We start from the raw sequence: 57,671 nt of genomic DNA on the forward strand, positions 1-57,671 counted from the left end.
CCTTTGTCTCCCTTTGGTCCAGCTACTCCGGCTTCGCCTTTTTCGCCTTGAGGTCCAGCCGGACCTTGTGGACCTACTGGACCTGGTTTTCCAGTTTCTTTTGCTAAATCAGTTAAAACTTTCGTTAATGTTTCTTGTAACTTACTGAAGTATCTTCCGTGGTCAAATTCAGAACCATACCAACGTCTATTTACATACTCTGAAAACTTTGGATAATCGTTGCTCATTGCACTCTTTACCTTATTTACTACGGTTGAAGAATCAGCCTTTACGGATGCAGATCCTCCCACAGCCATTAACAAAACGGCAGCTGAGGTTAAGCCGTAACGGCAGGCTAATTTGTTAATATGTCTTTTTTTCAAAACAATCTCTCCTTTAGTTCACTTTAATTAAAAGATCCTCACATTTAACTGCAAGTAATCTCTCATAATTTTTACTAAATGATTATATAAAATAAATAATCAGGACGAAATAGAAGAATCCTTTTTTTCGGGGGGGGGGGTAAAAATGTGTTTTGAAAAACAGTCTATTTCAGTAAAATAGTTCAATGTACAAAAAATAAACAGCCTTATTTTTATGACATCGGCTGCTTATCTCAATTATTAGTGAACTTTATTTTGCTATTAGCGGGTTGCTAAGGCAGAGACTGATTTTATCAGTCACTCAAACTAAAACGGTTGGTCATTAAGTTGCTCGCATCAAAGAGAATCTTATTCAAAAGGGTTTGGGTTGCTCTTTGGATGTCATCACTCATTTTTTGATTTTCTTTTTCTAAATCAACATTTTCGCCCGCTAGTAATTGGGCTTCAACCGCATGCAACATGGCATGACCTTTTGCCATTGTGCTTTCTAAATAGTTTTCCAAATCCGTTTCGTGATGATTAATATGAGAATCTGCCAAAGCAGCAATCAATCGATTGACCCAATAAAAATTACCTGTTGAAACATCTTCGGTCGTGTTGGCAAAATAATCGGGGATGGTGTTTACTTGGGTAAATAATGGAACCATGGTATTAAAGGGCATCGAACCGTAAGCCATCCACTGGATGGCTGCAATTTCTTTAGGCATATTAGGGCGAATCTGTAAAATAGCCGTTTGACTGGTACGATTGATCCCAACTGGTCGAAAGGCTTTCCTACTTGTTGGGGTTCCTTCTGGTCCATAGGGGTCATAAGCAGTGTCTTGATAATGACTGCTCAAAACATACTTAATATCTTCAATGGTTATTTTTCGGTAGGGCTTTTGACACCAAGGAATGTCAAAACTGCGAGGATCTTGCACGATTTCTGGATTTAAAAATTTTTGCATCACCCAAGCACGTGGTGTGTTGTAATGGCGGTCTTTGTCACGCTGACTGCCAAAAGCATATCGAGGATTGAAATGTTCATGGCTATATGTTAAATCTAAGTGATATGTCTCAATAAATTCTTTCAAATCAGCAGAGCATAGATAATCTTCTGGGTTATTAAATTCAAAGTGATCCATACCGAATTGATTTGGATTGGTGACATAGACATCATCAGGAACACGTCTTGCAATCCAATGATGCCCACCAATGGTCTCTAACCACCAGATATTATTTTCATCTGAAAAGGCAACCCCATTTGATTCATAGGTGCCATATTCTTCTAAAATCGCTCCCAAGCGCAAAACCCCTTCACGAGCAGAACGGCTATAGGGGAGAATCAAGGTGAGCATATCTTCTTCCCCAATTCCAGAAGGCACAAGTGGATCTGCTCCCAAAACACGAGAATTGGTTGTAATGGTTTCTGTGGCTGACATGGCTACGTTCATCTCATTGACACCTGCTTCGCCCCAGATTCCGTCTTTCCCAAGTGCATCAGGGACTGAGGTATAAGTCATCGGATTGTCTGGCAAGTCCATTTCAAATGTGGATAAAACTGATTTGTAATGTTTTGGCTGATCTTCTGGTCTAATCACGACCATTTTTTTAGGGGTAAAGTCTCCGTTTTGAGAATCTTCTGTCCGGGCAATCATTGTCGAACCGTCATAGGATGCTTTTTTCCCGACAAGTATAGTTGTGCATGAAAAACGCTGTTTTTTATTGTCCATTTTATGTCCTTTCTTAAATATCTATCTATATAAGACATTATATCAAATATCCGTCGTACTGGACACAAAACATATACCCCCTTTTTCACCCTCTATTACTCTAATTCTCTCAACACATCACCACTCTCTCCTCTGTCACAACCTCCCAAAGCTGAACTTTCTCACCTGGCAACACATAATCAAAAATCTGTCCATTTTTGCGCACGATATTTACTGTGTCTCCTGTGGTATATCCGTCCACTGCCTGTTTCAATTCTTCGTATGTTAACATAATTTTTAACCTCCTTACTTATTTATTTGTAAAAAGTACATTTTTAGGACTTTTTTGTTTTGGGCTGTTTTAGTGGGCTAAAATAATTTAAAAATATACCAATTTACTAACCTTAGAACTTTTCTTTTTCTAATACCTTTGCTATATTATTAAAGCAACATTAATTTGGAGAGGATAATGATGAAAAACAAAATATTTTTATTTATCGTTGCTGTCACAGCTGTCATAAGTCTCAGTGTTGTGACAATTGATCAACAAACTGTATCTGCTTCTGAGATATGTACCTATGCTAATGGCGATTATAAGGTAGGAGTCTACGACGACGGAAAGGAAACTCCCCCCACAGAGCAAGGGAAAAACGTGCCGCAACCTAGTACGAACTAGCTTTACAGATTCTTTGGTTATGTGTGGACAGTTGTAAAAAATTGGTTTGCTTAATAAATTTAGTCAGTAGGTGTCCTAACGCCTACTTTTTTATTATCCTTCAGAGTCAGACTAAAATGTGCAAATAAATGCTGTCACTAAAAATCATATGATACAAAATGACTTTCTTATAAGCCATCTGCTATTTTATTGATTTTACGCAGACGGTGATTAACACCGCTTTTGGTAATTGAAAAATCAAGAGAATCTGCGATTTGCTGAATGGAATAGTCTGGGTGTTTGATACGACATTGTGCCACTTGTTGTAACTCAATGGGTAAACTCTCTAAGCCGATAGTGTCCATTATTTTGATGATATTATTGATTGTTTTCATGCTGGCATTAATCGTTTTGGTGATATTGGCAGTCTCTACATTATTGGCACGGTTGATGTCATTTCTGGCTTCACGTAGTAATTTTATAGATTCAATGATTTCTTTGCAAGACATCGCTCCTACAATAATCAAAAAGTCCATAATATCTTCTGCTTTTTGCAAATAGGTTATTGCTCCACTTTTGTGTTCAATGGTCTTGGCATCTAGCATAAATTTATGCATCAATTTGGCTAAATCTTGAGCGTGGTCTAGGTAAACAGAATAAATCTCTAACTGATACTTTCCCGATTCGGGGTCTCGTATGGAACCGGCTGCCAAAAAAGCTCCTTTTAGGTAAGACCGACCAGCATCATCATCCAATAAGACCTGTGGTTCAATGCCTGTTTCTAGACCGAAAAAGGAATCTGCTAATTTTAAATCTACCAAAATGGTCTCCACACCTTGCTCAACATAGACGGTATAGACACGATTTTTGCGAAGATTGGTCTTTTGATAGTATCTAATTTCTGGGACAATATCATAGGCGGCTTCAATGAGAGAATAAAGGTAGCGAGCTATCATGGCATTTTCAGTCGTGATGGATAAATGAAGCCTTTGACTTGCTAATCCCAAACTGCCAGATAGTTTGATAATGGCTGATAATTCATTTTTATCGCCGGTGGATAGGTGAATTAATTCTTCTTTGACTTTCGTTGTAAAACTCATTTCTTGGCGATCCTCACTAAATTCATCAACTCTTCAACCACTAAGTGACCATCATGGAAAGCACCACCATTTTCCAAGCGTAAAAAATTAGAGGAAATAATTCGCTTAGCAGTCTTAGAAAGACCTTTAAAATCATGGTCAACTTGAACCAGATATTCATCAAATTGGTTAGAATTCATGTAGGACTGAGGGACCTGTTCCACATTAACCAAAACGGTATCAATGAGATCTCTGCCTAAGTGTTGATTTAAAACTGTCACGTGGTCAGCATCGGAAAAGTGTTCGGTTTCACCGTATTGGGTCATAATGTTACAAATATAAACTACTTCTGCTTTTGTTCTTCGTAGGGCCTCCTTGATTTCTGGAATCACCAAATTAGGTAAAATCGAAGTAAACAGCGACCCCGGTCCCAAAACAATCATATCACTTTCTAAAATGGTATCAACCACTTTGCGACTTGCTTGCGGTTTCTCGTCACTATAAGTATTGGTAACATAGACATGGTCAATCATGCCCTGATAGTTAGCAATGGAACTTTCTCCAGCAACTTCATGCCCATCTTTAAAAACAGCGTGTAAGGTCAAGGCTTGTTCACTGGAAGGGTAAATTTTCCCTGTAATATGAAAAAACTTGGTTAAAATTTGAATAGCGTTATAAGTCGACCCTTGCATTTCTGAAATCCCAGCAATAATCAAATTGCCAAGTGGATGACCTGCCAAAGCACCATCGCTAGCGTTAAAACGATATTGAAAGACACGCTCGTAAAATTTTGGCATATCGCTCATGGCTAGCAAAACATTACGTAAGTCACCTGGTGGGGTTAATTGCATGGCATTGCGAAGTTCTCCTGATGAGCCACCATCATCTGCAACGGTAACAACAGCGGTAATATCAACGGACTCTTTACGAAGACTTTTTAGAATAACAGGAATACCCGTTCCCCCACCTATGACGGTTATTTTCGGATTTTTCATGAACGATTTACCGTTTCCTTCCGACGATTTTTATCACGATGACTTTCATTAACCGACCAATCTGTTGCTAAACTTTCTGCTAAACGGTGGGCAAATGCCACGCTTCGATGTTGACCACCCGTACAGCCAATAGCCACCGTCAAAAGGGATTTCCCTTCTTTTTGATAAGCAGGTAAAATTGGAACGATAAGTGTTAATAGATGCTTGTAAAAATCCTGTGACTCTGGTTGTGTCATAACGTAATCATAGACTTCTTGATCCAATCCCGTCTTTTCCCGTAGTTCTACTTGGTAATAAGGATTTGGGAGAAAACGAACATCAAAGACCAAGTCAGCATCTAAAGGTAAGCCATATTTAAAACCAAAACTCATGACCTCAATGCGAAAAGAAACTTGTTTTGAATCGCCAGAAAACTGATCTGAAATGACTTTACGTAACTGTCTAGGGGTCAATTCTGTTGTGTCTACAACGTTTTGGCTCATGCTCTTCAATGGAGAGAGGAGTTCTCTTTCCAAGCGAATGCCATCAAGCACACGACCATCTGCAGCAAGTGGGTGACTCCGTCTTGTTTCTTTGTAACGAGACACCAACTCGCCATCAGTAGCGTCAAGAAAAAGAATGCGAAACGCAATGCTAGAATTGGTTTCAATGCTATCTAAAATCGAAGTAATTTCATTAAAAAATAGGCGACTTCTCATATCAACAACTAGAGCAACCCTACGATTTTCATTACTTTGTTCAATCAAGTCCATAAACTTGGGAACTAGGGTTGGTGGCATATTATCAATCGTAAAATAACCTAAATCTTCAAAGGATTGAATAGCAACGGTTTTACCAGCACCACTCATTCCTGTAACAATAACCAGATTGATTTGTTTGTCTGACATACTCATCTCCCTCTTCTTTTATGATGCGATTAGCTTATTATACCATATAAAACAGGGGCACTCACAAGCTAAAACAGTCGGTATGACCGAACTAACTTTCCTTATTGCAAATTAGCAATGTCCTAAAACCATTCGTAAAAGGATTTCATTTGGCACTTAAAAATACGTTTCCTTTGGTTAAGAAAGCTACGTCATCATTTATGATACAATACCAGATTCGTCTCTATAAAACCTTAAAAAGCCCATGGTAAGCCATGAGCAAGGAAGATTACGGTTTAATTCGGTGGAGCATCCGTGGAAATGGAATAGCTTCGCGAATATGCTTTGTCCCAGCCACAAAAGTTACCATACGCTCTAAACCAAGTCCAAATCCACAGTGAGGGACTGAGCCATACTTCCGAAGGTCAAGATAGAAAGCATAGTCATCTGGGTTCAAGCCCTCTTCTTCAATCCTGGTTAGTAATTTATGATAATCCGTTTCACGTTCTGAACCACCGATAATTTCGCCATAACCTTCTGGTGCTAATAAATCAGCACATAAAACACGGTCTTCTTTGCCTGGTACTGGTTTCATGTAGAAAGCTTTAAAGCTAGCTGGGTAGTTGACCACAAATGTTGGCACACCAAAATAGTTTGAAATCCAAGTTTCGTGTGGGGAACCAAAGTCATCACCATGTTCAATGGCATCATAGTCTGCATCTTCATCAGAAGCGTGTTCTTGAAGAAGGCTAATGGCATCATCATATGCCACACGCTTGAAAGGCTCTGCAATGTATTTTTTAAGCAGATCAATATCACGTTCTAATGTTTCCAAAGCTTGTGGCGCACGGTCAAGTACTCCTTGAATCATAGCTTTCACATAAGCTTCTTGTAAATCCAGTGATTCGTCATGCGATAAGAATGGGTATTCCGCATCCATCATCCAAAACTCTGTTAAATGACGACGTGTTTTTGATTTTTCGGCACGGAAAACGGGACCAAAATCAAAGACACGACCAAGTGCCATCATCCCTGCCTCAAGGTATAATTGACCCGATTGGCTAAGAAAAGCTGGGTTGCCAAAATAATCTGTTTCAAACAATTCTGTTGTGTTTTCAGCAGCATTTCCTGATAGGATTGGGCTATCAAATTTGATAAAGCCATTTTGATCAAAGAACTCGTATGACGCATAGATAATGGCATTACGAATTTGCATAATAGCAGCCTGACGACGGGAACGTAACCACAAGTGACGATTGTCCATCAAGAAGTCTGTCCCGTGCTCTTTTGGTGTGATTGGGTAGTCTTGTGACTCGCCGATGACCTCAATATCTGTCACATCAAGTTCGTAACCAAATTTTGAACGCTCATCTTCTTTCACCATTCCTTTGACAAAGACAGAGGTTTCTTGGCTCAGGCGTTTGATGGTGTCAAACTTAGCGGTTCCTTCTTCTTCCCCAAAACGCTCAATAAAGTTTGGTTTAAAAGCAACAGCTTGGAAAAAGGCAGAGCCGTCACGTAATTGAAGAAAGGCAATTTTTCCCTTGCCTGATTTGTTGGCAACCCAAGCGCCAATGGTCACTTCTTGTCCTACATACTCTTTTACACCACTAATGGAAACGTATTTCTTGGTCATAATGTCTCTTTTCTATAAATTTATTTTATCTTATGCTTACTTGCTACGGCGTTCCATAAACACATGTAAGCGTCTGACAGCCTCTTTTAAGGTTTCTAAATCAGTAGCATAGCTTAACCTGATATTTTCAGGAGCACCAAATCCCGCACCGCTAACAACAGCCAAGCCAACTTCTTCTAAAATAGCATCCGTAAAAGCTGTCACATCGGTGAAACCCGTCAGCGCCATCGCTTTTTTCACATTTGGGAAGAAGTAAAAAGCTCCTTGTGGTTTCATAACCTCAAAACCTGCCACTTGATTTAAAAGAGGGTAGATGGTATTAAGGCGCTCTTCAAAAGCCAGGCGCATGCCTTCAAGAGAGGATTGATCACCTGCAAAGGCTTCAATAGCTGCATATTGCGAAACCGTTGCTAAATTAGAAGTGGTTTGCCCGATAATTTTACTCATGGCGGCAATAATCTCAGGGTCTCCAACAGCAAAACCAACCCGCCAGCCCGTCATGGCATAACTTTTAGCCACGCCATTGACCGTAATCGTTTGACGACGAATCTCCTCTGAGAGCGTTGAAATCGGTGTAAACTGATTGCCGTTATAGACTAAGGAACCGTAAATATCATCTGCTAAAATGATAATATCATGTGCAACCGCCCACTCTCCAATTTTCTGTAACTCATCTGCTCCATAAATCATTCCTGTCGGATTTGATGGCGAATTAATCAAAACAACTTTTGTTTTGGGTGTTCTTGCCGCCTCCAGTTGGGCAACAGTCACCTTAAATTGATTTTCTTCTAGTCCTTGAACGAAAACGGGTTGACCTTCTGCCATTTTGACTTGGTCAGAATAAGAAACCCAATAAGGGGTTGGAATCAAAACCTGATCACCCGGATCCAAGACAGCCATAAAAAAAGCATAGAGAATATATTTAGCGCCTGTTCCTGCTACAATCTCTTTTGGAGATACCACATAGCCGTATTGGTTTTCCATATAGGTTGCAATGGCTGCTTTTAATTCAGGTAAACCTGAGGCAATCGTATAAAAACTCGCCTTACCATTTTGAATGGATTCAATAGCCTTGTCCTGAACATTTTGGGGTGTTATAAAATCAGGTTCACCTAAGGTTAGACTTAAAATATCACGACCTTGAGCTTTTAAAGCCTTGGCTCTAGCACCCGCTGCCAGGGTTACACTTTCTTCCATTTCCAACACACGTTTTGATAGTTTGGTCATCGTCTCTCCTTTTCATTAGTCTTTCTGTCTTTTCTTATGTCAATCACATAGCAAACAAGTCCGTATCTTGACTTGTCAAACCTTCAATAATGGTCAGGCTATTGATAACTCTTAAATCAAACTTCCTTGGCTAAAATTAGCCATCAACAGTTTATCGTAATCATCTTTGCGCACGAAATAATAAGATTCAAAACAAAAAAAGACCAATATAAAACCAACTTTAAGTTGCCTTGACTACTCTCACCATAAGCGTCCTTTATGATGTGATCCTCTCTATTATAGCAAAAAGCGTGCGATTTCTACTAGACTATCTTGGAAATTTTGTTGAGAAATCAAGAATTCTTGATTTAAACCATCAAAAATCACCTGACCATAAGATGTCGTCAACAGCCGACGGTCTAAAATCAGAATCGCCGATTTCTGTTGCTGACGGCGCACTGTACGACCGATAGCTTGTTTTAGTTTTAGTATCGCCATCGGCAGAAAGTAATCATTAAACGGTTGTTTCCCTTTAGAAACCAGGTAACGACTCATTTTTTTGGTAAAAAGATCCTCAGGATTGTCAAAGGGTAGACGGGTAATCACTTCTATCATGCGATCTGCCTGAACAAAATCAACCCCTTCCCAAAATGACCCCATGCCTAGTAAAATCGCTTGCTCACCCCTATCAAAACGTTTTTTGATGTTATAGGCTGTGCCGCTCTTTTCCTGTGCCAAATGGGGTAATTGCCAATTATCTAGTAATTCAGATACCATTAGCAACTGTTTTTTGGCAGTAAAGAGTACTAAAATAGGTTTGCCTTGCTGCTTAAGTGCGTAAAGTCGTTTAGCGATCGCTTCAACATAAACTTGATCACTAACCTCATTAACCAAAGGCATTTCCTGATCAATCACCAAGAGTTGCTGTTCCTTTTTATCACTTTCGATAGTATGGTAAGTATAATGGTCAATTCCTAACAAATCCGCTAATGTCACTTGCGGACTAATTTGTAAGGTCGCTGAGACAAAATAAGTCTTTAGGGTTTCTGGTAAAAAGCCTTGGAAATTGATAAATTCCTTACTGGTACTATTTAAATAGATCACCCGTTTGTCATTTTGTCTATCCGCACTTACCCAATAATCGTCATTAGTATGGGCAAAAAAGATTTTCAAATCCTGATAATCAGCACCAGTCAATTCCTTAACATAACCGGCTAAACGTGACCAATCAAAAGAAAATCTGTCGCCTTGCCCCTGATAGTAATCACTGGTTAATTGCCCCAACTCAAATGAAATGCTCTCTAACAAGCGTTTTTCTAAGAGCGGTAAAGAACTGGCTAATCTAGCCTGTAACTGCTGTAATATGGTGGTGAGGTTTAGTTGATAACGAGAGAGCTGATCCAGTTGTAACATTAATTTTTGAGCTTCGTCAAAAACCAAGACTTTATTTTTGGCAAAAGATTTATCATCTTGAACACGGTGCAAAAAATAAGCATGATTAGTAATCAATAGACGAACTCTCTTTGCTTTTTCATAACTGGTTCGCCAAAAATCATAATCGTAAAACACCGAGGACTGATTGATGATACCATCATGTTTTATCTGGTCGAAATAGGTCGCAAGACGTTGCTTTTGTTTAATCTCATCAAGATCACCGGTTTCCGTTTCCAAAAGCCAGACCAGTAACTGCATTTTATAGCGATTGACCAAGCGATTCTGATCGTTCTGCTGCAAGCTTTCTGTAAACAACTCTAACTTGAGATAGTTGGCTGGTCCTTTCAAACTATGACAATCCAGATGAAATTGCCCTTGTAAAGCTGCCACTTCATTGGCCATTAGTTGGTCTTGAAGAATCTTGGCTGGAACACTAACAATAATCTGGTTTTGCTCATCTTGGGCTAAAAGAGGGAGTAAATAGCCAAATGTTTTGCCAATGCCTGCCTGTGCTTGAATAAAACTTGCACCATCTTGATGGTACTGGCGCTCAATCATTTTGGCAAAATTTGTCTGCTGAGACCGCTCTTCTAAACCCAGAAGTGCCCTATTAACGTCTAGATTTTTTGATAGTTGAACGGCAGCCTTTTTCATCTTGGGCTTCGGTAAAAGAATTTGCTTAATTTTGACGTATTTTTGAGGGTCATAGGGTTTAGCTAAGGTCAATCCTTGCTCAATGACCATTGCTGTCTCAAATAAAAGACTATCTGAATAAGCCAAAAGACTTTCTAGGCAGTCACTTGGAAGGCTCTCAATTTTTTGCAATAATTTGATAAATAAAACAGCGGTTGCTTTGGCATCTGCAATAGCTGTGTGTGCATCTGCTAAGTCAAGGTCTAATTGTTCTGACAGATGACCGAGGCTATATTTTTCAAAACTCGGGTAAAAAATCTGGGCTAGTTCAACCGTATCCACACGTGGTGTTAATAAGTCATAACCTTCAAAAAATAGCGCTTCGGCTAATAAATTGGCATCAAAAGTCACATTATGAGCCACAAACACACAATCACTAATCAGATCGTAAATGGTCTTTGCCACCTGTGAAAAATCAGGGGCTTTTGCCAACTGTTCATCCGTAATTCCTGTTAACTGCTTAATATGGTCTGATAAAGGCTCATGAGGGTTAATATCCGTTTGGTAAGTGTCAACAATGTCTTTTCCCTCAACAATCACAATACCAACCTGAATAATAGAGGCATTTATCCCAGCACTAGTAGCCTCCAAATCAATAATGGCATACTTTCTCGTAAATTCATTGCTCATAGTACTCCTATTATATCATGTTTTTGACAGGTTGCTATTTGAACTGTTAAAATAAGCCATCTTAAGACAACTTTGACCAACTTCTGAAGATACCAAAGAGGTTTCAGGCATAAGAAATGATATTCTAAAACAGAAATTGCGGATACCCCCAATAATAACCGCAGAACTTTCAAACCTATTTAAATGCTAAGCTAGAAATGCTTAGAACGAGATGATAAATCAGATTGAATAGTGACTGTCGCTGTGTTTGTTTTATTTTTAATAATTGGGTTTCTTCTCACTTTTGTGGTCAATTTAGAGGCTCTTTGCCCAAGTCATGTTATAATAGAAACCAAAATAGTCTCTCATGTGACAGACATTGATTTTATCAATTTGCCCTCGAAAAGATTATCGCTAATGCCTACATAAAAACTCGATTTTACCAGGTCTTTCAAGTTTTACTGTTAAGTGGAAAAACAACTTTGGCTAAGTCAAAAAATTTAGAAAGGAAAGTCAAGACGACTTTGATTCCCTAAAAACATGACCATTATTACCATAACCAATCCTATTGCGGAAGAAAACACGTATTTATTAGTCAATCAACAAGCCATTCTAGTGATTGATCCAGGAAGCAATGGCAAAGGAATTAGGGATCACATCAAATCTCTTAACAAACCTGTTGCGGCTATCTTACTGACCCATACGCATTACGATCATATCATGAGTTTAGAAGAGGTCCGGCATTTTTGCCAATTCCCCTCTGTCTATGTCGCCAAGGAGGAGGCTAGCTGGCTTTATACCCCTGAATTGAATCTTTCAGGACTTATTCGCCATGCGGATATGCCTAACATCATCTGTCAACCTGCTGACAAGATTTTTCAATATCAGACACCGTACAACATCGCAAACTTTCATTTCTGCGTTGTTCCAACACCTGGTCATTCTACAGGAAGTGTGTCATTTATCTTCCCAGAACAAGGAATTATCTTCAGTGGGGATGCTCTGTTTCGGGAAAGCATTGGAAGAACAGATTTACCTACAGGAAATTTTTCGCAGTTGATAACCAGTATCAAAACACAACTGTTTTCCCTACCTAACCACTATCATGTTTATCCTGGACACGGTCCTTCAACCACTATCAGCCATGAAAAAAATGCCAATCCTTTCTTTAACAATTTCTAAGGGACACAAGTGCAAACAATCTTAAGGATGTCATTGCTAATTATCGTGCCTACAGTCTCCAAAATCTTGTCTCTTTTGTCACTTTTTGGCTAACCTTCACCACGATGAAACTCTCTACTTGCGATACTCATTTTCCACTTTATACCGATAACAACCATTGCTGTACTTTATTTATAGTTTAATCTACTGTAACAGCCACACCTCAAAAGCCAGCCATTGCCATCAACTCTATACGCCATCAGTTAGACAACTGGTGGTTTTGACATTTTCCCCTAAAAAGAACCTCCAACCTAAGTCAGAAGTTCTTATTATTAACGTTTGAGATAACGTCTCATTGAAAGCATTGAACCAAGTGATCCAATAATAATACCGATGACAAACAAGGTACCTATCAGCATATAAAGGTAGGGATTAATGGGATACATTGACAAATTATTCAGCTGTAACTCCTTGATAAAGTGCTTATAGGCAAACTCATAGCCATAATAAATCAAAATAGATGGTAAAATGGCACCTATCAAGCCGACCCAAGCCCCTTCAAAGAAAAATGGTCCTCGAATGTAAGAGTTTTTAGCACCAACCAGACGCATAATTTCAATGTCACGTTGACGAGACATAATGGTCATGCGAACAGTATTTGAAATCAAAAAGACGGCAATAAACAAGAGCAAAGCTGTCCCAATCAGCCCCCAGGTTTGGATCATTTTTGAAAACTTAAAGAGTTTATCCGAATTGATCCCCCCATAATTTGCCTCCTCAACACCATGTATAGCCTTGATTTTCTTGCTAACTGCCTTAACTTGACTGGCGGACTCAGTTTCAACTATGTAAATGTCTTGAAGGGGGTTGGTATCTTCATTGTACATGTTCCAAACATCCCCCAAGGTATCTTGTAATTTCTTTAATTGCTCATCTTTGCTAGAGAAAGTGATTTTTTTAACTCCCTTTAGCTGAGCAATTTTGTCATAAACTTTGTGGTAATTTTCATTGTCAACCTGCTCACCATTAGTGTTTTTCACTACCTTGGCAGCATCTGTTGAATCAACTTGCAAGTAAGCATTAATTTGAATGTTATTCTCAACACCTGAAGCAACACGTTGAATATTGAGTAACGTCGCCGTAAAGACACCAAGCAAGGTTAAAGTTACAGTCACCATGCTAACAGAAGCAAAAGTCATCAATAAATTACGTTTAAGGTTTTTAATGGATTCCCAAATATGACGAAAAAAGTATCTAATCATCGTAGCCATAATCTCCTTCCTCTTCATCACGAACAAGGCGACCATCTTCAATGGCAATAACGCGATGGCGTAACGTATTCACAATGTGACTATTGTGAGTAGCCATCAAAATAGTAGTCCCTTGAAGATTGATGCGCTCAAGCAACCGCATGATTTCCCATGAAATTTCAGGGTCTAAATTCCCTGTAGGCTCATCAGCAATTAGTAGCTTAGGGTTATTAACGATAGCACGAGCAATGGCAACACGCTGTTGCTCACCACCTGATAGTTGATTAGGAAAAGAACGCATCTTGTGTTTCAATCCAACGAGTTCTAGAACTTCTGGGACACGTTTTTTAATATGACGGCGCTTCTCACCAATAACTTCCATAGCATAAGCAACATTTTCAAAAACAGTTTTCTTAGGAAGAAGTTTAAAATCCTGAAAGACCACACCAATATTGCGACGAAGAATCGGAACTTCTCGCCCTTTCATCTTAGTTAAATCAAATTCGCCCACATACAAGTTCCCTGAAGTCAATTTCTCTTCTCGATAAAGAAGCTTAATAAAGGTTGATTTCCCAGCACCTGACGGACCAACCAGATAAACAAATTCGCCTTGATTGACAGAGACATTAATGTCTCTTAGGGCGGTCGTTGAGCGGTGGTATTTTTTAGAAACACCTCTTATTTCAATTAATGCCATCTTTTTCTTCTTTCTTTACAATCATTTTTGTCAACTCACTTGATTAGTCATCACGCATACGCCATTTGAGATAGGCATCAATAAAGCCTTCAATGTCACCATCCATAACTTTATCAACCTGTGCCACTTCAAAATTAGTGCGATGGTCTTTTACCATGGTGTAAGGAGTAAAAACATAGGAGCGAATTTGACTTCCCCAAGTGATTTCTTTTTTATCCCCTTTAAGGGCATTAACTTCGGCTGCTTTTTTCTCTTGTTCCAATTGATAAAGTTTAGCCTGCAACATTTTCATGGCGCGGTCTCGGTTACCGTATTGTGTTCGATCAACGGTAGAAGCCACTACAATTCCAGTTGGAATATGAGTTAAACGTACCCCTGTTGATACTTTATTGACATTTTGCCCACCAGCACCACCTGATCGGAAAGTGTCCATTTTAATATCATCATCACGAATGTCCACTTCAATGGTGTCGTCAAGTTCCGGCATAACCTCAACAGATACAAAAGAGGTATGGCGACGCTTAGCCGAGTCAAAAGGCGAAATACGTACCAGACGGTGAACACCCATTTCTGACTTTAAGAATCCATAAGCATTTGGACCTTCAAAAGAGAGGGTTACAGATTTTATCCCCGCCTCATCTCCTGACTGATAATCTAAGATCTCTACTTTAAATCCTTTGGCATTTCCAAAGCGGGTATACATTCTAAAGAGCATATCTGCCCAATCTTGTGCTTCGGTTCCACCTGACCCAGGATGAATTTCTAAAATGGCATTATTATGATCATACGGCTCTGACAAAAGCAAAGTCATTTCATAACTGGCTAAAATTTGCCCCAATGTCTCTATGCTGATTTCCAACTCTTCCTTGACACTATCATCTTCGTCAAGCATTTCCAAGTATAATTCTGTTTCGTCTGACAACTCTTCCATATTGTGGAAAGTTTCATATTTTAACTTGAGCTCATTTAGTTCTTGTGACGTTTTTTGAGCCACTATATTGTCATTCCAAAAATCAGGTGCCGTCATTTTATTTTCTAAAAGAGCAATGTCCTCCTCTAGACGATCTAAGTCAAAGAGACCTCCTGAAGCTAGTCAACTTCTCTTTATTTTCTACTATTTTTTGACGAATTTCTGCTACTTCCATAAATACGTTCCTTTCTTCTATCATGAACAACCAATGAATACTGCTGACACTAAGCCATGTTTAATCATTCAAACTTTACTTATTTTATCATAAAATCAGGTCTTTTGCTACTTTGCTAGTAGCTGCTTTAGCCCTTTTGCTCTTCATCATCAGTGACAGAAAAAGTTAGTTGTCCTATGGTTTAACTTTTTACACACTCACCTATAGCATGGCACAAATGAGAGAGCTACTCTTAGCCATAACACCCCTAATAATTAAGATACCCTTTGATAGGGGAAAACGAATTTTTGAAAAACCAAATTTAGAATACTACTATCGTAATGGAAATAGGTAACAACTTCAAGACGAAAGGATAACAAATCATGACATTTATAACCGCCCTATTAACAAGGTTATATAGCCTAAAAACAATCAGTCTAAAAAACAAGTAATTGCCTACTCATTGTCCTAGAAAAAACTTAAACAAATCTTAATACTAACAAAGGCAATGACAATCCGCTATGTTCTCTCAGCAATTTTTCCTATTGTCAGCTTAACCAAGATTCATTGAGCCACTTCGTCAACCAATCGCTGACACATTTGCCTGTAAAATATCCTCAATCAAAGAAAAGCAATATGTTCAAAGGTCATCACATGCCCCAAACTCATCTAGGTATTTCCCACAAGTAACTCCTTTCTCGCTACAAATTTTCCATATCAAAAATGCTAGCAAGAAAATGACAGCGCATTCTAAGACACAAGTAAAAAAGAACTTGAAATAGTCTCCAAGCCCTTGTAGGAATTGATCTTTCTTTGTTGATTTCTCAACACAATGATGCAACAAATTACTATAATTGTTCAACAATAGCACAAAGTTGCGCTAAATGATCTAAATGCTGATCTGCTTGACTCTGGTCAATACCATAACGATAGTCAGTAATCGCAAGCACTGTCATTCCAGACGCTTTGGCAGCAGCAATTCCTTTTTGACTGTCTTCCACAACAAGCAACTCATCTTTAGGAATGCCAAGTTGCTGTGCTGCTTTATCATAAATTTCAGGGTGTGGTTTCCCGTGAGTGACGTCTTCACGCGCTAAAATCACATCGAAGAAAGGGCTCATTTGGCTGCTATCTAGAGCTAATAAAATATCCGTTTGACTAGAATTTGAAGCAAGAGCAAGCTTGATTCCCCTTTTTCGTAATGCTTCAAGGCAGGGCTTAACTTCTGAAAAAATAAGCTCCTGATAAGGTGGTTTATGATCTAATTTGTAGGCTTCATAATCAGCGGCGACAACTTTTACCTGATCTGGACTAAAATGATTAGCAAGTAAGTCTTTCCAAATTTCTTGAAGATTACCACCAATAAAATCTTTAGGACTAAGGTTCTCAATTGTGATACCTTTAGCTCTCAAAAACATGTCACGTCGTTTAAAATAGAAGGGTTCAGTATCAAACAAAACCCCGTCCATGTCAAAAATAATGCCTTTAATCATCAGACTCCTCCTTATATAATGTATTTAGGTTGTTAAAGGTAACCTATAATCCTTTATCGACTAAGTATTATTCAGTTTTACTGTATAATATTGTTATTAGATAGAGTGTACTCGTCTCCTCCTTGAGATTTAATCTCGTAATCGAAAGAGTGAGTCCTCTTTCTTTTTATTCTAACATAATGATCATTAAAACAGTCAAAAAACCAGTACTGATAAACAAACATGACTTGTTAAAATACCACAACTTACCCATCTATCATTGTTACTTTTCTTACAACTTTGCCTTTTGTTTACTCTTAATAATGGGTCTTTCTGAGGTAAAGATTGCAAAAATAACAATAATTTTCTATAGTTGTAGTAATCAAACACGATAAGGAAAAGACGATTATGAAACTAAAACGACAGACGCATTTGGTAAAAATAGGTGCCCCTGTAACCATTTTGATTGGTAATGATCGCAAAATAACTCTCTGGAATGGTCAAAGCATTGCATTTGATTTACCAGAAGGTGAAACAATGCTTACAATAAAGCATAGCAGGCAAGTAGCCAAGCGAGTAACCGCCCAAGACCAACTGATCCTAAAGGATAACCCTTTAAACTTAGTTTTGTTTTGGGGAGGTGTCCTGCTTATTTTAGGAAGTCATGTGTTTTTATCCTTTGATAATAATTTGCTCTTTTACCTCACTCTTACTGGTTTTATTAGCCTTGCTAGTAGCTATTTGGTTCCAAGATTCCAGTGGAAAATGACTTGAGCTTTTCTACTAGCTAATGTTATCACCTAAAAAAACGAACGGTCCTTATTCTGGTCATTTAGACCTTGAGAGTCGCTCGTTTTTTGTATTAAAGCCAACTAATATCTAGCTTGACTTTCTAAATGCCTCACACTGTCTAACGTAGTCTGCTGCTTTTTCTGTTATCCTTTCAAATTGACCCTTACTCGCCAGCTGGTTAAATTCGCCACCAATGCCAAGTACCTCTGCTCCAGCAGCAAACCATTCCTTGAGATTGTTGAGATTGACCCCACCAGTGACCATGACATTTATTTGCGGCAAAGGAGATTTAATTGCCTTGATAAAGGACATGCCAACCGTTGAACCTGGAAAAATCTTGACCATATCAACACCTGATTCTAAAGCCGTAACAATCTCAGTGACAGTCATACATCCAGGAAAATAAGGAATTCCATAACGATTACAGACAATAGCTGTCGCTTGGTTAAAACTAGGCGCCACGATAAATTGAGCACCAGCTAAAATAGCCTGACGAGCTGTTCCCTCGTCCAAAACGGTTCCAGCACCAATTAGAACATCCGAAGCATTCTTCAAGCGATTTTGAAGTTGACAAATGATTTCACTAGCAAAAGGATTGGTGTAGGTCACCTCGACAGACTTGATGCCACCTTCAATGCTGGCTAAGCTACATGCTAGCGCTTCTTCTACAGACTCACCTCGAACAACTAACACAAGTTTGTTAGCTTTAAGCTTAGTCATCGTCTCTAGTTTTCCCATTTTATCACCTCTGAACATCACGTTTGTTTTCTAAAACAGCCTCCACTTGTCGAGGGGAGGTATAAAGTTGATCGTCTGCCACAGTGCATTTCAAACTTGCTGTCGCTACTGCAAAATTAAGACAAGTCCTCATATCTTTGCCCTGCATGAATTGATAGAGTAAGCCTGCCACAAAAGCATCGCCACTTCCCACCCGTTGTAAAACAGGCGTGCTAATTTCAACTGATTCTTGGTAGTGACCTGCATAAGCATATGCCTTAAAATGGTTGTTACCTTGGGCATCACTTTCTCGCTCTGTATGAAAAATAGCTTGAAGCTGGTAACGATGATAAAGTCCTGCCAGGCGCTCCTCAATCATCTTGGTATCAGCACTATTTCTATCAAACATACCAAAGTCACTGTCATCCAACAACAAAGGTTCCATACCAAAAACAAGGTCAGCATAAGCCGCAAAGTGCGAAAAAATAAGTTTAGCAGCAGACACAGAAATCATAGACGACCGAAAATTCAAATCAAAGGAAATACAAATTGCCCGTTTCTTGGCCTCAATAGCAAGCCTTTCAATTAAGTCTTGACTGACCTTACCAAGTGCCAGACTGATTCCACTAAAATGAAAATGAGTGACTCCCTCAAAAATCTGAGTAAAATTAAGATTGTCAGCAGTCATTTCTGTAAAACTCGAATCACAACGGTCATAGTAAACCTGGCTGGAACGGCAACCAAAACCATTTTCGAGATAGTAAATCCCCACTCGCTTGCCCTGCCAAGTTAACAAACTCGTGTCAACACCACTTTGTTGTAAAAACCGCTCAAAAGCATGACCCGAAGGATTGTCTGGCAAAGCCGTTAATAACCCTGTTGCTCCCCCAAAACCTGCCAAGGTTCTAGCAATATTGACTTCTGAACCACCAAAAAAGAGCTGGGCATCGCAGCCATTTGATAGGGACTGGTCTAGACTGACGCGAATCAGTGGATCGCCAACCAATAATAATTTAGCCATGAGACCTCTCTTTCCATAAATGTAAGGTTATTTTTTAAGAACCTCTTCAAGATAAGTTACCAATTCTGACGGTTCTGCATTCGCAAAGAAATACTCTTGGAAACGTTCTCCAGAAATCGTTTCTTTTAAAAACGCTTGGTCAATATCCTTTAAAATCGTAAACAAATCACGGTAAGTAAGCTGTTTCAAATCATCTAAAATACGAGCATTACGTTGCTCCGGAATGGCACGTTCTTTAGGATAGCCACCACCCATTGGCTCTGCAAATAGACGCTCAAAAATCAAAGTTAAATTTAGCTCTGCTCCCCAACCAAAACCCTTAGCAAAAGGAATTGATAGGGCATTGCCCCCATTAATTTGAGAAAAAAGGTAAGCTTCCGTTGGTTCACTTGCAAAACCACAAGTCACACCTGGAAAACTATTTAGAGCAAGCATCGCCCCAACACCTGTGCCGCAGCCTGTCACCACAAAATCAGCTGCCTTAGTGGTTAATAAAATGGATGCTAGTAAACCATTTTGAACATATGTCAACTGGCTTTCTCCATCTTTCCCATACATCCCGTAATTGAAAACCTCGTAACCATGTTTATCAGTTACTGATTTTAAAGCATCGTAAATCATACCGTTTTTAGCGGCTTGACTATTTTCATTAATTAATGCAATTTTCATGTTAAGTCTCTTTCTATTTTCTGTTTAAGGTTGTTTTCCGATATAGGCTAAAATACCACCATCAACATAAAGGATATGCCCATTGACAAAATTACTAGCATCGCTAGCCAAAAAGATGGCTGGACCAGCTAAATCTTCAGGAGTTCCCCAACGAGCTGCTGGTGTTTTAGCGATAATAAATTGGTCAAATGGATGACGGCTACCATCTGGTTGACGTTCTCTCAAAGGCGCTGTTTGAGGAGTAGCAATATAGCCAGGACCAATCCCATTACATTGAATATTAGCTTCTCCAAATTCTGAAGCGATATTTTTGGTTAACATTTTTAGACCGCCCTTGGCAGCTGCGTAAGCACTGACCGTTTCACGCCCCAACTCACTCATCATTGAACAAATATTAATGATTTTCCCATGCCCTTTTTTGATCATCGATGGTAGAACTGCTTTTGACACGATGAAAGGGGCATTCAAGTCAATGTCAATCACTTTGCGAAAATCTTCTGCAGCCATATCAAGCATCGGTGTTCGTTTGATAATCCCTGCATTATTCACTAAAATATCAATCACACCAACTTCTGCTTCGATTTGCGACACCATTTTCTGAATCCCTGCCTCATCTGTCACATCACAGACATAGCCATGTGCTTCAATGCCTAATTCCTGATAGGCCGCCAATCCTTTATCAACCAAATCTTGATGAATGTCATTAAAAACAATAGTAGCACCTGCCATGGCGTAAGCTTTAGCAATTTCAAAACCAATACCATAAGATGCACCTGTTATCAAGGCAATTTTGCCTTCTAACGAAAAGATAGATTCCATTGTATCACCTCTCATTTAAAATTAAGTAAACCTGTTTACCAAAACTATAACAAAGTAAACTGGTTTTGTCAATCTTTTTCTTAGTAAACGATTTAGAAAATGACTCTTCCAAAAATATCTTAGCAAAAGATCCTAGACATTTCCTACATTAAGGTCCTTTTTTGACCATTTCTTTCATTAAATGTTGCTAAAAAGACGCATTTTGCGATTTTTACAGCCGCATTTTTCCTTTTGCTTTAAAAAAATAAATACAAAAAAGTATTGACAAGAGGGGTTGAAAGCGCTACAATATTTTTAAGTAAACCGGTAAACCAAAAGGAGCTTAACGATGATTGCTATTATTATTACGGGTCATGGTCACTTTGCTAGTGGGATTTTATCGTCATTAGAATTAATTGCAGGAAAACAAGACAAGCTAACTGCCATTGATTTTACTGCTGGTATGACATCTTCTGATGTCCATGATCACTTGTCCCACGTGTTGAACTCAGAAGATGAAACACTTATCCTTTGTGATCTTTTAGGCGGAACCCCATTTAAAGTGGCTGCTACTTTAATGGAAAACACCCCTGAAGCGACGGTTAATGTCTTAGCTGGTCTTAATTTAGCCATGCTGATTGAAGCAATTTTTGCAAGACAAACTGATGTAACCTTTGATGAACTGGTTGCCAAGATCCTGACTAGCTCTAAAGAAGGCATTCTTGACTGGAAATCCCTTTCTGAACAAGAAGAATCCCCAACAGATGATGACGGAGGTATTTAATGACAAAACAATTAAAAACGATTGCAATAGAGCCAGTTGTACAACCCGAACGCTATTGCCAGACTTCCTTTTTAACAAAAGATGACATCAAATCAGCTATTGAGTTGGCAATCAAACAAATTCATCTTAATATGACTTATTTTGGAAAGGATTTTCCAACTCCAGCAACCCAAAATAATCAATATGCCATTATGGACAATACTGAATGGACCAATGCCTTTTGGACGGGCTGTCTCTGGCTTGCTTATGAATATACTGATGATGAAGCCATCAAATCTCTAGCACAGGCAAATAACTTGTCCTTTCTAGACCGTGTAAACAAAGATATTGAACTTGATCATCATGACCTCGGTTTTCTTTATACTCCTTCTTGTATGGCTGAATGGAAGTTGCTAAAAACTCCCAAAGCAAGAGAAGCGGCCTTGAAAGCAGCCGATAAATTAATTGAACGTTATCAGGAAAAAGGCGGTTTTATTCAAGCTTGGGGACAACTCGGTAAAAAAGAAGATTACCGTCTAATCATCGATTGTTTATTAAATATTCAGTTGCTCTTCTTTGCAGCTGAAGAAACCGGTAATGATAAATACCGTGACATGGCAATCAATCATTTCTATGCTTCTGCTAACAATGTCATTCGCGATGATGCTTCTGCCTACCATACTTTCTACTTTGATCCTGAAACTGGTAAACCAATCAAGGGAGTAACTAGACAAGGCTATAGTGATGATTCTGCCTGGGCAAGAGGACAGGCTTGGGGCATTTATGGTATTCCATTAACCTATCGTTTTTTGAGAGAGCCTCAACTCATCCAATTATTTAAAGGCATGACGCATTACTTCTTAAATCGCTTACCCGAGGATAAGGTTTCTTATTGGGATCTCATTTTTGGAGATGGTAGTGGACATGCTAGAGATAGTTCTGCCACAGCAGTCGCTGTCTGTGGGCTTCACGAAATGTTAAAAGAGTTGCCAGAAACTGATCCAGATAAGCAAACTTACCAAGCCGCTATGCACAGCATGTTAGGTTCACTCATTAAAAACTATGCTAATAAAGACCTAAAACCGGGCGCTCCCCTTCTTCTTCATGGTGTTTATTCTTGGCATTCTGGAAAGGGAGTTGATGAAGGAAATATCTGGGGCGATTATTATTACTTAGAGGCCTTGTTACGTTTCTATAAAGATTGGGAACCTTATTGGTAAACCTCTTAATTTAAATATAAAAACCACTTTAAAAGGAGATTTTATGACACAACCAAACATTATTATGACCCGAGTTGACGAACGCTTGATTCATGGTCAAGGTCAATTATGGGTAAAATTCCTCAACTGCAATACTGTCATTGTCGCTAATGATGCTGTTTCCGAGGATAAGATTCAACAATCCCTCATGAAAACAGTAATCCCATCAAGTATCGCTATGCGCTTCTTTTCCATCCAAAAGGTGATTGACATTATTCATAAAGCAAACCCCGCTCAAAATATTTTTATCGTGGTCAAAGACTTGCAAGATGCTTACCGCTTAGTTGAAGGTGGTGTCCCAATTAAAGAAATCAATATTGGAAATATTCACAAAACAGATGACAAGGTTGCTGTGACCCAGTTCATTTCTCTTGGAGAAGAGGACAAGTCTGCTATTCGTATGTTAGCTCATGATCACAACATTGTATTTAACACCAAAATAACTCCAGCTGGCAGTAACAGTGCCTCTGAAGTCAATATTTTAGATTATATTTAAATAAAGGAGATTGATATGGATATCAATTTGTTACAGGCACTCTTAATTGGTCTTTGGACAGCCTTTTGTTTCAGCGGCATGTTATTAGGTATCTACACTAACCGCTGTATTATTCTCTCTTTTGGGGTGGGAATTATCTTGGGAGATTTGCCAACTGCCCTCAGCATGGGAGCCATTTCAGAATTAGCTTATATGGGATTTGGGGTTGGTGCTGGTGGAACCGTTCCTCCTAATCCAATTGGTCCTGGTATTTTTGGAACTTTAATGGCTATCACAAGTGCTGGTAAAGTCACACCTGAAGCTGCTTTGGCACTCTCAACACCGATTGCAGTTGCCATTCAATTTCTTCAAACATTTGCCTACACCGCTTTTGCAGGAGCACCTGAAGCTGCTAAAAAACAATTACAAAAAGGCAACATCAAAGGTTTCAAAATTGCTGCCAACGGTACCATCTGGGCTTTTGCAGTTATTGGTTTAGGACTCGGTTTATTGGGTGCCTTGTCAATGGACACACTGCTTCACTTAGTTGATTATATTCCACCTGTCCTTTTAAGCGGCTTAACCGTTGCTGGTAAAATGTTACCTGCTATTGGATTTGCAATGATTTTATCTGTCATGGCTAAAAAAGAACTTATTCCTTTTGTGTTGATTGGTTATGTTTGCGCTGCCTATCTCCAAATTCCAACAATTGGTATCGCTATTATCGGAATTATTTTCGCCTTGAATGAATTCTACAATAAACCTAAACAGGTCGAAACAACAAGTGTACAAGGAGATCAACAAGATGACTGGATCTAATAAATTAACAAAAAATGACTACCTTAAAACAGCTTTTAGAGCTTTCTTCTTACAAAACGGTTTTAATTATAGCAACTATCAAGGAATCGGTTATGCCAACGTTATCTACCCTGCCTTGAAAAAACATTTTGGCAATGATAAAGCTGGTTTGCATCGAGCGCTCGAAGAAAACTGTGAATTTTACAATACTAATCCTCACTTCTTGCCATTTATCACAAGTTTACACTTGGTCATGCTAGAAAACAAACGTCCTGAAGAAGAGACTCGCAATATCAAAATGGCATTGATGGGACCTTTGGCAGGCATTGGGGACTCTTTATCACAATTTTGTTTAGCCCCTCTCTTTTCAACCATTGCGGCTTCATTAGCAAGTGATGGCTTAATCTTGGGACCAATCCTCTTCTTCCTAGCCATGAATATTATTCTGACAGCCATTAAAATTGCTTCTGGACTGTATGGTTATAAGGTTGGAACAAGCTTCATTGATAAGCTTAGTGAACAAATGGCAATTGTCTCAAGAATGGCAAATATTGTTGGGGTAACCGTTATTGCTGGATTAGCGGCTACATCTGTAAAAATAAGTGTACCAATTACCTTTGCTGCAGGTAAAGTTGATGCTGCCAATACGGCTCAAAAATTTGTAACAATTCAAGGAATGCTTGATAAGATTGCACCTGCCCTTCTCCCAGCCCTCTTTACTCTCCTTATGTACTACCTCATTAAAAGTAAAAAATGGACAACCTACAAATTGGTTATCCTTACCGTTATTATTGGGATTATCGGTAGTTGGCTAGGTATTTTAGCTTAATGTTCATTGAGCCTCTGTTATGAACGTATTGGAAGATTTCCATGACGGATTAGCAGGGCTCTTTTCTTTTGGAAAGGAGAATTTCTATGTCTTTAGCCATAACTCACTTCAAGGAACATCTTAACCTTTCTTTTTGCAGGGATTATATTCTAAACTACCATAAAATTACCTACAAAGAGCAAAAAAGGCTTGCTGATCTTCTTTTGGACAATACTTTTTTATTTACTGATAATTGGGATATGGAGCCCTGTCAGACACCTCAACAGTTAGATCCTATTACATGGAGCCAAGCGGTCACAGATGATCCTGAGTGGAACTTTATGTTGAACCGACAGACCTACCTGCAAAAACTCATTCTTGCTTATCTCGTTGAAAGACAGGAATGCTACCTTCTAAAGCTCAAGCAACTTATTTTCAACTGGATTGACACAAACGTACCATTACAACCTCATACTCTTGCAACTCGGACGTTGGATACTGGTATTCGTTGTTTTTCCTGGGTTAAGTGTCTTATTTATCTCAAATGCTTTAATTTCTTAACCACTAAGGAAGAAGCCACCATCCTTGATGCCTTAGAAAAGCAGATCCATTTTCTTCATACCAATTACCTTGATAAATATAGCCTTAGTAATTGGGGGATTTTACAGACTACTGCTATTCTTCTAGCTAATCATTACTTTAGCGAGCAATTAGACATTGCACCAGCCGTCGCATTTGCCAAAAAAGAATTACCCCTTCAAATTTCTCTCCAAATTCTTGAAGATGGTAGTCAATTTGAACAATCAACCATGTATCATGTCGAAGTTCTTAAATCACTTTTAGAATTAGCCGCCTTAGCACCGACTTATCTCCCACAACTAAAACCAACTCTTTTTGCAATGAGTGACTATATCCTAAAGATGACTGGACCTGATCACAAGCAAATTCCTCTAGGAGATAGTGATGTCACAGACACTAGAGACATCTTAACCTTAGCTGCTACCCTTCTTGAAGAACCTCGTTTCAAGGCAGCAGCCTTTAAAAATCTTGATATTGATAGCCTTCTTCTACTTGGTCAAGAAGGTGTTCAACGCTTTCAACAACTCCCTTTAGAAATACCGAAAGCTTTTGCCCACCATTTTCAAGACTCTGGGCACGTTATTATTAAAGAAAAGGATTATTACTTATTCTTTAAAAATGGTCCTATAGGAAGCTCTCATACGCACAGTGATCAAAATAGCCTTTGTCTTTATGTCAAAGACAAACCCATTTTTTGCGATCCTGGTCGCTACACCTATAAAGAAAATAGCTTACGTTATGCCCTAAAAAGCGCTAGCTACCATACCACAGCCTTTCTAGAAGACCAAGAACCAGAAATCATTCAAGGCTCCTGGTCCTACCTTTCTTATCCCAAATCTCATTTTTGTCAATTACGCCAAAAAGCGCACGCTTATCTGATTGAAGGAAGTTATCAAACCCAATTTACCGATAGGGAAAACTACCAGCAAGACCGGCAAGTCATTTGCCTACCTGAGGGCATATTTTTGATTTTAGATCATATCAAAGCTAAAGGAGGGCACCGGTTAGTGACCCAATTTATCCTTGATGACCAAGTAGAGGTACAGCCAGATAAAATTCATCAGTTAAAAATCATCAGTGACACTCCTTTTGAGATTGAAACAACTCCACTTTCCAAATGTTACAACCAATGCTTGACCAGCAAGAAATTGATCAAGCGCAAATCCTTTCAAAACCAAGGTTACGATAGCACGCTCTTGGTTCCTGAAGAAACCGAAGTGACAGTACTCACGCCATTACAAACAGGTCATTTGACACCCATTCCAAAAGCTCTTGCTTGGAATATTAGAGGAAAAAATTTTAATTATAGCCTTTGTGTCCTACAAGAAGATTTAGTGAGAGGGGAAAAGCTTGTTCTCTTAAATGGTTATAAAATTAGAGGAAAAGTGGTTGTTATCGACCACATAAAGAATGAGATTATTCGGCTTAAACACTAAATAAATTGCCTATTCATATGTTATAATAATACTAATCATTACTATACAAAAGGAGTGTATGCAATGCAGCGCAAAGTAACCATTAGAGATATTGCTGAATTGGCTAAAACTTCCAAAACGACAGTTTCCTTTTATTTAAATGAGAAATTCGATAAAATGTCAGAAGAAACAAAAAGTCGCATCAAAGAGGCCATCGAAGCCACTAACTATAAACCAAGTATTGCTGCCAGAAGCTTAAATGCAAAATCAACCAAGCTGATTGGCGTGGTTATTGGCGATATTACCAATAGTTTTTCAAATCAAATTGTCAAAGGAATCGAAAGCAAAGCACAAGAATTTGGCTACCAAATTATCATTGGTAATAGTAACTACGACCCCTCTCGTGAAGATGAGTTAATCGAAAAAATGCTTAATCTAGGGGTTGATGGTTTTATTATTCAGCCAACATCCAATTTTAGAAAATACTCACGAATCATTAACGTCAAGAAAAAGCATGTGGTTTTTTTTGATAGCCAACTTTACGAACACCGCACAAATTGGGTCAAAACTAACAATTACGATGCGGTATACGACACCATTCAGCAATGCATTAACAAAGGGTATCAAAACTTCATCATGATTACGGGGAATCCAAATCTTCTCAGCACACGTATTGAGCGTGCCTCAGGTTTTATCGATGTCTTAGAAGCTAACCACCTTGATTATCAGCAAATGATTATCGAAGAAAACCAAACAAGTTCTGATACCATTGCTCAATTTCTACAACACTCCCTAACCGAGAAAAGTCTCGTATTTGTTCCCAACTGCTGGGCACTGCCAAAAATTTTCACCGCCATGAAAACCTTGGACATTAATTTACCAGAAACTGGTCTCGTTGGCTTTGATAATACCGAATGGACGAAATTCTCCTCACCTAGTATTACCACAATTATTCAACCCGCCTATGAAGAAGGAGAGCAGGCTACAAAGATTTTAATTGACGATATTGAAGGGCTTAGCAAAGAAGCTAAGCAACAAATTTTTGACTGTCAAGTTAATTGGCAAGAGTCTACCTTCTAGTCTTTTTTACAACCGACTAGATAAAAAAAGTTGCGATTAGTGACCTTAACAATCCTAAGGTTCAGATGATGTTTTCTTAAGGAATGTTACATCACATTAAGAAAGCAAGAAAGTGCTATTATTCTTATCAATAAGAGGAAAAACAAAGAGGAACTCCGAATGCCTATCACCATTATTTCTCAGCTATCATTTCTCAACTCACTAGAAGATAAAGTCATCTTCATCAACAAAAGATATATGACCACTATTCCTAATCATAGTTCCAGAACCCTTTCACTTCCTGACAGCATCAATGGTTCATCCACTTATTCTTTATCCTGCAATCGGTTAGGCTTTCCCGCTATTAAGATTCAGGAGGGTGATACCATTTTTGTTGTCAATAATCCTTATTATAGGATTGCCATTATCGTGGTTTTACTCTGCTTTCTCAGTGTAATTTGCTTGAAATTTTCAACTATCCAACTCCCCTCTTTTTACGATCAATATTCTCTACTCCTTAATACTTTCTTGATATCAATGGTAAATTTTATTCCCCGTTATCGCCTTATCAAAGATGCCCCCAACTTGCACATCTAAGTTTTTAACATTAAAAAAGGTTCGAGACAACCAATCTCAAACCTTTTTTGTTACAACTAGATCGCTTTTTCATCTTGACCAAGTGAGCGCTGAACAGCTTTCACAAGTTCAACAAGAGCAACCATCAAGAGACTTCCGACAATGACCACCAACCATTGGGTGAGCGACAAGTGAGTCACGTGGAAGAATTTGTTAAATCCAGGAACAATTACTGTTGCCATCAAGGCTACAAAGGCTACTGGAATAGAGTAATTAAATAATTTATTCTTGAATAAACCAACCGTAAAGACTGATTGGTAAACCGATTTCACATTATAAGCATGTACCAATTGAATCAAACCAAGGGTCACATAAGCCATCGTCAGGGCATCAGCATGTACTTCTTTATAAGCCGTATGCTCTGGGAACATCAAAGCAAATCCATAAACACCAAGAACCAACATGGTTTGGAAAGCGCCTTGGTAAAGGATAGCTTCTTTTACCCCACCATCAAAGAAACTTGATTTACGTCCACGAGGTTTGTGTTTCATAACACCTGGTTCAGCAGGTTCAACACCAAGGGCAATAGCTGGTAAGGTATCTGTTACCAAGTTAATCCAAAGTAAGTGAACAGGTTGAAGCACATCCCAACCAAACAAGGTAGCAAGGAAGATGGTAAAGACTTCTGCCATGTTCGCAGAAAGTAAGTATTGGATTGTTTTTTGGATATTTGAAAAGACCTTGCGTCCTTCTTCAACCGCAACGATAATAGTTGCAAAGTTATCATCTGCAAGAACCATATCAGAAGCTCCCTTAGAAACCTCTGTACCTGTAATCCCCATTCCGATACCAATATCAGCTGTTTTAAGAGATGGCGCATCATTAACCCCATCACCAGTCATGGCAACAACCTTGCCTTCATTTTGCCAAGCCTTAACGATACGAACTTTATGCTCAGGAGATACACGGGCATAAACAGAATATTGTTTGAACACTTTTTGGAAGTCTTCGTCTGATAGTTCGTTGAGTTCAGCACCTGTAAAGACATGATCAACACCATCGTCTTCAATGATACCAAGACGTTTAGCAATAGCCTCTGCTGTATCTTGGTGGTCACCAGTAATCATGATTGGACGAATACCAGCTTCCTTAGCCACCTTAACGGCTTGCGCTGCTTCAGGACGTTCAGGGTCAATCATACCAACCAAACCAGAGAAGACAAGCTTAGCTTCAACAACTTCCGATTCTAAAGTTGGCAAAGTATCAGAATATTTGTAGGCCATCATCAAGACGCGAAGAGCTTGCTTAGCAAGGCTCTTATTGGTGTCAAGAATAGCTTGTTTATCAGCATCTGTAATCGGACGAACTTGCCCATTTTCTTCAATTTGAGTGAGACGCTTCAACAACTGGTCGGGAGCCCCTTTAACAGCAATGAAGTATTTGCCATCAGCTTGCTTATGAATAGTAGACATCAATTTACGCTCAGAATCAAATGGCAATTCTGCCACACGTGGTTCTGACGTCAAGACCTCACGAACATCAAAATTGTGATCTAAACCAAATTGTACCAAAGCGGTTTCTGTCGGATCACCTATCAATTTACCAGATGGATCAACTTTTGTATCATTAGCAAAGTTCATCACACGAAGGGTATTATTGTCAAAGGCAATATCAACAGATGAACTCTGAAGTGTCCCGTTAGTATAAACTTTTTCAACGGTCATTTGGTTCATTGTCAAAGTGCCTGTTTTATCTGATGCGATGATTTCAGTAGACCCCAATGTTTCAACCGCTGGTAACTTACGGATGATTGCATGACGTTTGGCAAGTACCTGTGTCCCAAGAGAAAGCACAACTGTAACGATAGCCGGTAACCCTTCAGGAATAGCAGCAACCGCAAGTGCCACTGAAGTCATTAGCCCCTCAAGTGGGTGTTGACCACGCAAGAAAACACCTACTGCAAAAGTCGCCGCTGCAATCACAAGGATAGCATAAGTTAGAATTTTAGAAAGGTTGTCAAGGTTTTGCTTCAATGGGGTATCTGTTTCATCAGCATTAGCAAGCATACCAGCAATGTGTCCAACTTCAGTATACATCCCAGTATTCGTCACAACACCCATCCCTCGACCATAAGTCACGTTTGAGTTTTGGTACCCCATATTGACACGATCACCAATACCGGCATCCTCAGAAACAGGTGTTGACAAGTCTTTTTCAACGGGAACAGATTCACCAGTCAAAGCTGCCTCTTCGATTTTTAAAGAATTCACTTCTAAAAGACGCATATCGGCTGGAACAACATCGCCTGCTTCTAGCAAGACAATATCACCAGGAACTAATTCTTTAGAATCCACTTCAATCACATGTCCATCACGGCGAATGCGAGCCAGTGGACTTGACATTGATTTTAAAGCTTCAATAGCCGCCTCTGCTTGACCCTCTTGGTAAACACCAAATGCCGCATTCAAAACGACGACAGCCAAGATGATAACCGCATCTGTCAGACCCTCCATGCCCTCAGTGATGACTGAAAGCACTGCCGCAACCAATAAGATGATAATCATTAAATCCTTGAATTGATCCAAGAATTTCATCAAAACACTACGTTTCTCACCCTCTGTCAGCTCGTTACGACCATATTCAGCTAGACGTTTTTGTGCTTCTACACTTGTCAAACCCTCACGGCTAGTCTCCAACTGAGTCAATACCGTTTCTTCATTTTGCGTGTAAAACGCTTCATGTCTTTGTTCTTTCGACAAATTAGTACCTCCCTTAAGTCTTTTTATCCTGCATCAAATAAAAAAACCTGTTTATTTTTCTTAAACAAGTCTCGCTGTTTCAGATTGTACCGGAAATCGAAATTCCGTATTGACGATACAATCACGGCTAACCGTCTGCTACTCCCTTGATATAATAATTATTATAGTAAAAATATCAACGAAAAACAAGAAAAAAACACTAAAAAATAGAGAAAAAACCAAAAATCATCAGATGATTTTTGGTTTTATTTGTTGTTTTTTATTATATTTTAACTTTTTTGGTGTTATTTAGGGATTTTTATAACTTTTTTATCTGATGATTTTTTTGATTACTCGTCATCAGTCTCAGGAAAGGTCCATCTTAACTCAAGTTGATAGCTCGCAAAAGACGTTTCCGTATTGACTTGCAATAAGTCATAGTGAAGAATCAAACACTGATCTGCTTGATACCATTGATAATGGTGTGTATCTGTTAGAAATGGTTGAATCCCCATAGGTGTTGGAAGAGTAATTAAGACCTTTTTCCCCACCAAAAATTTCATGATAGACTGCGGTTTGGAAAAACGACTCATGGTTAATGCCGTTTTATTATACTTGATGACAACCTTTTCCTTGTCATTATTTTGGTAAATCAGGTACTGGTAGCCCGCCTTTTCTCTCCATTCACAGTCATAAATTTCTTGAATAATTTCTGTCTCATCTCCAAAATGAATATGATTAGTTAGCTGTAATTTCATAGGCTCTCTTTCTATTCCATTCTCACTTGCCTATTCTATCAATTTCTCCTCATTTTATCAATTTTTGTTATAATAAGACTATGAATGAAAAAGTATTTCGTGACCCTGTTCACAACTATATCCATGTTAACAATCAAATGATTTATGACCTCATTAATGCGAGAGAATTTCAGCGTTTGAGACGTATCAAGCAGGTTCCTACAACCTCCTTCACCTTCCACGGAGCAGAGCACAGTCGCTTTTCACACTGTCTAGGTGTTTATGAAATTGCCCGTCGTGTCACAGCTATTTTTGAAAAAAAATATACCAACATCTGGAATCAGGAAGAAAGCCTAGTAACGATGACTGCTGCACTTTTGCACGATATTGGTCATGGTGCCTATTCTCATACCTTTGAGACCCTTTTCCATACTGATCACGAGACTTTTACTCAGGACATCATTACCAACCCTAATACCGAAGTCAATGCAATTTTGGTACGCCATGCCCCTGATTTTCCAGATAAGGTAGCCAGCGTGATTAATCACACCTATCCCAACAAGCAAGTTGTCCAACTCATCTCTAGTCAAATTGACTGTGACCGTATGGATTATCTCTTGAGAGATTCTTATTTCTCCGCTGCTAATTATGGTCAGTTTGATTTAATGAGAATCTTACGGGTTATCCAACCAGTTGAGGATGGTATTGTTTTTGATCGCAGCGGGATGCACGCTGTGGAGGACTATATCGTCAGCCGTTTTCAAATGTATATGCAGGTCTATTTTCACCCTGCTAGCAGAGCTGTCGAATTGATTCTCCAAAACCTGCTAAAACGAGCTAAGAAATTATACCCCGATCAAAAGAATTATTTCAAGAAAACCGCCCCCAGTCTTATTCCTTTCTTTGAAAAAACTGCCACGTTGAAAGATTATCTATCTTTAGACGATGGGGTGTTAAATACTTACTTCCAAGTTTGGATGATAAGTGAAGACCATATCTTATCGGACTTAGCTAGCCGCTTTATTAACCGCAAAATTCTAAAATCGGTCACCTTTGATCAAGACTCCCAAGAAGATTTGGAACGACTCCGCCAGTTAGTCGAATCAGTCGGTTTTGATCCTAATTACTATACAGGTATCCATATCAACTTTGATTTGCCTTATGACATCTATCGACCAGCATTAGAAAAACCCCGAACACAGATTGAGATGATCCAAAAAGACGGTAGCCGTGCCGAACTCTCACAGCTATCTCCGCTTGTCAAAGCTTTAACAGGAACCACTTATGGAGACCGTCGCTTCTATTTCCCAAAAGAAATGTTGGAACTTGATGACCTTTTTACATCAAGCAAAGAAGCATTCATTAGCTACATATCCAATGGACATTTTCATTTCAATAATTAAAGAGTTCTCATTTTTCTGATGCCTCATTAGTGTTTTACTTCAATAGAAGTTGATCAGATTTTCTCAAATAAAACGTTTTCTTGTGCTTTTCCTGACTTTCTTTCTCCATTCCATGACAAAAGCGCCTATTTTTAGTAAGATAATGGGTAGAGCATTTTTATGACCAAAGAAAAACAAGGAGAATTCCATGTCTATCAAACTTGTTACTGTCGATATTGATGGTACTTTAATCACCGATGATCATCGTATTACTGACGAGGTTTTTCAAGCCGTTCAAGAGGCTAAAGCTCAAGGTGTGCACGTGGTTATCGCTACCGGCAGACCCATTGCTGGGGTTACCACGTTACTAGAGCAACTTCACTTAAATCACAAAGGTGATTACGTCATTACTTTTAATGGCGGTTTAATTCAGGATGCTGAAACTGGTGAGGAAATCGTAAAAACATTATTGACCTACAATGATTACCTAGAAATTGAAAATTTAAGTCGTAAACTTGGCATTCACATGCACGCTGTCACCAAAAAAGGTATTTATACCGCTAATCGCAATATTGGTAACTATACCGTTCACGAAGCAACCCTCGTTCACATGCCTATTTTCTACCGTACACCCGAAGAGATGGCGAATAAAGACATTGTGAAAATAATGATGATTGATGATCCTGAACTCTTGGATAAAGCTATTCAACACATCCCTCAAACCTTCTACGACAACTATACCATTGTTAAATCAACGCCTTTTTATTTAGAATTCATGCCAAAAACTGTTAGCAAGGGCACTGCTATTAAGCACTTGGCAGAGAAACTTGGACTAGATATGTCACAAACCATGGCCATTGGCGATGCTGAAAATGACCGTGCCATGTTAGAAGTCGTTGCCAACCCTGTCGTGATGGAAAATGGGGTGCCTGAATTGAAAAAAATTGCCAAATATATTACGAAATCAAATAATGAAAGTGGTGTAGCCCACGCTATTCGTGAATGGGTATTAAATTAATGTATACATATAAAATCGGAGTTCCATCAGAAGAACATGATCAGTTTGTTCTGACACATCCACAAGCAAATCTCCTACAAAGTTCAGACTGGGGAAGTGTGAAAGATAATTGGAAACATGAACGTATTGGCTTTTATGAAGATGGCATTCAAGTCGCTGCTGCTGTTTGCCTCATTAGGCAACTTCCCCTCGGGCTGACCCTGATTTACATTCCCCGTGGACCAATTATGGATTATGCGAATTTTGAACTCTTAGACTTTGTGATTAAAAGTCTCAAAGCCTTTGGAAAATCAAGACGAGCACTCTTTATAAAAATGGATCCGAACCTACTTATAAAGCAGTATTTAGTGGAGCAAGAAGCTAATGAAAATGAATTCACCCTTTCTATCATTGCTTTTTTAAAGAAACTCGGAGTGGAGTGGTCTGGGCTAACCAAAAAGCTTGACGAAACGGTTCAACCAAGACTTCAAGCGAAGCTCCATACCAAAGATTTCGATTTCACCAATCTATCTAAAAAAGCCAAGCAATCTATCCGAACCGCAACCAATAAAGGAGTGGACATCACTATCGGCGGTACTGAATTGCTAGACGATTTTGCAGATTTAATGAAAAAAACCGAAGATCGAAAAGGCATTACCTTACGAGGGAAATCCTATTATCAAAAACTAATGGCCATTTACGCTGATAATGCCTACATTACCATGGCTAGTTTAGATTTACCCAAGCAAAGAGACCTATTGACCCAACAACTGAATAAAGCTCTAGCAGAACAAGCAAAATTTACGGTCAAGAGTAAGCCAAGCAAAGTTTCTGAAAATCAAAAGACCATCTACCGCCTAGAAAAAGACTTAGCCAATTTAAACGAGCAACTTACTAGTGGGAAACATCATATTCCACTAGCTGCTACTTTAACACTTGTCTATGGGGAAACTTCAGAAAATCTCTATGCTGGAATGGATGACGATTACCGCAACTACCAAGCACCTCTCCTAACATGGTATCGGACTGCTGAAGAAGCTTTCAAACGAGGTTGCCTCTGGCACAATTTAGGTGGTGTTGAAAATCAATTAGATGGCGGACTTTACCATTTCAAAGCAAGACTTAATCCCACCATCGAAGAATTTGCAGGAGAATTTAATGTCCCTGTTGGCTTGATTTCCAGATTAGCTATACTCGCTTACAATCTGCTCAAAACACTAAGGAGTAATACCAATGGCACTCATTGATATTTCACAAGAAACATTTGAACATTATTGCCAAGCACTAGACTACAATTCCTTTTTCCAGACCCCACAGATGGCTAACTTGTTGAGCAAAAGAGGGGCAAAAACACAATTTATCGGACTCAAAAAAGACGGTGAGCTAAAAGTCGCAGCAATGCTTTTTAGCCAAAAAGTAGCTGGTGGATGGCGCTTAGAACTCAATGCTGGTCCTAACACTAATTTCTCAGAATACCTAAAAGAATTTTACAGCCAATTATGCGATTATGCTAAGAAGAATCACGTTTTGGAATTAGTCGTTAAACCTTACGATAATTATCAGACTTTTGACGATGCTGGAAACCCGACTAGCATTCAAAATCCCAAAACCCTAAAGTTTCTGGAATCGCTAGGATTTCATCACGATGGCTTCAAGACTGGGTACCCAAATGGGGAGCCAGTTTGGCATTATCTTAAAGACCTAACCTCCCTAACATCAGTCAACCTCATGAATTCCTACAGCAAGAATGGCAAAGCGTTAGCCAAAAAAGCAAAAACCTTTGGTATCAAACTCCAAAAACTGTCTCGTCAAGAATTACAAGTTTTCAAAGACATCACGTCTGCTACCTCTGACCGCAGAGATTATGATGATAAACCACTCTCTTATTATCAAGATTTTTATGATAGTTTCGGTGATGCTTGTGAATTCATGATCGCCAGGCTTAATTTTACGGATTATGTCACCAATCTTAAAAAGAATCAAGATAAGCTGGCACTGAAAATAGCTCAATTACAACTTGACTTATCAAAAAATCTTAATTCAGTGAAAAAGCAGAATCAGCTAAGGGAATTATCAGATCAATTTGAAACGTTTGAAATTCGCATAGCGGAAGCTCAGAACTTTATTAATACCTACGGTGATAAAGAGGTGACTTTAGCTGGTAGTCTCTTTGTCTACACCCCTCAAGAGGCTGTTTACCTCTTCTCTGGATCTTTCACTGAATTTAATAAATTCTATGCGCCTACTCTCTTACAAGAACATGTCATGCAAACAGCAATCAAGAAACAAATTAAAACCTATAACTTTCTAGGGATTACAGGCAAATTTGATGGATCTGATGGTGTTCTTCGCTTTAAACAGAATTTTAATGGCTATATTATCCGAAAACTTGGAACTTTCAGATATTACCCAAATCCTTTAAAATATCGTATGATTGAGCTAATCAAAAAGCTATTAAAGCGCTATTAAAAAACTTCAGCAAAAAGGGCTGAAGTTTTTTAATAGTAAGTAAAGTCATTAGTTAACGAAATCAAGCAAGGCAAGGAAACTATCTGCTTCCAGTGAAGCACCACCAACAAGAGCACCGTCAACATCTGGGCAAGCCATGTAAGCATTAATATTTTCTGGTTTTACAGAACCACCGTATTGAACGCGAACTTTATCAGCAACTTCTTGACCAAAGTCGCTAGCTACAACGTCACGAACAGCTTTACACATCTTTTGAGCATCTTCTTGAGTAGCAGATTTACCAGTACCGATAGCCCAGATTGGCTCGTAAGCTAAAACAAGTGAAGCAACTTGATCAGCTGAGAGTCCCGCAAGTGCCGCAGATACTTGTGCTCCTACAAATGCAACAGCTTCACCTGCTTCGTAAGTTTCAAGTGTTTCTCCACAACATACGATTGGTGTTAAACCATTAGCAAAGATTGCTTTTGCTTTTTTGTTGATGTCTTCATCTGTTTCATGGAAGTAATCACGACGTTCTGAATGTCCAATCACAACATAATCCGTTCCCACTTCTGCAAGAGCCTTGGGAGATGTTTCACCAGTGAATGCACCTGTATTTTCAAAATAACAGTTTTGCGCAGCAACCTTAAGAACAGAATCTTTAGCCGCATCAATCGTTGTCACCAAGTTGATAGCTGGTACCGCTACGGCAACATCAACAAGAGCATTTGAAGGTAATTTGCTTGCTACTGTCTCAACAAAAGCTTTTGCTTCTTGAGGGTTTTTGTTCATTTTCCAGTTACCGGCAATAATTGGTTTACGTGACATTTCACATACCTCTTCTTTTTTTATTTACATTTTCTATTTTAACATATTTTACTTACTATTAAAAGAATACGGCTATATTTTAGGAATAGTTTCACAAAGAAAGTTTCTTTTTCTGAAAGTCTTTTCATAAACTTCCCTAAGCTACTATCCAGAAATTGAAAAAGTCAAGATTGAACCTAATGATATAACTCTAAAAATACCGAGTGAAAAGGGACGCTGTTCGCAAAAAGGCAAACAGGGGTTTCAAGACAAGATTTCAATTTTGAAGAACTGTTCCTTATTTTCAACAAGAGAGCAGACAGTTACAGTCAATTTCTGTGACACAAACCGACACCAAGCATATCCTTTTTATTTGATCTATCTCTATTAATGTCAAAAAAGAGGACAAACTCGTCCTCTCTAGATTTGCTATTGGGCAAGCCATATCATGATGTTTTTTTAAATCTTAAATCCTTGTCAAGGGACAGGCAGTGTCTGGTGATGTATCATGGATAGTGAAATCTGTTCCCACCCCCAAATCAGCCATGGCTAGTTGGTTAGTCATGGTCATGTGTGCCAATTCCTTGATATTATTTTCTTTGCTCAAATGCCCTAGAAATATTTTTCTCGTTTTATTGCCCACGCTTCTAATCATAGCACCAGCACCATCTTCATTGGACAGATGCCCCATATCTGACAAAATACGTTGTTTTAAAGACCATGGATAGGAACCTGAACGTAAAATTTCAATATCATGATTAGATTCGATGAGATAACCATCTGCATTTTCAATAATACCTGTCAGTCGATCACTCACATAACCGGTATCTGTCAACATGACAAAGGATTTATTGTCTTTCATGATACGATAAAACTGCGGATCAACAGCATCATGACTAACACCAAAACTTTCAATGTCAACATCTCCAAAAGTCAGCACCTTATCACGTTGAAAAACATGCTTTTGAGACAAATTCAAATTTCCCAACATCTGCCGCTCGTCCATTATTTCCCATGTTTTCTCGTTGGCATAAACATCCAAATGATACTTGCGTGCCATAACCCCGACACCTTTAATGTGGTCAGAATGCTCGTGTGTAATCAAAATAGCATCCAAATCTTCAGGTTTCCGATCAATCTCAGCAAGAAGACTAGTGATTTTCTTACCAGTCAGACCTGCGTCAATTAACAACCGTTTTTTAGGCGTTTCTAAATAAAAACAATTTCCTGTCGATCCTGATGCCAAAATACTATATTTAAAACCACTTTCCGTCATCAATTAATCTATATCATCCTCCCATTCTTCATAAATGGCAGCATCTTTTTCGTAAGGTAAAACAATTGTAAAGGTTGATCCCTTACCATAATCACTCTTAGCCCAAATAAAACCATGATGCTGCTTGATAATCTCTTTAGCGATCGCTAATCCCAAGCCAGTACCACCTTGTGCACGACTTCTAGCCTTATCAACTCGGTAAAAGCGGTCAAAAATCAGGGGTAAATCTTTTTTAGGAATTCCCAATCCTTCATCAGAAATGGAAATAATCAACTGTGTCTCTGTCGTTTTCATACGAACAGTGATTTTACCACCATCTGGTGAATATTTAATGGCATTATTCAGAATATTTTCAATCACTTGAGTCATCTTGTCATTATCAATTTCAAGCCAGACTGAAGTAATCGGATAATCTCTAACAATTTCGTAAGACTTTCCTGTTCCTATGTGCTGATTTTTAACTAGATCAAAACGGTTTAAAATTGAAGTCATGAAAGCTGTGAAATTAGTCATTTCCACCGATAACTGCGTGACCTGATTGTCAATTCGAGACAAATTCAAAAGGTCTGAAATCATTCGCATCATACGGTTGGTTTCATCAAGTGACACCTTGATAAAACTTGGGGCAATATCTTCTTTAAGTGCGCCTTCATCAAGGGCTTCTAAATAAGATTTAACAGATGTCAGTGGTGTCCTTAACTCGTGGCTAACATTGGATACAAAAAGGCGCCGTTCACGTTCTTCTTTTTCTTGTTCCGTTGTATCGTGTAAAACAATAACCAAGCCAGAAATAAAGCCACTTTCACGCCTATTCAAAGCAAAACGTAGGCGCAGAGATACGAACTCTCCGGTGTTACTACGGCGATTCAAAGTCACAACTGGCGTTTTTGAAACCAAATCACGGTAGGTATAAGGTGTGTCTCCCTCTAATAAATCCGTTATATTCTTTTCAAGTGCTTGTTCTCTACTCAGATTTAACTGTTTTTGTGCGGTTTCGTTGATCATGATAATTCTTCCTGACCGATCCGTAGCCAAGACACCATCCGACATATATGCCAAAATACTCGCCAGACGATTTTTTTCTTGGGCAAGGTTTTCATGAGTCAAGCGAAAAACATCTGACAGGTCATTTAATTGATCTGCCAGTTCCATCAATTCAATATCAGCCTTCTCATTAATCGTATTGGTATAACGACTGTTAATCAAATCTCTTATTTTATGGCTCATCATTCGCGTGATACGTGCATTACGATAATCTCGCACCGCTAAATGAATGAAATAAAAGGCAACAAAAACAAGTAATAAAAGGATTGCTAGTTCAAAAGCAGATAAGTTACCAATAATATCTCTAGTCATAAGATTTCATATAGTAGCCAACACCACGTCTGGTCAGAATATATTCTGGACGACTCGGGGTGTCTTCAATTTTCTCACGCAGACGACGAACCGTCACATCAACCGTACGCACATCGCCAAAGTAGTCGTAGCCCCAAACCGTTTCAAGCAAATGCTCACGTGTCATGACTTGCCCCATATGGTTAGCCAAATGGTGTAATAATTCAAATTCACGATGTGTTAATTCCACTTCCTGACCATGTTTTTTTGCCACAAAAGCATCTGGCAAAATCTGCAAGTTGCCAATGGTTAATTCTCGGGAACCCAAAGAAGCATTTTCTTCTGCCACTGCCGTTTCAATCGTTTCTGTGCGACGCAGATGTGCTTTGACACGCGCTAGCAATTCTCGATTTGAAAAAGGCTTGGTCACATAATCATCTGCTCCAATCTCAAGACCAATCACCTTATCAAATTCACTATCCTTGGCTGATAGCATAATAATTGGCACATGGCTTGTTTTACGAACTTCTTTAGCGACTTCTAGACCATCTAGCTCAGGCAACATCAAATCAAGGATAATCAAATCTGGTTTTTCTTCTTCAAAAGCCGCAACTGCTTCACGACCATCAAAAGCAGTGATCGTATCATAGCCCTCTTTTGTCAAGTTAAACTTAATAATGTCAGAAATCGGTTTTTCATCATCCACAATAAGTATTTTTTTCATGTCTATACCTCAGAAAGTTTTTTTGCAATGATTATGACATCACGTAAAACCTCTTATCTGGCAAGAGGCTACATAGCTATCTTTCTATATCTAGTTCTTCTATAGATTATATCAAAAATTTTATCTAATTGACAATGACAGCACTGTTTTAGAATCGGTAAGATTATTATAACCCGTGGATTGATAAATAGCCCCTCAAAAACGAAGACCACCCCCTTAACCTATTGGTTATCATAATCCAAATCAGAAACTTTTTTTGATTTGCCGCTTGAATTTTTTGACTTCTTTTTTTACTAAAGAAAAACAGCTTTTATTTTTTGAACTATAGGACCCCTTCGGATTAAAATAGGAAAATACAAAATCATCTTTTGGCTTTTGAAACCATCGTCTCAAAATGTATCTCGGTGATCGGTAACCCCGCATAATAACTTTGCGAAATTCAGGATCATGCCTAGCAATAGGAGTCACATCCAAATCCCAATGTCTTTGACCATCCGTCCCGTAGTTAAAGGATGCTCCGTTGATAATTCCTCTTTCAGTTACCAATTCACCATCAATCTCATTAAGAAAAAAGCCTTTTTTATCAAGAATAAACTCTGTGTGAAACCACAATAATACTTTGATATTATAAGAGACCTCTTGGTCAGGAAATACCACTTGATTGTCTTCAAATTTTAACTTGTTGTGCAGTCTGGCAGAGCCCATTAAAGTATAATCTGGTGACTTTCGCCAAAAAGTGGGACCTTTTTTAGAACGAAGAAAAAGAGCTAGCGCCTGACCGTCAGTCATGCCTACTTTTTTATATTGTTTTCGGATATACTGCGCTTGTTGACTAGAAATGAGATAACGAAACTGGTGCAACCGCTTTTCCAGATTTCCTGACTCACTAAGCTGTTTATCGGGAAATGCTCGATCTACAAGCTGTGCAAAAGTTTTCCAAAATGGGTGATCCGGTGCCAAATCCGGATGAAAATGTTCAAGTAAGCCCTGAGTGTCATACAGATCTCCACTCAACTCAAGAGGCATAGCCACCATATTAAGCAAAAATGTCAATAAAACCTTGGGAGATTTTAGGGGTTTCTCAACCTGCCAAACACGCCAGAAACTTTTGGAACCAATCCGACAGTCAACAACTGGACAAGCAATCAAGGCTTGAAAAGCTTGCTTTGATACTCCCAATTTTTGGTAAGCTTTTAAAGCCTGATAACGTGCTAATACAGCTTGTTTCATTGACATCTCTCCTCACTTTTGACCCTATTATAACACATTTGAATACACTACCAAGTTCTTAAAAGATTCTATGGTCATTCCTATATTTGCCAAATAAGTGGGCAATAGGTAACCGTTTTTTACTTGCCACAGTTCTCGTTAAATCATGAAAAACAGCTGTTGGGCTGTCACCATTTTTTATTACATTGATCTTATTCAAAAAACCTTGGTAAATAAATTAAAAACTGACGCAACACCGGCACTAAACCTAAAACAGTTGAGCGTTTTAACCCAACTGTTTCACTCATTTATATCATGTTTAAAATGATTTGGTAAAGCAAGACTCCCCCACCAAGAATTAGACCTACAACCAGAATCCAAGTGTAAAACCAGTCGAGTCGCCTTTATTTGGAATTAGTAGCAAGGCATATGTGAGACGTGTCCCAGGTTAATAACATAACCCGTTGTTGCTCCAAGTAAGAATCCAACAATTAATGAACCAATGAATAAAAACCACACCATCTCCCAGCAAAACCTCAATAAAGGGTTCTAAACGTTCACCAATACCATTATGATCATCTTCTGACTACTTATTGATAGCTAATTCCTGTAACTGACTTAAAATGGTAGCCTTGTCCGCACCCGCCTGAATCAAGGCAGCAGCAGTGTAGGCACCTTCGACAATCGGAACCACATTTAAGGTAAGGGTCTTATCTGAAACATCAGAAACCATTTCAATATTCATACGAGCTGATCCTAAATCAAAGAAAGCTAATAAATCGTCCTTTGGGTTATCATCAACAATGGCTTGCACTTGATCAAAACTTGTCCCAATACCACCGGCTTCTGTGCCTCCAACATAGGTAATGGCAACATCAGTTGCCACTTCTGAAATGAGGTCAACAACTCCTTGAGCAATATGTTTTGAATGAGAAACAATAATGATTCCTAAGTCTGACATTAAACGACCTCCGCTTCTAACATAGCTTCAAATAAAAGTCCTGATGAAAAGGAACCTGGGTCAATGTGACCAACAGAACGTTCCCCCACATAAGAAGCTCGTCCTTTGGTCGCTTGAATAGCTTTGGTTGTCAAAACGGCTTCCTCAATGACATTATCGGTTAAACTACCTTCTTGCAACGCCTGAATAACCGGTACCCATACATCAACCATGGTCTTTTCACCTAACTCTGCTTTTCCACGTTTTTGAATCATGTCAAGACCAGCTTGCAAGGCATCTGTCAAAATACTATCTTCACTGGCTTTAGCAAGTCCCATAAAAGCAGAGCCATATAAAGGACCAGAGGCGCCACCAACTTTACTCAGTAATTGCATAGCAACAACTTTGAAAACCTCCGCCGCACTAGCAAAATCCTTACCACTAAGATTCTCCATAACAGCTGTCATACCACGCGCCATATTACCACCATGATCCCCGTCACCAATCGGGGTGTCCAACTGGCTTAAATAATCTTTATTCACTTGAATTTTGTCATTAAATAGGCTCATCCATTTGATTGCGTCTTTTGCTTGCATCATTTCCTCCTTACCAAGCTGGTGTAACAACATCTGATTGAAGCGCTTGTAGCCATTCTTCATTGTCCAATTTGATTAAAGTCAATGACAAACCAGCCATATCAATAGAGGTCATGTAGTCACCAATTTTCTTGAAACTAATCATAACACCTTTATCTGCTAATAATTTCGCCACATCATTGGCAAAAACATATTGTTCCATCAATGGTGTTGCTCCTAAACCATTTACCAAGACACCATAAGTTTGTCCAGCGCTCATATCAAAACTATCTGCCAATTTAGCCACCAATTCTTTGGCTAGCACAGCTGATGATTGCAGTTTTTCTTTCTTGTAGCCCGGTTCCCCATGGATACCAACACCATACTCAAACTCGTCGTCGCAAAGCACGAAGCCTGGTTTCCCAACTTCAGGAACAGTTGCTCCAGACAAAGCAAATCCTATAGTTTTAATATTGGGTACCAATTCATCAGCGAGAGCCTTGAGATCAGCAAGAGATTTTCCCTGACGCGCAGCATGCCCCAAAATCTTGTGAACAAGGATTGTTCCAGCAACACCACGGCGCCCTTGGGTGTAAAGACTGTTTTCAACCGCAATGTCATCGTCAACGACAACACTGGCTACGTCAATACCTTCCATTTCTGCTAATTCTTGCGCCATTTCAAAATTCATAATATCGCCTGAATAATTTTTAATCACCATAAAGACACCTGCACCTTCATCAGTAGCCTTAATGGCTTCTAAAATTTGGTCAGGCGTTGGTGATGTGAAAACCGCACCACAAATGGCTGCTGAAAGCATCCCCTCTCCGACAAATCCGGCATGTGATGGCTCATGTCCAGAACCACCACCAGAAATGAGAGCTACTTTTCCAGTTTTTGGTGTTTTACGGACAATCACATCACAGCCATCTAAGCGTTCAACCAACTCACCATGCATAAAAGCAAGCCCTTGCAACATATCATCCACAATATGGGTGGCATCATTCATTATTTTTTTCATGCGTCTTCCTCCAATTTTTTGATTACGCTTTCATTATAAAATAGCCCTCCTTAAAAAGTAAGGGACAAAAAATCAGATTTGTCCCTTTTCTTTCTAAAATGCCTTTGATAAGGTATAATGACAGAAGATATTTCATGTAAAGGATCAATTATGGCAACTTCTCTCATCACTAAGAAAAAAATTGCCAAGGCATTCAAAAAACAGTTGGCAGTAAAAGACTTTGATAAAATTTCGGTAGTTGATATTATGGATCAAGCCCAAATTAGGCGTCAAACCTTCTATAATCATTTTCTTGATAAATATGAACTTCTGGATTGGATATTTGATACCGAACTGCAAGAACAGGTCACACATAACCTCAACTACGTCAGTGGTTTTCAACTCTTGGAAGAATTGTTCTTTTACTTTGAACGCAACAAAATATTTTATGCCCAACTATTTGACATCAAAGGACAAAATGACTTTTACAGTTATTTTGGAGATTATTGTCAGGTCTTAATGACTAAAATCATCTCTGAATATCAAGACAAACAGACAAATCAGATAGAGCCAGATTACCTCACTTTTTTAACCCACTATCATGCTAGAGCTTTAGCTGATATGATTAAACGCTACGTTAGCCAAAGTGATTTCACCCCTTCTCTTAAATATCTTAAGCAGATTATTTTAACAAGTATTCAATAAATGAGGAACTTCTATGGTGACTATATTCAATCAAACACAACCTCTTATTTCTCAATATACCGCAGGGATTTTAACAGCCCACCCGCACTTAGCACAGTTACAAGACTTGCCCATTATTTACAACAGACACCTTGACGATGATCTGATTCCTATTTTATCTGGTGGTGGTTCAGGGCATGAGCCTGCCCATGTTGGCTTTGTTGGCGATGGCATGTTATCAGCAGCTATCTATGGGGATATTTTTACCCCTCCAACTGCTGTAAATATTTTAGAAGCTTTGCGATTCCTTGACAAGGGTAAAGGGGTTTTTGTCATTATCAAAAATTTTAAAGCCGATTTACAAGAATTTCGTAAAGCCATTAATCTAGCCCGTCAAGAAGGGCACCACATTAAATATATCATTTCCCATGATGATATTTCTGTTGAACCCAAAAAATCGTTCCAAATGCGCCACCGAGGATTAGCAGGAACCATTCTTCTCCATAAAATATTGGGAGCTGCAACTCAAAAAGGAGCCAACCTAGATGATCTTGAGGCACTGGCATTTGAACTTGCTACAGAAACTGCAACCATTGGCTTTGCGACCAAGTCAGCCACTCTGCCAAATGTTACGCTTCCACTCTTTGATCTTGCTGACAAACAAATTTCTTATGGTATTGGAATTCACGGCGAAGAAGGTTACCGTACCGTTCCATTTATATCATCAGAACACCTGGCTGTAGAAATTGTCAACAAACTCCAAATCAAATTTCACTGGCAAGAAGGGGAGCATTTTATTCTTCTTGTCAACAACTTAGGGACAGCAACCGACTTAGAACAAGGGATTTTTCTTAACGACATTCACCAACTGCTTGAGCTAGAAGGGCTTCAACTACCTTTTATCAAAAATGGAAAATTCATGACCAGCCTTGACATGACGGGGATTTCGGTTACACTTTGTCGTCTTAAAAACAAAGCTTGGCTAGACTATCTCCAAGCTCCAACCAATGCTTACGCTTGGTAAACTAAAATAGGCATCCGCTCTAAAATCGGTGCCTATTTTTGATAATAATCTAACGGTAACGGTGCTGTTATTAACCAAATAAAAAACTAATGCTACCTAATGTCACTCTATGAACCTGCACTTTCATAAGCTTCCAGCCCCCTTTTCCAGATTTTCAATGCCAGAGCAAAAACAAGCAATGATATTAGCATCAAGCCACCAATATTAAAAACAAGATTCTCACCGGTCAAAAAATAAGAAGCTGGGTAATAGGCTGTAAAGGCAAAGGGAATAATAAAACTAATCAACCCTCTCAAAAAAGAATGATAGATTGATACGGGGTATTTGGCAAAATCATTGAACATATAAAAAATATAAATGACTGCTCCAGACTGTTTGGTCCAAAATGAGATACTGGCAGTCACAATCTTTAAGGAGGTGTAAATTAAGGTTGCAAAAGGAATGACTATTATCAATAACACCAATTTAGACAAAGTCCAGTCAATCACGCTGACCGTTGTTGACAAGAGAATAATTCCAACCAATAACTCTCCGAAAGCATCTACCTGAAAAGTCTCTACTAAAACATGAAACAAAGGGCTAATAGGTCTTGTCAAGTACTTATCAAAATCTCCTTTTCGGACAAGTCGCTGCCCTAATGCCCAAAGATTATCAAAAAACAAATGATCAAGTCCTTTGGGAATTAAGGAAAAGCCATAAATAAAAGCAACCTGCTCAAAAGTCCAGCCTTCCAAGGTAGGAATATGCTGAAAGAGTACCGTCAAAAACAGTAAATTGAGACCTTGAGTCAAGAAAACACCTAGCACTCCTATCAAAAAATCAACCTTATATTCCATAATTTGCTTGAGGTATTGCTTAATAAAAATAGCATGCATACGCCTGATTTTCTTCATCTTACCCTCCTTGAATCGTCAAATGATTCTGCACTTTTTTCCAAATCACTTGAGATAGACTAGCCATAACGATAAGCCAAAAAACTTGCAAAGCCAGAGCCACAAACGTTTGACGAAGACTATATTTCCCAATCACAATCATCACAGGCGTGTAAATCAAGGATGAAAATGGTAGAAAATTCAAAACCAGAGCAACCAATTGGGGAAAGAAAGCCAAAGGGATCATGCTTCCTGACATAAAAGCCACCAGCGAATTTTTCAATAAGTTGGAACCCCAAAGATTTTTAAACACAAAGGCGGAAAAACCAAAACAGATATTGAAATAAAAATTGATTAAAAAGGCAAGTAAAAGGCTAAGCAAGTAAAGTAAAATCGTAGTCAGTAGTTGCAAAAAGGAAAGCCCTGCCATAACTTTTACACCTGACATCACCAACAAGAAGGGGAAGCCTACACTGATCAAAATAATCCAGTGAGAACCAATCTCCATAAAAAGATATGATGCCGCAAAATGAACGGGTCTAAGAAGTCTCATGATCACTGAACCATCCTTGACTTCCTCACCAATCATAAAAGAACTATCCGATTTAGTAAGTAAATTCGTCACAAAGCTCATGATAATGTAAAGCGTCATATCAGAAAGAGTAAAGCCATTAATCAAAGCGTGATTGGAAGAATCAAAAACGGCTTTCCACAGGTAGAAAGCAACAAAAGCTCCCATAACATCACCAAGACGGTACAAAAAGAAATTCACCCGATAGGTAATTAATTCCTGAATACCCGCACTAATAAAGGGACTATAACGTTTCCAAAATGATAACATCCTACAGCTCCTTTCGATAAAAACGACGAATAATATCCTCAATATCAACATCAGTCATTTTCAAATCTCTAACTGCAAAATCAGCCATGGTCTTTTGAATAATATCTGCTGCTTGGTAGCGAGAACTATCGTATTCAATATCTAAAATTAAATCGTGACGATCCACTCTTATCTCGGGCAAACTCACAAAGCGTGACGAAAGATGTTCTTGTCCCGGCTTTAATTCAAAGGATAAACTTTTCATTTTGCCAAAGGTTCGTTTTAGCTGAGCAACTGTTCCATCAAAAATCTCTTGCCCTTTATCAATCATAAAAATCCGATCACAAAGTTGTTCAATATCACTTAAATCATGTGTGGTTAACAAAATCGTCGTTTCTTCTTCCTGATTAATTTGGGTAATGGCACGACGAATATTATCCTTAACTGAGACATCCAAACCAATGGTAGGCTCATCTAAGAACAAGACCTTGGGATTGTGTAAAAGAGATGCCGCAATGTCAGCTCGCATACGCTGACCAAGCGACAAAGTACGAACAGGATCCTTGATAAATTCCTTTAGATCTAAAACGTCATTTAGGAAATCCATGCGCTTGCGAAAATCCTGATCAGGGACATCATAAATTTCCTTTAAAACAGTATAAGTTTCCTGCAAAGCTAAGTCCCACCAAAGTTGCGTACGCTGACCAAAAACCACACCTATATCTCTGACATAATCCTGCCGATCTTCTTGGGGAATTTTCCCATTGATACGACAAACCCCCGAAGTGGGTTTTAAAATTCCTGTCAACATCTTGATCGTCGTTGATTTACCAGCACCATTAGCTCCAATAAACCCCAAAACCTGACCTTTAGGCACCTCAAAAGACAACCCTTTAACTGCCTCAAACGTTTCTGTTTGTGGATGAATAAACGATTTAAAGGCGCCTTTTAAACCTGGCTCTTTAATGGTTTTCGTAAAATTTTTTTGAAGGTGAGATACTTCTATCATTGCCATTTTCTTATCCTCATTTCTAAAAATTTCTACAATCACTAAAATTACACTTACTAAAGCACAATCCCAAACATGACTCCTGATAGCGTTTAATTATAGCACGATCGAACAAATAGTGCAACCGCTTGCTTTATCGAAAATTGGCTTTCTATCTCTCTTGTAAGATCAAACTGATCAAATAACTCACCTTTTCAATTTTTAGCTACGGATAATTCACAAAAAAACCTAGTCTCTCTTGTGAGACTAAGTTTTTTTCCTGTTTTATTTGCATCAGTATCTGAACAGAATTTGCCGGTTCACAAATCTGTCAGAAAGGTAGAACTCTCAGTTCATTTTTGACGGTTACAGTAATCTACCTAACCAACCAACTAAATTTGTCCTCAGAAAAAAATGTTCTGTTGAAAAATTATCAAGTCCATTGGTTGCTAGAGGGTAAAATCCTTTTATCCCTCAGCTGGGCGTGATTTACGAGCAATGTCTGCCAAGATATTTTCCACAAATTCTTCCACGGTTTCAGTGTGGGTGGTCTTGCTTCCATAACGGCGGACGTTAACTGATTTGTCTTCCATTTCCTTGTCCCCAACTATTAGTTGGTACGGAATCTTGCTGGTTTGGGATGCCCGAATCTTGTACTGCATTTTTTCATTACGATCATCCACATCTGCACGAACACCACGGTCACGCAAGGCTTTTGCCACCTCCCAAGCATAATCAATATGGGCTTCGTTAGAAATTGGAATAACAGTCACTTGATGCGGCGCTAGCCAAGTTGGAAAGGCACCTTTGTAAGTTTCAATTAAGATGGCAGTAAAACGTTCCATCGTTGAAATGACACCACGGTGAATCATGACTGGACGGTGTTCTTCACCATCCGCACCAATGTATTTAAGGTCAAAGCGTTCTGGCAACAAGAAATCCAACTGAATGGTTGAAAGGGTTTCCTCATTTCCAAGAGCTGTTTTGACTTGAATATCAAGTTTTGGTCCGTAAAAGGCTGCTTCACCTTCTGCTTCAAAGTAATCCAGTTCCATTTCATCAAGGGCAGCTTTCAACATACTTTGTGCTTTTTCCCACATCTCATCGTTATCAAAATATTTCTCTTTATCATTCGGGTCACGATAAGAAAGACGGAAGCGATAATCTGTCAAGTTGAAATCTGCATAAACATCAATGATTAATTGAAGGGCACGTTGGAATTCTTCTTGAATTTGTTCTGGTGTGACAAAGAGGTGACCATCGTTAAGGGTCATTTCACGCACACGCTGCAAACCAGATAGAGCTCCAGATTTTTCATAACGGTGCATCATACCAAGCTCAGCAATCCGAATCGGCAATTCACGATAAGAATGCACGTGGTGCTTATAAACTTCAATATGATGTGGACAGTTCATTGGACGAAGAACAAACTCTTCGCCGTCACCCATGTCCATAGTCGGGAACATGTCATCACGATAATGGTCCCAGTGACCAGAAGTTTTATAAAACTCCACAGAAGCCATTGGTGGTGTATAAACGTGTTGATAACCTGAAGCCAACTCTTTATCTGTGATATAGCGTTCAAGTGTCCGGCGGATAGTTGCCCCATTTGGCAACCAGAATGGTAGCCCTTGACCAACTTCCGGATTGACCATAAAGAGATCTAGTTCTTTGCCAAGTTTACGGTGATCACGTTCTTTAGCTTCTTCAAGTCGAGTCAAGTAAGCTTTAAGGTCTTTTTTATCAAACCAAGCCGTCCCGTACACCCGCTGCATCATGTTGTTGTCACTGTTCCCACGCCAGTAAGCACCTGCTACATTGAGCAAATGAAAAATTTGAATGCGACCTGTTGATGGCACATGAGGACCACGGCAAAGGTCTACAAACTCACCTTGACGATAGATTGTCAAACCAGCAGCATCGTCGGCATGTTCTGAAATCAATTCCACCTTATATGGGTCATCTTTGAAGATTTCAAGTGCTTCTTCCTTAGACACTTCTTCACGAATGCATGGGTAATTTTCTCTAACGATTTTTTGCATTTCTTCCTCAATACGAGGAAGGTCTTCATTAGAAATTTGACTACCAGCATTATCAGTATCATAGTAGAAACCATCCTCAATAGCTGGTCCAACACCTAAGTTCAATTTAGGAAAAAGGCGTTTTGCCGCTTGGGCAAATAAATGCGCTGCTGAATGGCGGAGCACCTCATAAGCATCCTCATGATCTGATGTAACAATCTCAAGACTTCCATCTTTTTCAATGGCACGTGTGGTATCCATTAATTGACCATTAAATTTACCAGCTAATGCTTTTTTGGCAAGTGAACTGCTAATGCTTTGAGCAACTTCAAATGTTGTTATGCCTGACTCATATTCACGAACAGCGCCATCTGGAAATGTGATTTTAATCATTTGTTTTCTCCTTTGTTATCATTGCTATACTGGTAGAACACCCCTGTTTCTCTGGAATGTTTCTACAGGCACTAGACCACTATCATTAAATAAAAAAGAGTCCCTACATCCCAAAGGACGTAAAGACTACGTGGTTCCACCTTAATTCGTGTACGACAAAATATGCCTACACCTCCATTGGCGATAAGGGAGCCACCCTTTTATGTTTGCATAAAAAACAAGGAAGGAGTATTACATTAGTCATCCCTGTGCTCTTTCCACCAACCAGCACTCGCTAAAAAGATATTTCTAACCTAACATGTCTTCAAGATTATTATAGCAATAACTGAAAATAATTCAAGCCATTTTTTCAGAAAAATCAAACAAACCTAGAAAATAAAGTGGCTTATTCTAAACAGTCCTTAAAACGAAAGACATCTAGTATAGCAAAATGAATACTTAAGTCCCCCAAATTCTCATTTCCGAACTTTGACCTTAGACACCACAGTATACTTTCTTCACTTTTTCGTTTTTAATCCAAAAAGTCGCGGATAGCGTTGACCAGTTTTAAGGGGGCTTTAACCACTTTTACAGAGGTTAGAGCTGTGGCTTTGACTGCTCGCTTCGGTAAACGAATGGCACCTTGTACCAGTTTCATAGAACTACTTTTTCCAGAATGGTTAAGGTATAGACTAAGCTTTTGTGGCTCTTTATTATTTCGAGCAATCAAGGTGTCCAAATAGAAAGTATAAATGGATTTTCCAAAATGTTGGGCGGAAATCTCGTACCGTTTTTCTTCAAGTAAAGCTTGATCCATCTCAGGTGTTTCCAAAATGGCATCAATAATAGCATCCGTCAACTCTGGTTCCGAATAATAAAGGGTTCCAAACATTTTGTCTGTAATCAAATCATCTAAATAAGGATTTCCATGAGCAATAATCGGCTTGCCGCTGGCTAAACTTTCGATATAAGTCAAACCTTGTGTTTCACTAGTGGAAGCAGAAATAAAGAAATCGCAAGCCTTGTAATACAAACCAACCTTGTCATGAGGTACCATACCTGTAAAAATAACATGTTCAGAAACATCTAACTGCTCAGCTAAATCTTTCAAATCCTGAAGATAGGGACCGTCCCCGACAATGACTAATTTTAACTGGTCATTTTCTGTCAAAACATTAGGCAATTGAGTGATGATGGCTTGAATATTTTTTTCATAGGAAATGCGAGATAAACTAAGTAACATGGTTTCATCAGTAGCAACACCTAGTTCTTCTTTTAAGCTAGCCACTTCTTCTAGACTAATGTCATCTCGGATGTAGTTTTCTAAAGCAATGCCTGTTGGAATAACTCGTTTTGGGATAGTGACGTCATAATCTTCTAGAAGATTAAGAACAATCCTACTTGGGCAAATCACCCCGTCTAAATCTTTTAAATAACCTCTCAATAAAGGCTTTACCATACTTGGTCGGATAATTTTACCATTAGCAATGTAACTAACATAATCTTCATACTGTGTATGATAAGTATGAACGACAGGAATTCTTAATGCTTTGCCTACCATCTTTCCTAACAAACCCAAGCTAAATTCCGTCTGAGTATGAATAATATCAAGGTCATACTGCTTTGCAACCTTATAAGAAGAAATCAAACCACGATAAACAACCCGGCGATCAGTAAAGGACACAAAAGGAACGCTTGGAAGCCGAATAATGGTCGGATCCTCAAAACGTTTAACATTTCTGTCTGTAGTTGTGAAAATATAGACTTCATGCCCTTCTTTTTCCAATTCTTCTTTCAGCGTACGAATACTAGTAGCTACTCCGGAAACTTGGGGGAAATAGGTGTCTGTAAATAGACCTACACGCATCTTATAACTCCATTACTTTTTTATAAACGTCCACTAATTGGTGACCAACTAACTCCAATCGACGGCTTTCAGCAACTTTGTAACCAGCTTCGACTTTATTGCTTTCACCTGAAAATACTTTCCTCAAAGCCCTTATAAAACCGGAAATATCTGTTGCTAGTTCGGCACTGTTGTGATCAACCCAGCCATAGTAAACTGGTATGTCACGCAAAACAATATGCTGACGACTGGCTAAAGCTTCTAAAACAACAATACCTTCTGTTTCTTCGCGACTTGGAAAGAAAAAGGCATCTGCACCAGTCATGGCCCCCTCATAAACATCTCCCTTAATATAGCCAGGGAAAATCAGATTATCCGGGTGTTCACCATTAACCAGTTGACGAACCTTCAGAGGAATCACCCATTTATTGGTCTCTCCAAACCAAATAAACCGCACATCAGGCATAGCTTTGGCAACCTCAACAAAATCATCAATCCCTTTTCTAAGGAAAAACAACCCTGCTCCCATAACAACCTTCTCGCCTTCTTTTATATCAAAATAACGACGAAAAGCAGCTTCTTTTCTCGGATTAGAACCATACTGTTCCAAATTAATGCCATTAGACACGGCAAAAACAGGGGTTTTAACCCCATAATTTTCAATTAATGTTTTAGAATAAGGGGTTGGTGTGATAATCGCATCTGCCTTATTGTAAAATTGGCAGAGATATTTTTTAAACAAGGGAGACAAGAGATTTGAAAAAATAAAGGAATTTTTAAAATCTTCCTCAGTGGAATGACCATGCATAATCACTTTTTTTCCTGCTTTTTGGGCTTTTGTCATCAAGAACCAACTTTTTAAGCCATAGCTATTGAGGTGAACCAAGTCGTAGTCCTCACTGGGATTAGTAGTAAAATCTTGACCAACCAACGACAAAGCCTTGGTCTGGTGCTTAATGGCACGCCCAATTCCTGATTTTCTTAAATAGTTTTCTGCTTCTAAATACAATAAGACTTTCATACATCCTATTATAGCTTATTTTACAGTATTTTTCACTAAGATAAGAAAAAATCAGTTCTAGGACTGATTTTAAAGGTTTAAAACACAATTCCTTCTGGAATCCATGCTGAAATAGAAGCAGCCTCTACTTTGACATCCAACCAACCATCTTCTGTCACCGTCACTTTTTCTAAGCAATGTCCAAGGTAGTCCACAAAAGTTTGTCCTGCAAACGCTTTTCCAACTTCCACATGTTTCCACCCCTCATCTCCATTTGATAAGATAACTGCAAGAGGATAAGGATGCTCCTCATCTCCTAAGCACATCCAAGCAATACAGTTGGCATGATCAAAATAATCAACTTGCTTACCATAAACCGTATGCTTTCTAAGCAATGCCATTTTATCAAGAACATCTTTGAAGCTTTCTTGTGCAAAATCACCGAAAATGCCATAATAATCCCCATAAAAAAGACAGGGATTCCCTTCTTGCCTTAACAGAATAAGACCATAAGCCAAGGGTTTGAACCACTCTTCAACAGTTGATTCCAGAGCTTGCCCTCGCTGTGTATCATGATTTTCAACAAAGGTCACTGCAAAATCGGGCTTAATCGCCACTAAACTCCCCTCAAAAATACTAGTTAGGTCAAAATCACGACCTTGGTGACTGGCATTGAAAAAATTCATGTGAAGCCCAACATCAACCAAAGCAAATTGTTCATTCGTCGCTTCTAAATAAGCCTCCATAGACTCCTGATCAGATTTCCAATATTCTCCAAAAACAACCAAGTCTGACTTGATCTTAGTGCGAATATCATTGACAAAAGTTTGAATAAAATAAGAATCAATATGCTTAACCGCATCTAAGCGGAAACCTTCAATACCTGTTGTTTCAATAAACCATTTTGCCCAGTCGTTCAAATGCCGAATAACTTCTGGATGCTTAAAATCTAAATCATTATACATCAAATAATCAAAATTACCATTTTCATCATCAATCAAGTCATTATCAGCCCATCCTTTATTGTCACCTGTAATCATGTAAATACCGGTTTCATTGTGCTTGGCATCATAATCAAGACCGGTAAAATGATACCAATGCCACTTAAAATCATTGTAACAACCGTTTCTCCCAGGAAAGTCAAACCCCGTCCAACCTTCAATATCATAAGGTTCTGTTAGAGCTTCCTGACGATTTTTAGGATTCATCTTGATAACAGAAAAACGCTCTTTATGATCTCCATTCGCCTTATGATTAAGAACAATATCCGCTAGAGGCTTAATACCCACCTCTTTTAAAGCCGCAATAAGGTCTAGGTAATCTTGCTTGCTTCCATATTTTGTGATCACCGTACCATTCTGATCAAATTCACCCAAGTCAAATAAATCGTAGATACCATAGCCGACATCATTGACCCCTGTTCCTTTAAAAGCAGGGGGAAGCCATACCTGACTGACCCCTAATTCTTGTAATTGAAAAATACGATCCTTTAATGTCTTCCAGTGATTACCATCTGCAGGAAGATACCATTCAAAGGCTTGCATTATTAGCTGATTTGTCATTACTTTTCTCCTAAAAGAGGCTGAGAGAAAATCTCCCAAGCCTCTACTTATTTTTTAGCATAACAAGACATTCTAACCATTTCAAACGACTAGCCGTAACTACATAAACTATCTAGGCATCTTTTTTTAGAAAATTATAAGGTGTTATTGCTTAGTTGTCCCACGTCTTTTGATACCGTGGTTCAAAAGAATTTCTTTTTCTTCCAATTCTTCCTTATTCATGATTTTAGTCAACATACGCATGCTCACAGCCCCCAAATCATAGATCGGTTGACTGATTGAACTCAAGTTTGGACGTGTATATTGAACCACCGGTGAATCATTGCTCGTGATAATTTCAAAGTCTTCTGGCACACGTTTGCCAGCTTCAAATAAACCATTTAAAAGTCCGGCTGCCAACTCATCTTCTGCAACGTAAGCTGCCGTTGCTCCTGAATTGATAACACGTTGTGCCAACTCAAATCCTTCTTTATAAGAATAATTCGCTTCAAAAACAAGCCCCTCTTTGAAATCAAGCTCGTTGCTCTTCAAGCCTTCCTTATAACCAACCAAACGCACCTTACCATTGATGTCATCAATGAGTGGTCCTGAAACAAAAGCAATACTCTTATGGGTCTCAGCCAAAATATCAACAACATTTGATACCGCTGCTTTATAGTCAATGTTAACACTCGGTAATTGATGCTCTAGATCCACTGTACCTGCCAAAACAATTGGTGTGCGTGATCGTGAAAATTCAGCACGAATTTTTTCAGTTAAGTGATGCCCCATAAAAATAATGCCATCAACCTGTTTGGCAAAGAGGGTATTGACAACGTTTACCTCCTTGTCATCATCCTCATCACTAGAGGCAAGGACAATATTATATTTGTACATCGCTGCAATATCATCAATCCCTTTTGCTAAGATGGAAAAATAACTATTTGCAATATTAGGGATAACAACACCAACAGTCGTTGTTTTTTTGCTAGCAAGACCACGAGCAACAGCATTGGGACGATAATCTAGGCGATCAATGACTTCTAAAACTTTCTTACGCGTGTTTTCCTTAACGTTTTTGTTGCCATTAACCACACGACTGACAGTCGCCATAGAAACACCAGCTTCACGAGCAACATCATAAATCGTGATAGTATCATCTGTATTCATTCTTTATCTTCCTTTCTATTTGAAAATTACGCTTTCAAAAAATATTTTAGCATGATTTGTAACCACTTTCAAGTATTAACGGGTGATTTTTGAAAAAGTTTTCAAAAGTTGGCTCAAAGCTTGATTTTTTAAGCATTTTTTGGAAAAATAGTAGGCAGAAAGAAGGTTTTACCATGACAAAATTAGACCAAATACGTTTGTATCTTGACCAAAAGGGAGCTGAGTTGGCTATTTTTTCAGATCCCGTTACAATCAATTACCTAACAGGTTTTTTCTGTGATCCTCATGAAAGACAGCTTTTCTTATTTGTCTACCATGACTTGACTCCGGTTCTTTTTGTACCAGCTCTAGAAGTGGCAAGAGCTAGCCAAGTAGTTGACTTTCCAGTTTTTGGCTATGTTGACTCTGAAAATCCTTGGAAAAAAATCAAAACCATTTTACCAAATACCGCCGCTAAAACCATTTATGCTGAATTCGATCACTTAAATGTCAGCAAATTCCAAGGC

Annotated in this window: 51 protein-coding genes and 1 pseudogene (1 of these 52 cut by a window edge); 17 read left to right on the forward strand and 35 right to left on the reverse strand. The window is 38.8% G+C overall.

Annotated features, from left to right (window positions below):
• From H346_RS10700 to H346_RS09990, 3 genes and pseudogenes are all read right to left on the reverse strand, one after another.
• Positions 1–362: pseudogene (locus tag H346_RS10700) on the reverse strand (hypothetical protein); the annotation flags it as partial.
• A gap of 293 nt (positions 363–655) precedes the next feature.
• The gene (locus H346_RS0108530) at positions 656–2,074 is read right to left on the reverse strand and encodes a C69 family dipeptidase (RefSeq protein WP_027970713.1); all 1,419 of its coding nucleotides are present in this window, start codon (positions 2,072–2,074) and stop codon (positions 656–658) included.
• A 109-nt stretch (positions 2,075–2,183) separates the two neighbouring features.
• Positions 2,184–2,345: a competence regulator inhibitor paratox gene (locus tag H346_RS09990; RefSeq protein WP_037562911.1), complete on the reverse strand. Its 162-nt coding sequence runs from the start codon at positions 2,343–2,345 to the stop codon at positions 2,184–2,186.
• A gap of 180 nt (positions 2,346–2,525) precedes the next feature.
• Between H346_RS09990 and H346_RS0108540 the strand changes: the two genes are divergently transcribed.
• The gene (locus H346_RS0108540) at positions 2,526–2,729 is read left to right on the forward strand and encodes a hypothetical protein (RefSeq protein WP_167320982.1); all 204 of its coding nucleotides are present in this window, start codon (positions 2,526–2,528) and stop codon (positions 2,727–2,729) included.
• A gap of 167 nt (positions 2,730–2,896) precedes the next feature.
• Here H346_RS0108540 and whiA read toward each other — a convergent pair whose 3' ends face one another.
• From whiA to H346_RS0108570, 6 genes are all read right to left on the reverse strand, one after another.
• Positions 2,897–3,808, reverse strand: coding sequence for a DNA-binding protein WhiA (whiA, locus tag H346_RS0108545; RefSeq protein WP_027970715.1), 912 nt, complete (start codon positions 3,806–3,808; stop codon positions 2,897–2,899).
• Positions 3,805–4,782: a YvcK family protein gene (locus H346_RS0108550; protein ID WP_027970716.1), complete on the reverse strand. Its 978-nt coding sequence runs from the start codon at positions 4,780–4,782 to the stop codon at positions 3,805–3,807. Before H346_RS0108550 ends, whiA begins: the two co-directional genes overlap by 4 nt.
• The gene (gene rapZ, locus H346_RS0108555; protein WP_027970717.1) at positions 4,779–5,669 is read right to left on the reverse strand and encodes an RNase adapter RapZ; all 891 of its coding nucleotides are present in this window, start codon (positions 5,667–5,669) and stop codon (positions 4,779–4,781) included. Before rapZ ends, H346_RS0108550 begins: the two co-directional genes overlap by 4 nt.
• 268 nt (positions 5,670–5,937) lie before the next feature.
• Complete coding sequence (gene asnS / locus H346_RS0108560; protein ID WP_027970718.1) at positions 5,938–7,284, reverse strand: asparagine--tRNA ligase; 1,347 nt, start codon at positions 7,282–7,284, stop codon at positions 5,938–5,940.
• A 36-nt stretch (positions 7,285–7,320) separates the two neighbouring features.
• Positions 7,321–8,511, reverse strand: coding sequence for a pyridoxal phosphate-dependent aminotransferase (locus tag H346_RS0108565; protein WP_027970719.1), 1,191 nt, complete (start codon positions 8,509–8,511; stop codon positions 7,321–7,323).
• Positions 8,512–8,787: 276 nt separating this feature from the next.
• A complete protein-coding gene (locus tag H346_RS0108570) occupies positions 8,788–11,247 on the reverse strand; it encodes a bifunctional DnaQ family exonuclease/ATP-dependent helicase (RefSeq protein WP_027970720.1) in 2,460 nt (819 codons plus the stop codon).
• 519 nt (positions 11,248–11,766) lie between these two features.
• Between H346_RS0108570 and H346_RS0108575 the strand changes: the two genes are divergently transcribed.
• Positions 11,767–12,408 carry an MBL fold metallo-hydrolase gene (locus H346_RS0108575; RefSeq protein WP_027970721.1) on the forward strand — a complete coding sequence of 214 codons (642 nt, stop codon included), beginning with the start codon at positions 11,767–11,769 and terminating at the stop codon, positions 12,406–12,408.
• A 311-nt stretch (positions 12,409–12,719) separates the two neighbouring features.
• Here H346_RS0108575 and ftsX read toward each other — a convergent pair whose 3' ends face one another.
• The 4 genes from ftsX to H346_RS0108595 all read right to left on the reverse strand — a co-directional run bounded on the left by ftsX (position 12,720) and on the right by H346_RS0108595 (position 16,951).
• Positions 12,720–13,649 (reverse strand): permease-like cell division protein FtsX, encoded by a 930-nt coding sequence (gene ftsX, locus H346_RS0108580; RefSeq protein ID WP_027970722.1) that lies wholly within the window; start codon positions 13,647–13,649, stop codon positions 12,720–12,722.
• On the reverse strand, positions 13,642–14,334 hold the full coding sequence (ftsE, locus tag H346_RS0108585; RefSeq protein ID WP_027970723.1) for a cell division ATP-binding protein FtsE: 693 nt from the start codon (positions 14,332–14,334) through the stop codon (positions 13,642–13,644). Before ftsE ends, ftsX begins: the two co-directional genes overlap by 8 nt.
• A 43-nt stretch (positions 14,335–14,377) precedes the next feature.
• Positions 14,378–15,479 (reverse strand): peptide chain release factor 2 gene (prfB, locus tag H346_RS0108590; RefSeq protein ID WP_156888890.1). Its coding sequence is split into 2 segments (ribosomal slippage): positions 14,378–15,406 and positions 15,408–15,479, totalling 1,101 coding nucleotides; the frame shifts between segments, so codons are not numbered across the junction.
• 827 nt (positions 15,480–16,306) lie between these two features.
• Positions 16,307–16,951 (reverse strand): HAD family hydrolase, encoded by a 645-nt coding sequence (locus H346_RS0108595; RefSeq protein ID WP_027970725.1) that lies wholly within the window; start codon positions 16,949–16,951, stop codon positions 16,307–16,309.
• Between the two features lie 387 nt (positions 16,952–17,338).
• Between H346_RS0108595 and H346_RS0108600 the strand changes: the two genes are divergently transcribed.
• Positions 17,339–17,704 carry a hypothetical protein gene (locus H346_RS0108600; protein WP_027970726.1) on the forward strand — a complete coding sequence of 122 codons (366 nt, stop codon included), beginning with the start codon at positions 17,339–17,341 and terminating at the stop codon, positions 17,702–17,704.
• Positions 17,705–17,809: 105 nt separating this feature from the next.
• Here the strand turns inward: H346_RS0108600 and H346_RS0108605 are convergent, their stop codons facing one another.
• From H346_RS0108605 to H346_RS0108620, 4 genes are read right to left on the reverse strand one after another with little or no spacing between them, the layout of a single operon-like run.
• Positions 17,810–18,460 (reverse strand): bifunctional 4-hydroxy-2-oxoglutarate aldolase/2-dehydro-3-deoxy-phosphogluconate aldolase, encoded by a 651-nt coding sequence (locus H346_RS0108605; protein ID WP_027970727.1) that lies wholly within the window; start codon positions 18,458–18,460, stop codon positions 17,810–17,812.
• Positions 18,461–18,464: 4 nt separating this feature from the next.
• Positions 18,465–19,460, reverse strand: coding sequence for a sugar kinase (locus tag H346_RS0108610; RefSeq protein WP_027970728.1), 996 nt, complete (start codon positions 19,458–19,460; stop codon positions 18,465–18,467).
• A gap of 27 nt (positions 19,461–19,487) precedes the next feature.
• Positions 19,488–20,129 carry an RpiB/LacA/LacB family sugar-phosphate isomerase gene (locus H346_RS0108615; RefSeq protein ID WP_027970729.1) on the reverse strand — a complete coding sequence of 214 codons (642 nt, stop codon included), beginning with the start codon at positions 20,127–20,129 and terminating at the stop codon, positions 19,488–19,490.
• Between the two features lie 24 nt (positions 20,130–20,153).
• Positions 20,154–20,948, reverse strand: coding sequence for a gluconate 5-dehydrogenase (locus H346_RS0108620; protein ID WP_027970730.1), 795 nt, complete (start codon positions 20,946–20,948; stop codon positions 20,154–20,156).
• A gap of 328 nt (positions 20,949–21,276) precedes the next feature.
• On the opposite strand from H346_RS0108620, the gene H346_RS0108625 reads away from it, so the two are divergent.
• The 7 genes from H346_RS0108625 to H346_RS0108655 all read left to right on the forward strand — a co-directional run bounded on the left by H346_RS0108625 (position 21,277) and on the right by H346_RS0108655 (position 28,104).
• The gene (locus H346_RS0108625) at positions 21,277–21,711 is read left to right on the forward strand and encodes a PTS sugar transporter subunit IIA (RefSeq protein ID WP_037562914.1); all 435 of its coding nucleotides are present in this window, start codon (positions 21,277–21,279) and stop codon (positions 21,709–21,711) included.
• Complete coding sequence (locus H346_RS0108630; RefSeq protein WP_027970732.1) at positions 21,711–22,910, forward strand: glycoside hydrolase family 88 protein; 1,200 nt, start codon at positions 21,711–21,713, stop codon at positions 22,908–22,910. Before H346_RS0108625 ends, H346_RS0108630 begins: the two co-directional genes overlap by 1 nt.
• Positions 22,911–22,953: 43 nt before the next feature.
• Positions 22,954–23,445, forward strand: coding sequence for a PTS sugar transporter subunit IIB (locus H346_RS0108635; protein WP_027970733.1), 492 nt, complete (start codon positions 22,954–22,956; stop codon positions 23,443–23,445).
• A 15-nt stretch (positions 23,446–23,460) separates the two neighbouring features.
• On the forward strand, positions 23,461–24,243 hold the full coding sequence (locus H346_RS0108640) for a PTS mannose/fructose/sorbose/N-acetylgalactosamine transporter subunit IIC (protein WP_027970734.1): 783 nt from the start codon (positions 23,461–23,463) through the stop codon (positions 24,241–24,243).
• Entirely contained in the window at positions 24,230–25,051 is an 822-nt protein-coding gene (locus H346_RS0108645; protein WP_027970735.1) for a PTS system mannose/fructose/sorbose family transporter subunit IID, read from the forward strand. The genes H346_RS0108640 and H346_RS0108645 overlap by 14 nt, the downstream gene beginning before the upstream one ends.
• Positions 25,052–25,137: 86 nt before the next feature.
• Positions 25,138–27,045: a heparinase II/III family protein gene (locus tag H346_RS0108650; protein WP_027970736.1), complete on the forward strand. Its 1,908-nt coding sequence runs from the start codon at positions 25,138–25,140 to the stop codon at positions 27,043–27,045.
• Positions 27,046–27,108: 63 nt separating this feature from the next.
• Positions 27,109–28,104, forward strand: coding sequence for a LacI family DNA-binding transcriptional regulator (locus H346_RS0108655; protein ID WP_027970737.1), 996 nt, complete (start codon positions 27,109–27,111; stop codon positions 28,102–28,104).
• Positions 28,105–28,736: 632 nt separating this feature from the next.
• On the opposite strand, the gene H346_RS0108660 is transcribed toward H346_RS0108655, so the two are convergent.
• Together H346_RS0108660 and H346_RS0108665 are read right to left on the reverse strand one after the other, a co-directional pair.
• Positions 28,737–31,418, reverse strand: coding sequence for a cation-translocating P-type ATPase (locus H346_RS0108660; protein WP_027970738.1), 2,682 nt, complete (start codon positions 31,416–31,418; stop codon positions 28,737–28,739).
• A 329-nt stretch (positions 31,419–31,747) separates the two neighbouring features.
• Positions 31,748–32,155 (reverse strand): YwiB family protein, encoded by a 408-nt coding sequence (locus H346_RS0108665; RefSeq protein ID WP_027970739.1) that lies wholly within the window; start codon positions 32,153–32,155, stop codon positions 31,748–31,750.
• An 80-nt stretch (positions 32,156–32,235) separates the two neighbouring features.
• Here H346_RS0108665 and H346_RS0108670 point away from each other — a divergent pair, with 80 nt between their 5' ends.
• The 4 genes from H346_RS0108670 (at position 32,236) to H346_RS0108685 (ending at position 36,982) form a co-directional block, all read left to right on the forward strand.
• A complete protein-coding gene (locus H346_RS0108670; RefSeq protein WP_027970740.1) occupies positions 32,236–33,537 on the forward strand; it encodes an HD domain-containing protein in 1,302 nt (433 codons plus the stop codon).
• A gap of 187 nt (positions 33,538–33,724) precedes the next feature.
• Positions 33,725–34,534, forward strand: a complete 810-nt coding sequence (gene yidA / locus H346_RS0108675; protein ID WP_027970741.1) for a sugar-phosphatase — start codon at positions 33,725–33,727, stop codon at positions 34,532–34,534.
• Complete coding sequence (locus tag H346_RS0108680; RefSeq protein WP_027970742.1) at positions 34,534–35,760, forward strand: aminoacyltransferase; 1,227 nt, start codon at positions 34,534–34,536, stop codon at positions 35,758–35,760. The genes yidA and H346_RS0108680 overlap by 1 nt, the downstream gene beginning before the upstream one ends.
• On the forward strand, positions 35,747–36,982 hold the full coding sequence (locus tag H346_RS0108685) for an aminoacyltransferase (protein ID WP_027970743.1): 1,236 nt from the start codon (positions 35,747–35,749) through the stop codon (positions 36,980–36,982). Before H346_RS0108680 ends, H346_RS0108685 begins: the two co-directional genes overlap by 14 nt.
• Before the next feature lie 48 nt (positions 36,983–37,030).
• Here the strand turns inward: H346_RS0108685 and tpiA are convergent, their stop codons facing one another.
• The 8 genes from tpiA to dhaK form a co-directional block, all read right to left on the reverse strand.
• The gene (tpiA, locus tag H346_RS0108690; protein ID WP_027970744.1) at positions 37,031–37,789 is read right to left on the reverse strand and encodes a triose-phosphate isomerase; all 759 of its coding nucleotides are present in this window, start codon (positions 37,787–37,789) and stop codon (positions 37,031–37,033) included.
• 445 nt (positions 37,790–38,234) lie between these two features.
• Entirely contained in the window at positions 38,235–39,044 is an 810-nt protein-coding gene (locus tag H346_RS0108695) for an MBL fold metallo-hydrolase (RefSeq protein WP_027970745.1), read from the reverse strand.
• Between the two features lie 3 nt (positions 39,045–39,047).
• Positions 39,048–40,400: a cell wall metabolism sensor histidine kinase VicK gene (gene vicK / locus H346_RS0108700; RefSeq protein ID WP_027970746.1), complete on the reverse strand. Its 1,353-nt coding sequence runs from the start codon at positions 40,398–40,400 to the stop codon at positions 39,048–39,050.
• Positions 40,393–41,103 carry a response regulator YycF gene (yycF, locus tag H346_RS0108705; RefSeq protein WP_027970747.1) on the reverse strand — a complete coding sequence of 237 codons (711 nt, stop codon included), beginning with the start codon at positions 41,101–41,103 and terminating at the stop codon, positions 40,393–40,395. The genes vicK and yycF overlap by 8 nt, the downstream gene beginning before the upstream one ends.
• A 243-nt stretch (positions 41,104–41,346) precedes the next feature.
• A complete protein-coding gene (locus H346_RS0108710; protein ID WP_027970748.1) occupies positions 41,347–42,333 on the reverse strand; it encodes a DUF3114 domain-containing protein in 987 nt (328 codons plus the stop codon).
• Positions 42,334–42,898: 565 nt separating this feature from the next.
• Positions 42,899–43,273 (reverse strand): dihydroxyacetone kinase phosphoryl donor subunit DhaM, encoded by a 375-nt coding sequence (gene dhaM / locus H346_RS0108715; RefSeq protein WP_027970749.1) that lies wholly within the window; start codon positions 43,271–43,273, stop codon positions 42,899–42,901.
• Entirely contained in the window at positions 43,273–43,848 is a 576-nt protein-coding gene (gene dhaL, locus H346_RS0108720; protein ID WP_027970750.1) for a dihydroxyacetone kinase subunit DhaL, read from the reverse strand. Before dhaL ends, dhaM begins: the two co-directional genes overlap by 1 nt.
• 10 nt (positions 43,849–43,858) lie before the next feature.
• Complete coding sequence (dhaK, locus tag H346_RS0108725; protein WP_027970751.1) at positions 43,859–44,848, reverse strand: dihydroxyacetone kinase subunit DhaK; 990 nt, start codon at positions 44,846–44,848, stop codon at positions 43,859–43,861.
• Between the two features lie 150 nt (positions 44,849–44,998).
• Between dhaK and dhaS the strand changes: the two genes are divergently transcribed.
• Positions 44,999–45,532, forward strand: a complete 534-nt coding sequence (dhaS, locus tag H346_RS0108730) for a dihydroxyacetone kinase transcriptional activator DhaS (RefSeq protein ID WP_027970752.1) — start codon at positions 44,999–45,001, stop codon at positions 45,530–45,532.
• 13 nt (positions 45,533–45,545) lie between these two features.
• Entirely contained in the window at positions 45,546–46,535 is a 990-nt protein-coding gene (dhaQ, locus tag H346_RS0108735; RefSeq protein WP_027970753.1) for a DhaKLM operon coactivator DhaQ, read from the forward strand.
• A gap of 107 nt (positions 46,536–46,642) precedes the next feature.
• On the opposite strand, the gene H346_RS0108740 is transcribed toward dhaQ, so the two are convergent.
• The 8 genes from H346_RS0108740 to ccpA all read right to left on the reverse strand — a co-directional run bounded on the left by H346_RS0108740 (position 46,643) and on the right by ccpA (position 57,165).
• Positions 46,643–47,428: an ABC transporter permease gene (locus tag H346_RS0108740; protein WP_027970754.1), complete on the reverse strand. Its 786-nt coding sequence runs from the start codon at positions 47,426–47,428 to the stop codon at positions 46,643–46,645.
• Between the two features lies 1 nt (position 47,429).
• Positions 47,430–48,248, reverse strand: coding sequence for an ABC transporter permease (locus H346_RS0108745; RefSeq protein WP_027970755.1), 819 nt, complete (start codon positions 48,246–48,248; stop codon positions 47,430–47,432).
• 1 nt (position 48,249) lies between these two features.
• A complete protein-coding gene (locus H346_RS0108750) occupies positions 48,250–49,242 on the reverse strand; it encodes an ABC transporter ATP-binding protein (RefSeq protein ID WP_027970756.1) in 993 nt (330 codons plus the stop codon).
• Between the two features lie 440 nt (positions 49,243–49,682).
• The gene (gene thrS, locus H346_RS0108755) at positions 49,683–51,629 is read right to left on the reverse strand and encodes a threonine--tRNA ligase (protein ID WP_027970757.1); all 1,947 of its coding nucleotides are present in this window, start codon (positions 51,627–51,629) and stop codon (positions 49,683–49,685) included.
• A 511-nt stretch (positions 51,630–52,140) separates the two neighbouring features.
• Positions 52,141–53,475: a glycosyltransferase family 4 protein gene (locus H346_RS0108760; protein WP_027970758.1), complete on the reverse strand. Its 1,335-nt coding sequence runs from the start codon at positions 53,473–53,475 to the stop codon at positions 52,141–52,143.
• Between the two features lies 1 nt (position 53,476).
• Positions 53,477–54,475 (reverse strand): LTA glycolipid anchor biosynthesis glycosyltransferase, IagA/BgsA family, encoded by a 999-nt coding sequence (locus tag H346_RS0108765; RefSeq protein WP_027970759.1) that lies wholly within the window; start codon positions 54,473–54,475, stop codon positions 53,477–53,479.
• A 77-nt stretch (positions 54,476–54,552) separates the two neighbouring features.
• On the reverse strand, positions 54,553–56,016 hold the full coding sequence (locus H346_RS0108770; protein ID WP_027970760.1) for an alpha-amylase: 1,464 nt from the start codon (positions 56,014–56,016) through the stop codon (positions 54,553–54,555).
• A gap of 144 nt (positions 56,017–56,160) precedes the next feature.
• Entirely contained in the window at positions 56,161–57,165 is a 1,005-nt protein-coding gene (gene ccpA, locus H346_RS0108775) for a catabolite control protein A (protein WP_027970761.1), read from the reverse strand.
• Between the two features lie 173 nt (positions 57,166–57,338).
• Here ccpA and H346_RS0108780 point away from each other — a divergent pair, with 173 nt between their 5' ends.
• On the forward strand, positions 57,339–57,671 hold the start of the coding sequence (locus tag H346_RS0108780) for a M24 family metallopeptidase (protein ID WP_027970762.1). 753 nt of this gene lie beyond the right edge of the window; 333 of the gene's 1,086 nt are visible here — the first part of the coding sequence; it begins with the start codon at positions 57,339–57,341; its stop codon lies beyond the right edge, outside the window.

This window comes from Streptococcus castoreus DSM 17536, assembly GCF_000425025.1.
Taxonomy (GTDB): domain Bacteria; phylum Bacillota; class Bacilli; order Lactobacillales; family Streptococcaceae; genus Streptococcus; species Streptococcus castoreus.

What these genes read in the sequence shown, in the direction of transcription:
- H346_RS0108640 (WP_027970734.1), top strand. Translation starts at nt 23,461, where the DNA reads ATGGATATCAATTTGTTACAGGCACTCTTAATTGGTCTTTGGACAGCC.
- H346_RS0108740 (WP_027970754.1), bottom strand. Translation starts at nt 47,428, where the DNA reads ATGAAGAAAATCAGGCGTATGCATGCTATTTTTATTAAGCAATACCTC.
- thrS (WP_027970757.1), bottom strand. Translation starts at nt 51,629, where the DNA reads ATGATTAAAATCACATTTCCAGATGGCGCTGTTCGTGAATATGAGTCA.
- yidA (WP_027970741.1), top strand. Translation starts at nt 33,725, where the DNA reads ATGTCTATCAAACTTGTTACTGTCGATATTGATGGTACTTTAATCACC.
- ftsX (WP_027970722.1), bottom strand. Translation starts at nt 13,649, where the DNA reads ATGATTAGATACTTTTTTCGTCATATTTGGGAATCCATTAAAAACCTT.
- H346_RS0108750 (WP_027970756.1), bottom strand. Translation starts at nt 49,242, where the DNA reads ATGGCAATGATAGAAGTATCTCACCTTCAAAAAAATTTTACGAAAACC.
- H346_RS0108745 (WP_027970755.1), bottom strand. Translation starts at nt 48,248, where the DNA reads ATGTTATCATTTTGGAAACGTTATAGTCCCTTTATTAGTGCGGGTATT.
- H346_RS0108570 (WP_027970720.1), bottom strand. Translation starts at nt 11,247, where the DNA reads ATGAGCAATGAATTTACGAGAAAGTATGCCATTATTGATTTGGAGGCT.
- H346_RS0108635 (WP_027970733.1), top strand. Translation starts at nt 22,954, where the DNA reads ATGACACAACCAAACATTATTATGACCCGAGTTGACGAACGCTTGATT.
- H346_RS0108575 (WP_027970721.1), top strand. Translation starts at nt 11,767, where the DNA reads ATGACCATTATTACCATAACCAATCCTATTGCGGAAGAAAACACGTAT.
- H346_RS0108550 (WP_027970716.1), bottom strand. Translation starts at nt 4,782, where the DNA reads ATGAAAAATCCGAAAATAACCGTCATAGGTGGGGGAACGGGTATTCCT.
- H346_RS0108770 (WP_027970760.1), bottom strand. Translation starts at nt 56,016, where the DNA reads ATGACAAATCAGCTAATAATGCAAGCCTTTGAATGGTATCTTCCTGCA.
- H346_RS0108685 (WP_027970743.1), top strand. Translation starts at nt 35,747, where the DNA reads ATGGCACTCATTGATATTTCACAAGAAACATTTGAACATTATTGCCAA.
- H346_RS0108710 (WP_027970748.1), bottom strand. Translation starts at nt 42,333, where the DNA reads ATGAAACAAGCTGTATTAGCACGTTATCAGGCTTTAAAAGCTTACCAA.
- H346_RS0108540 (WP_167320982.1), top strand. Translation starts at nt 2,526, where the DNA reads ATGAAAAACAAAATATTTTTATTTATCGTTGCTGTCACAGCTGTCATA.
- H346_RS0108680 (WP_027970742.1), top strand. Translation starts at nt 34,534, where the DNA reads ATGTATACATATAAAATCGGAGTTCCATCAGAAGAACATGATCAGTTT.
- H346_RS0108670 (WP_027970740.1), top strand. Translation starts at nt 32,236, where the DNA reads ATGAATGAAAAAGTATTTCGTGACCCTGTTCACAACTATATCCATGTT.
- dhaS (WP_027970752.1), top strand. Translation starts at nt 44,999, where the DNA reads ATGGCAACTTCTCTCATCACTAAGAAAAAAATTGCCAAGGCATTCAAA.
- vicK (WP_027970746.1), bottom strand. Translation starts at nt 40,400, where the DNA reads ATGACTAGAGATATTATTGGTAACTTATCTGCTTTTGAACTAGCAATC.
- dhaM (WP_027970749.1), bottom strand. Translation starts at nt 43,273, where the DNA reads ATGTCAGACTTAGGAATCATTATTGTTTCTCATTCAAAACATATTGCT.
- H346_RS0108605 (WP_027970727.1), bottom strand. Translation starts at nt 18,460, where the DNA reads ATGGGAAAACTAGAGACGATGACTAAGCTTAAAGCTAACAAACTTGTG.
- H346_RS0108630 (WP_027970732.1), top strand. Translation starts at nt 21,711, where the DNA reads ATGACAAAACAATTAAAAACGATTGCAATAGAGCCAGTTGTACAACCC.
- rapZ (WP_027970717.1), bottom strand. Translation starts at nt 5,669, where the DNA reads ATGTCAGACAAACAAATCAATCTGGTTATTGTTACAGGAATGAGTGGT.
- H346_RS0108565 (WP_027970719.1), bottom strand. Translation starts at nt 8,511, where the DNA reads ATGACCAAACTATCAAAACGTGTGTTGGAAATGGAAGAAAGTGTAACC.
- H346_RS0108625 (WP_037562914.1), top strand. Translation starts at nt 21,277, where the DNA reads ATGATTGCTATTATTATTACGGGTCATGGTCACTTTGCTAGTGGGATT.
- ccpA (WP_027970761.1), bottom strand. Translation starts at nt 57,165, where the DNA reads ATGAATACAGATGATACTATCACGATTTATGATGTTGCTCGTGAAGCT.
- ftsE (WP_027970723.1), bottom strand. Translation starts at nt 14,334, where the DNA reads ATGGCATTAATTGAAATAAGAGGTGTTTCTAAAAAATACCACCGCTCA.
- H346_RS0108655 (WP_027970737.1), top strand. Translation starts at nt 27,109, where the DNA reads ATGCAGCGCAAAGTAACCATTAGAGATATTGCTGAATTGGCTAAAACT.
- H346_RS0108665 (WP_027970739.1), bottom strand. Translation starts at nt 32,155, where the DNA reads ATGAAATTACAGCTAACTAATCATATTCATTTTGGAGATGAGACAGAA.
- H346_RS0108645 (WP_027970735.1), top strand. Translation starts at nt 24,230, where the DNA reads ATGACTGGATCTAATAAATTAACAAAAAATGACTACCTTAAAACAGCT.
- H346_RS0108530 (WP_027970713.1), bottom strand. Translation starts at nt 2,074, where the DNA reads ATGGACAATAAAAAACAGCGTTTTTCATGCACAACTATACTTGTCGGG.
- H346_RS0108765 (WP_027970759.1), bottom strand. Translation starts at nt 54,475, where the DNA reads ATGAAAGTCTTATTGTATTTAGAAGCAGAAAACTATTTAAGAAAATCA.
- tpiA (WP_027970744.1), bottom strand. Translation starts at nt 37,789, where the DNA reads ATGTCACGTAAACCAATTATTGCCGGTAACTGGAAAATGAACAAAAAC.
- dhaQ (WP_027970753.1), top strand. Translation starts at nt 45,546, where the DNA reads ATGGTGACTATATTCAATCAAACACAACCTCTTATTTCTCAATATACC.
- H346_RS0108610 (WP_027970728.1), bottom strand. Translation starts at nt 19,460, where the DNA reads ATGGCTAAATTATTATTGGTTGGCGATCCACTGATTCGCGTCAGTCTA.
- H346_RS0108650 (WP_027970736.1), top strand. Translation starts at nt 25,138, where the DNA reads ATGTCTTTAGCCATAACTCACTTCAAGGAACATCTTAACCTTTCTTTT.
- dhaK (WP_027970751.1), bottom strand. Translation starts at nt 44,848, where the DNA reads ATGAAAAAAATAATGAATGATGCCACCCATATTGTGGATGATATGTTG.
- H346_RS0108760 (WP_027970758.1), bottom strand. Translation starts at nt 53,475, where the DNA reads ATGCGTGTAGGTCTATTTACAGACACCTATTTCCCCCAAGTTTCCGGA.
- dhaL (WP_027970750.1), bottom strand. Translation starts at nt 43,848, where the DNA reads ATGCAAGCAAAAGACGCAATCAAATGGATGAGCCTATTTAATGACAAA.
- asnS (WP_027970718.1), bottom strand. Translation starts at nt 7,284, where the DNA reads ATGACCAAGAAATACGTTTCCATTAGTGGTGTAAAAGAGTATGTAGGA.
- yycF (WP_027970747.1), bottom strand. Translation starts at nt 41,103, where the DNA reads ATGAAAAAAATACTTATTGTGGATGATGAAAAACCGATTTCTGACATT.
- H346_RS0108615 (WP_027970729.1), bottom strand. Translation starts at nt 20,129, where the DNA reads ATGAAAATTGCATTAATTAATGAAAATAGTCAAGCCGCTAAAAACGGT.
- whiA (WP_027970715.1), bottom strand. Translation starts at nt 3,808, where the DNA reads ATGAGTTTTACAACGAAAGTCAAAGAAGAATTAATTCACCTATCCACC.
- H346_RS0108600 (WP_027970726.1), top strand. Translation starts at nt 17,339, where the DNA reads ATGAAACTAAAACGACAGACGCATTTGGTAAAAATAGGTGCCCCTGTA.
- H346_RS0108620 (WP_027970730.1), bottom strand. Translation starts at nt 20,948, where the DNA reads ATGGAATCTATCTTTTCGTTAGAAGGCAAAATTGCCTTGATAACAGGT.
- H346_RS09990 (WP_037562911.1), bottom strand. Translation starts at nt 2,345, where the DNA reads ATGTTAACATACGAAGAATTGAAACAGGCAGTGGACGGATATACCACA.
- H346_RS0108595 (WP_027970725.1), bottom strand. Translation starts at nt 16,951, where the DNA reads ATGATTAAAGGCATTATTTTTGACATGGACGGGGTTTTGTTTGATACT.
- H346_RS0108695 (WP_027970745.1), bottom strand. Translation starts at nt 39,044, where the DNA reads ATGACGGAAAGTGGTTTTAAATATAGTATTTTGGCATCAGGATCGACA.